The 43,806-nt window shown below is 40.1% G+C and carries 44 protein-coding genes, 1 other RNA gene, 1 pseudogene and 3 other annotated features (1 of these 49 cut by a window edge); of the genes and pseudogenes, 5 read left to right on the top strand and 41 right to left on the bottom strand.

Annotation, left to right across the window (positions count from 1 at the left end; translation table 11 throughout):
* Positions 1 to 204: 204 nt before the first annotated feature.
* The 14 genes from ACTU7M_RS04260 to ACTU7M_RS04195 all read right to left on the bottom strand — a co-directional run bounded on the left by ACTU7M_RS04260 (position 205) and on the right by ACTU7M_RS04195 (position 13,705).
* A complete protein-coding gene (locus ACTU7M_RS04260; RefSeq protein WP_443473128.1) occupies positions 205 to 717 on the bottom strand; it encodes an adenine phosphoribosyltransferase in 513 nt (170 codons plus the stop codon).
* Between the two features lie 27 nt (positions 718 to 744).
* Positions 745 to 3,060, bottom strand: coding sequence for a single-stranded-DNA-specific exonuclease RecJ (recJ, locus tag ACTU7M_RS04255; protein WP_443473127.1), 2,316 nt, complete (start codon positions 3,058 to 3,060; stop codon positions 745 to 747).
* 96 nt (positions 3,061 to 3,156) lie between these two features.
* Positions 3,157 to 3,558: a LapA family protein gene (locus ACTU7M_RS04250; protein ID WP_443473126.1), complete on the bottom strand. Its 402-nt coding sequence runs from the start codon at positions 3,556 to 3,558 to the stop codon at positions 3,157 to 3,159.
* Between the two features lie 24 nt (positions 3,559 to 3,582).
* Complete coding sequence (gene rnz / locus ACTU7M_RS04245; protein ID WP_443473140.1) at positions 3,583 to 4,515, bottom strand: ribonuclease Z; 933 nt, start codon at positions 4,513 to 4,515, stop codon at positions 3,583 to 3,585.
* A 15-nt stretch (positions 4,516 to 4,530) separates the two neighbouring features.
* Positions 4,531 to 5,838 carry a GTPase ObgE gene (obgE, locus tag ACTU7M_RS04240; RefSeq protein ID WP_443473125.1) on the bottom strand — a complete coding sequence of 436 codons (1,308 nt, stop codon included), beginning with the start codon at positions 5,836 to 5,838 and terminating at the stop codon, positions 4,531 to 4,533.
* A 138-nt stretch (positions 5,839 to 5,976) separates the two neighbouring features.
* Positions 5,977 to 8,040 carry a glycine--tRNA ligase subunit beta gene (gene glyS, locus ACTU7M_RS04235; protein ID WP_443473124.1) on the bottom strand — a complete coding sequence of 688 codons (2,064 nt, stop codon included), beginning with the start codon at positions 8,038 to 8,040 and terminating at the stop codon, positions 5,977 to 5,979.
* Positions 8,040 to 8,954: a glycine--tRNA ligase subunit alpha gene (gene glyQ, locus ACTU7M_RS04230; protein ID WP_443473123.1), complete on the bottom strand. Its 915-nt coding sequence runs from the start codon at positions 8,952 to 8,954 to the stop codon at positions 8,040 to 8,042. The genes glyS and glyQ overlap by 1 nt, the downstream gene beginning before the upstream one ends.
* A gap of 300 nt (positions 8,955 to 9,254) precedes the next feature.
* Positions 9,255 to 10,052, bottom strand: a complete 798-nt coding sequence (gene recO / locus ACTU7M_RS04225) for a DNA repair protein RecO (protein ID WP_443473122.1) — start codon at positions 10,050 to 10,052, stop codon at positions 9,255 to 9,257.
* Entirely contained in the window at positions 10,045 to 10,956 is a 912-nt protein-coding gene (gene era / locus ACTU7M_RS04220) for a GTPase Era (RefSeq protein ID WP_443473121.1), read from the bottom strand. Before era ends, recO begins: the two co-directional genes overlap by 8 nt.
* Positions 10,957 to 10,969: 13 nt before the next feature.
* On the bottom strand, positions 10,970 to 11,380 hold the full coding sequence (locus ACTU7M_RS04215; protein ID WP_443473139.1) for a diacylglycerol kinase family protein: 411 nt from the start codon (positions 11,378 to 11,380) through the stop codon (positions 10,970 to 10,972).
* Positions 11,358 to 11,840 (bottom strand): rRNA maturation RNase YbeY, encoded by a 483-nt coding sequence (gene ybeY / locus ACTU7M_RS04210; RefSeq protein ID WP_443473138.1) that lies wholly within the window; start codon positions 11,838 to 11,840, stop codon positions 11,358 to 11,360. The genes ACTU7M_RS04215 and ybeY overlap by 23 nt, the downstream gene beginning before the upstream one ends.
* Positions 11,840 to 12,820 (bottom strand): PhoH family protein, encoded by a 981-nt coding sequence (locus ACTU7M_RS04205; RefSeq protein ID WP_443473120.1) that lies wholly within the window; start codon positions 12,818 to 12,820, stop codon positions 11,840 to 11,842. Before ACTU7M_RS04205 ends, ybeY begins: the two co-directional genes overlap by 1 nt.
* A 153-nt stretch (positions 12,821 to 12,973) precedes the next feature.
* A complete protein-coding gene (rpsU, locus tag ACTU7M_RS04200; protein ID WP_443473119.1) occupies positions 12,974 to 13,147 on the bottom strand; it encodes a 30S ribosomal protein S21 in 174 nt (57 codons plus the stop codon).
* Between the two features lie 126 nt (positions 13,148 to 13,273).
* Entirely contained in the window at positions 13,274 to 13,705 is a 432-nt protein-coding gene (locus tag ACTU7M_RS04195; protein WP_443473118.1) for a Fur family transcriptional regulator, read from the bottom strand.
* Positions 13,706 to 13,790: 85 nt separating this feature from the next.
* Here ACTU7M_RS04195 and ACTU7M_RS04190 point away from each other — a divergent pair, with 85 nt between their 5' ends.
* Entirely contained in the window at positions 13,791 to 14,600 is an 810-nt protein-coding gene (locus ACTU7M_RS04190) for a pyruvate, water dikinase regulatory protein (protein WP_443473117.1), read from the top strand.
* Here the strand turns inward: ACTU7M_RS04190 and ACTU7M_RS04185 are convergent, their stop codons facing one another.
* The 3 genes from ACTU7M_RS04185 to hisS form a co-directional block, all read right to left on the bottom strand.
* A complete protein-coding gene (locus tag ACTU7M_RS04185) occupies positions 14,601 to 15,494 on the bottom strand; it encodes a deoxyribonuclease IV (RefSeq protein WP_443473116.1) in 894 nt (297 codons plus the stop codon).
* Between the two features lie 70 nt (positions 15,495 to 15,564).
* Positions 15,565 to 17,331, bottom strand: coding sequence for an aspartate--tRNA ligase (gene aspS / locus ACTU7M_RS04180; RefSeq protein ID WP_443473115.1), 1,767 nt, complete (start codon positions 17,329 to 17,331; stop codon positions 15,565 to 15,567).
* A gap of 24 nt (positions 17,332 to 17,355) precedes the next feature.
* Positions 17,356 to 18,675 (bottom strand): histidine--tRNA ligase, encoded by a 1,320-nt coding sequence (gene hisS / locus ACTU7M_RS04175; RefSeq protein ID WP_443473114.1) that lies wholly within the window; start codon positions 18,673 to 18,675, stop codon positions 17,356 to 17,358.
* Positions 18,676 to 18,744: 69 nt separating this feature from the next.
* Positions 18,745 to 18,948 (bottom strand) — a binding site (T-box leader).
* 136 nt (positions 18,949 to 19,084) lie between these two features.
* On the opposite strand from hisS, the gene ACTU7M_RS04170 reads away from it, so the two are divergent.
* Positions 19,085 to 20,401 carry an N-acetylmuramoyl-L-alanine amidase gene (locus tag ACTU7M_RS04170; protein ID WP_443473113.1) on the top strand — a complete coding sequence of 439 codons (1,317 nt, stop codon included), beginning with the start codon at positions 19,085 to 19,087 and terminating at the stop codon, positions 20,399 to 20,401.
* 53 nt (positions 20,402 to 20,454) lie between these two features.
* Here ACTU7M_RS04170 and dtd read toward each other — a convergent pair whose 3' ends face one another.
* The 6 genes from dtd to ACTU7M_RS04140 form a co-directional block, all read right to left on the bottom strand.
* On the bottom strand, positions 20,455 to 20,901 hold the full coding sequence (gene dtd / locus ACTU7M_RS04165) for a D-aminoacyl-tRNA deacylase (RefSeq protein WP_443473112.1): 447 nt from the start codon (positions 20,899 to 20,901) through the stop codon (positions 20,455 to 20,457).
* Positions 20,902 to 20,918: 17 nt separating this feature from the next.
* Positions 20,919 to 23,132, bottom strand: coding sequence for a RelA/SpoT family protein (locus tag ACTU7M_RS04160; protein ID WP_443473111.1), 2,214 nt, complete (start codon positions 23,130 to 23,132; stop codon positions 20,919 to 20,921).
* A gap of 387 nt (positions 23,133 to 23,519) precedes the next feature.
* Complete coding sequence (deoC, locus tag ACTU7M_RS04155; protein ID WP_443473110.1) at positions 23,520 to 24,188, bottom strand: deoxyribose-phosphate aldolase; 669 nt, start codon at positions 24,186 to 24,188, stop codon at positions 23,520 to 23,522.
* 15 nt (positions 24,189 to 24,203) lie between these two features.
* Complete coding sequence (locus ACTU7M_RS04150; protein ID WP_443473109.1) at positions 24,204 to 24,962, bottom strand: 16S rRNA (uracil(1498)-N(3))-methyltransferase; 759 nt, start codon at positions 24,960 to 24,962, stop codon at positions 24,204 to 24,206.
* A complete protein-coding gene (gene prmA, locus ACTU7M_RS04145) occupies positions 24,962 to 25,915 on the bottom strand; it encodes a 50S ribosomal protein L11 methyltransferase (RefSeq protein ID WP_443473108.1) in 954 nt (317 codons plus the stop codon). Before prmA ends, ACTU7M_RS04150 begins: the two co-directional genes overlap by 1 nt.
* Positions 25,902 to 26,426, bottom strand: a complete 525-nt coding sequence (locus ACTU7M_RS04140; RefSeq protein WP_443473107.1) for a DUF3013 family protein — start codon at positions 26,424 to 26,426, stop codon at positions 25,902 to 25,904. The genes prmA and ACTU7M_RS04140 overlap by 14 nt, the downstream gene beginning before the upstream one ends.
* Before the next feature lie 238 nt (positions 26,427 to 26,664).
* Between ACTU7M_RS04140 and gpsB the strand changes: the two genes are divergently transcribed.
* The 3 genes from gpsB (at position 26,665) to ACTU7M_RS04125 (ending at position 28,683) form a co-directional block, all read left to right on the top strand.
* Positions 26,665 to 27,018, top strand: coding sequence for a cell division regulator GpsB (gene gpsB, locus ACTU7M_RS04135; protein WP_443473106.1), 354 nt, complete (start codon positions 26,665 to 26,667; stop codon positions 27,016 to 27,018).
* 55 nt (positions 27,019 to 27,073) lie between these two features.
* Positions 27,074 to 27,437: RNase P RNA component class B (gene rnpB / locus ACTU7M_RS04130), an RNA gene on the top strand.
* A gap of 106 nt (positions 27,438 to 27,543) precedes the next feature.
* Positions 27,544 to 28,683, top strand: coding sequence for a THUMP domain-containing class I SAM-dependent RNA methyltransferase (locus tag ACTU7M_RS04125; protein ID WP_443473105.1), 1,140 nt, complete (start codon positions 27,544 to 27,546; stop codon positions 28,681 to 28,683).
* Positions 28,684 to 28,730: 47 nt separating this feature from the next.
* Here the strand turns inward: ACTU7M_RS04125 and argF are convergent.
* The 18 genes and pseudogenes from argF to ACTU7M_RS04035 form a co-directional block, all read right to left on the bottom strand.
* Positions 28,731 to 29,734: pseudogene (gene argF, locus ACTU7M_RS04120) on the bottom strand (ornithine carbamoyltransferase).
* A gap of 15 nt (positions 29,735 to 29,749) precedes the next feature.
* Positions 29,750 to 30,796, bottom strand: a complete 1,047-nt coding sequence (gene argC / locus ACTU7M_RS04115) for an N-acetyl-gamma-glutamyl-phosphate reductase (protein ID WP_443473104.1) — start codon at positions 30,794 to 30,796, stop codon at positions 29,750 to 29,752.
* A complete protein-coding gene (locus ACTU7M_RS04110; RefSeq protein ID WP_443473103.1) occupies positions 30,796 to 31,332 on the bottom strand; it encodes a hypothetical protein in 537 nt (178 codons plus the stop codon). Before ACTU7M_RS04110 ends, argC begins: the two co-directional genes overlap by 1 nt.
* Positions 31,329 to 32,543: an aspartate aminotransferase family protein gene (locus ACTU7M_RS04105; protein ID WP_443473102.1), complete on the bottom strand. Its 1,215-nt coding sequence runs from the start codon at positions 32,541 to 32,543 to the stop codon at positions 31,329 to 31,331. The genes ACTU7M_RS04110 and ACTU7M_RS04105 overlap by 4 nt, the downstream gene beginning before the upstream one ends.
* Positions 32,524 to 33,408 carry an acetylglutamate kinase gene (argB, locus tag ACTU7M_RS04100; protein WP_443473101.1) on the bottom strand — a complete coding sequence of 295 codons (885 nt, stop codon included), beginning with the start codon at positions 33,406 to 33,408 and terminating at the stop codon, positions 32,524 to 32,526. The genes ACTU7M_RS04105 and argB overlap by 20 nt, the downstream gene beginning before the upstream one ends.
* A gap of 45 nt (positions 33,409 to 33,453) precedes the next feature.
* Positions 33,454 to 33,673: a binding site (T-box leader), on the bottom strand.
* A 38-nt stretch (positions 33,674 to 33,711) separates the two neighbouring features.
* Positions 33,712 to 33,940 (bottom strand) — a binding site (T-box leader).
* A gap of 93 nt (positions 33,941 to 34,033) precedes the next feature.
* Positions 34,034 to 34,423: a ribonuclease HI family protein gene (locus ACTU7M_RS04095; protein WP_443473100.1), complete on the bottom strand. Its 390-nt coding sequence runs from the start codon at positions 34,421 to 34,423 to the stop codon at positions 34,034 to 34,036.
* Positions 34,416 to 34,664, bottom strand: a complete 249-nt coding sequence (locus tag ACTU7M_RS04090; RefSeq protein ID WP_443473099.1) for a cold-shock protein — start codon at positions 34,662 to 34,664, stop codon at positions 34,416 to 34,418. The genes ACTU7M_RS04095 and ACTU7M_RS04090 overlap by 8 nt, the downstream gene beginning before the upstream one ends.
* 67 nt (positions 34,665 to 34,731) lie before the next feature.
* Entirely contained in the window at positions 34,732 to 35,658 is a 927-nt protein-coding gene (locus ACTU7M_RS04085) for a hypothetical protein (protein ID WP_443473098.1), read from the bottom strand.
* A gap of 78 nt (positions 35,659 to 35,736) precedes the next feature.
* Positions 35,737 to 36,525: an acetyl-CoA carboxylase carboxyl transferase subunit alpha gene (gene accA, locus ACTU7M_RS04080; protein WP_443473097.1), complete on the bottom strand. Its 789-nt coding sequence runs from the start codon at positions 36,523 to 36,525 to the stop codon at positions 35,737 to 35,739.
* Positions 36,518 to 37,393 (bottom strand): acetyl-CoA carboxylase, carboxyltransferase subunit beta, encoded by an 876-nt coding sequence (accD, locus tag ACTU7M_RS04075; RefSeq protein WP_443473096.1) that lies wholly within the window; start codon positions 37,391 to 37,393, stop codon positions 36,518 to 36,520. The genes accA and accD overlap by 8 nt, the downstream gene beginning before the upstream one ends.
* Positions 37,394 to 37,418: 25 nt before the next feature.
* On the bottom strand, positions 37,419 to 38,777 hold the full coding sequence (locus ACTU7M_RS04070) for an acetyl-CoA carboxylase biotin carboxylase subunit (RefSeq protein WP_443473095.1): 1,359 nt from the start codon (positions 38,775 to 38,777) through the stop codon (positions 37,419 to 37,421).
* Between the two features lie 3 nt (positions 38,778 to 38,780).
* A complete protein-coding gene (fabZ, locus tag ACTU7M_RS04065) occupies positions 38,781 to 39,212 on the bottom strand; it encodes a 3-hydroxyacyl-ACP dehydratase FabZ (protein WP_443473094.1) in 432 nt (143 codons plus the stop codon).
* Positions 39,213 to 39,227: 15 nt separating this feature from the next.
* Positions 39,228 to 39,683, bottom strand: coding sequence for an acetyl-CoA carboxylase biotin carboxyl carrier protein (gene accB / locus ACTU7M_RS04060; RefSeq protein ID WP_443473093.1), 456 nt, complete (start codon positions 39,681 to 39,683; stop codon positions 39,228 to 39,230).
* Positions 39,683 to 40,924, bottom strand: coding sequence for a beta-ketoacyl-ACP synthase II (gene fabF / locus ACTU7M_RS04055; protein ID WP_443473092.1), 1,242 nt, complete (start codon positions 40,922 to 40,924; stop codon positions 39,683 to 39,685). The genes accB and fabF overlap by 1 nt, the downstream gene beginning before the upstream one ends.
* Positions 40,925 to 40,935: 11 nt before the next feature.
* Positions 40,936 to 41,667 carry a 3-oxoacyl-[acyl-carrier-protein] reductase gene (gene fabG / locus ACTU7M_RS04050; RefSeq protein WP_443473091.1) on the bottom strand — a complete coding sequence of 244 codons (732 nt, stop codon included), beginning with the start codon at positions 41,665 to 41,667 and terminating at the stop codon, positions 40,936 to 40,938.
* A gap of 23 nt (positions 41,668 to 41,690) precedes the next feature.
* The gene (gene fabD, locus ACTU7M_RS04045; protein ID WP_443473090.1) at positions 41,691 to 42,620 is read right to left on the bottom strand and encodes an ACP S-malonyltransferase; all 930 of its coding nucleotides are present in this window, start codon (positions 42,618 to 42,620) and stop codon (positions 41,691 to 41,693) included.
* 18 nt (positions 42,621 to 42,638) lie between these two features.
* Positions 42,639 to 43,598 carry an enoyl-[acyl-carrier-protein] reductase FabK gene (gene fabK, locus ACTU7M_RS04040; protein ID WP_443473089.1) on the bottom strand — a complete coding sequence of 320 codons (960 nt, stop codon included), beginning with the start codon at positions 43,596 to 43,598 and terminating at the stop codon, positions 42,639 to 42,641.
* Between the two features lie 26 nt (positions 43,599 to 43,624).
* Positions 43,625 to 43,806, bottom strand: partial view of an acyl carrier protein gene (locus ACTU7M_RS04035; protein ID WP_443473088.1) — the 3' portion only. The gene runs 43 nt beyond the window's last position; the window shows 182 of its 225 coding nt (coding positions 44-225); the start codon falls outside the window, past its right edge; it ends in the stop codon at positions 43,625 to 43,627.

Genomic DNA, 43,806 nt, shown 5'->3' with positions numbered 1-43,806 from the left:
GTATTTTTTTAATACAATGGGTTTGGGTCACGTGAATCCTCCTATTATTTGGTGTGGTAACTTAATTATAGGGGTTCACGGACCTTTTTTGTCGTTAAAAACAGAAAAAGGTGCCGGTGAATCATATTGATTCACCAACACCATTTATTATAGAGCCCTTTTTTCGCTAAAAAAGTTGGAACAAAAGCTCCAACTCCATATGAATTAGTATTCCATCAACGTTTTGATGTTGTAGTTTTTGATTTTTTCGCGACCGTTCAGATCCATTAATTCAATCAAGAAAGCTAAACCAACAACTTCTCCACCTAATTTTTCAATTAGTTCAACAGTTGCCAGCGTTGTGCCGCCAGTTGCTAGTAAATCATCACAGATTAAAACTTTTTCGCCTGGTTTAACAGCGTCAGAGTGCAATTGCAATGTTGCTTCGCCATACTCCAAACCGTAATCAACTTCAATTGTTTCACGAGGCAATTTACCTTTTTTACGGGCCATTGCAAAGCCACATCCTAAACCAACAGCAACCGGACATCCAACCATGAATCCTCGTGCTTCTGGACCCACTACTTTGTCAACACCCAAATCTTTTGCAAATTCAACGATTTCGTTTACTGCATAACGATATGCAGCACCATCTTGCATCAATGGAGAAATATCCCGGAAGATAATGCCTTTCTCAGGGAAATCGACTACATCAGCAATATAATTTTTTAAATCCATCATGTTTCCTCCTGTACGGAAAGTTTTTTATTTCTTCAACCAAATAGATAAATCAGCAAATGAACTATAAATGAACATTTTTTCTGATTGAATCTTTTTGTAACGTTTCTTATATACTTCTGTCTCCATCAATACCTGTTTCGGTGGACTAGGTACGGGATTAAGAACGCCGTAATCAATTGTAACAAATTTAGCTTCTAAAAACACCTGAATCACAAAAACCAAGAGATTCTTATCTATTTTTAAGAAAGCGGATAGTTCATCTAATTTTTCTTTGATAGCTATATCTTTTTTACTGTACAGATACTTGTAAACGCGAGCAAAGACCTCTTTAGTTGGCATTCCTTGAATCTGGATTAGGTCCACAGGATAAGCATAGATATAGTAATTATTGAAGGGATGATTTTTGAGGAATGTCTCTACATTATCTAAATCAGTTGGGCAATCTAAAATAACCAAGTTTGTTAAATCCTCAGAAAAGTCTGGGATGATATCATCACTTTCGAGGAGAACTGCCACCGATTCAGTTGGGAGGTGTTCACTCATCTTTTCAAAAAATTTATTGTTAAAGAATAAATAAACACTGTTCATGTGACTTAAAGATTTGGTATCAAATTTAGATTGACGAAAGTCAAAATACTGTACGGTATCAACTTTAACATCCTTCAATTGTAGTTGAGGTTTGGATATATCACGCCAAGTATTGATGCTCAGCTCCCCTATAGCAGATATCGCTGGTTGTCCATCGAGATGTTCAGCAAGTCCACCTTTATTAAACCCAATAACATCCAAAGAATCCGAACCGGATTGAAGCATTAATTTCAAATGCTTTTGGTCTGTTCCAATCTGTTTGACATTGGCAGCCGGAATGCGATCAAACCCAAAAACCGGTTTCGGATTGTCAGTTCCAAAAGGACGTAGTAAATTAACCTCTTTTAAGAAGTCAAGTGTGACATCACCCAATTCCAAGATATCATCCACTTGGATACTATCGCCTTTTAAAATTTCTGCATGAAAGGTTTGGGCATATTTATTGATACTTTCAGAAAAATCAGGAATTTTATCTGTACTCAGACTCATTCCAGCAGCCATTTTGTGTCCACCGAACTTCAACAAGTCAGCCGCACAATGAGATAATGCTTCAATGAGATGGAGGGCTTCTATGCTCCGTCCGGATCCTTTAGCAATACCGGTTGCTTTGTCAAAATGCAATAAAATAGTCGGCCGTCCCGTTTGTTCGACAATCCGACTTGCTACAATTCCTAAGACACCTTCGTGCCAATTCTCATCGTAAAGCACGATCACATCAGGTAATGATTCCCATTGTGCTACTTTTTGGACGGCAGATTCATAGATAGTGGAAACAATTTCTTGTCGCTTCGCATTCGTTTGTTGGATTGTTTCCACTAATGACATTAATTGGTCTTCATCGAACGACATTAACAATTCAACCCCGGGAGAAGCATCCCCCAGCCTACCAAGAGCATTCAGCCTTGGTCCAATCACGAATCCGATTGTGTCTTCATCGACTGAATCCACACTGACACCAGCTTTTTCAAATAACAAATGTAAGCCAATACGCTCGGTATTCTTTAGTGCTTGGATACCTTGCAACACAATCCAGCGATTCTCATCAGTTAAGCTCACTAAGTCACTGACAGTTCCGATTGCCGCTACGTCCATGAATTCATAAGGTACACGCTCGAATAAAGCAGCAATAACCTTCAAAGCAACGCCAGCTCCAGACAAATCTGCGAATGGATAGTTTCCCTCAGGATGTCGAGGATGAATAACACAATAGGCGTTTGGAAGTTTTTCAGGCAATTCGTGGTGATCCGTTATAATAACATCAACGTCAGCCTTCATTGCTATCTCGATTGCTTCGTGACCACTCACGCCGTTATCACAAGTGATAATGAGTTCGGTACCTTCTTCAACTAGTTTCTGAAAAACAGTCGTATTAGGTCCGTAGCCATCCTTAAAACGGTTTGGTAAATAGAAGGACACATTTCCGCCTAGAACCTCGATTGCTTCAACCAAAATGGTTGTACTCGTAATACCGTCAGCGTCATAATCCCCATAAACGACTATGGTTTCACCTTTTTCAATTGCACGTCTGATCCGATTAACTGCTTTTTCCATGTCATGCATCAAAAAAGGATCATGGAAAACTTTATCGGTTGGGTTTAGAAAGGCATTCAACTTTTCCTCTGTATCCAAACCGCGTTGAATACAGAGCTTAAGAAAGGCACCACTATAAGTCGTTTGTTGACGTAACGCACTTAATGGACTTTCATCAAACGGCTTTTCTTTTAAATTCCAATTTAGTCTTGCATTTAACAAATTCATAACTCCCTTTTAACAAGCATTAATAGAAACACGCCGACGACAAACGTTCGTAGGCGTGCTTAAGACTATTTGAAAACCATACAAGTAAAATTAAACATCTTGTTTAAAATCGTTGTAGGTTTTCGTTTGTTTTTCAGATTCGTATTGTTGAATAACAGTGTCTTTTTGAGCTATTGTTGCTTCTAATTCTTGAATACGCATTTCGTACTCTTTGTTGGCTCTTTTTACTGCTTCTTCAGTTTGGAATTCTTGATTATCAACTTTTTCGCGTAGTGATTTCAACTCTTTTTTTCCGTGTCTTACAGAAGATGACGACACAATAAGAGTCAAAATTGAGCCAAGTAATAATGAGATAACCATGACGATAATGAGTGGTGCACTCACTTCACCAAATCCGTAACTTATAGGTACCGAGTCCCCATTCAAAATTGCAAACGAGATAATAACAATTATAATCGTAATTCCTATCACTAACCGCCATTCATTTTTCATGAAAATCCCTTCCCATCCCTCAAATTAAATTTTGTCTAATTTAACATCAAATTCGTCGAAATCATTAACCAATTTTGTTTTTTTGAATACAGTTCGAGCATCGTCCTGCAATTGTTTTTGGTCTTTGCTTAAGTAACGTGAACTGATATGTGTCAAATAGAGTTGTTTAACCTGGGCTTCTTTGGCTACATGAGCTGCATCCATGCAGGTGGAGTGAAAATAGTCCCGGGCAATTTTTTGACTTTCTTTATCAAAGGTGGACTCGTGTATTAAAACATCTGCACCAAACGCTAATTCGATACTTTTTGGTGTAAAACGCGTGTCACCCAAAATAGTAATAATTCTTCCGGGACTAGCCTCTCCAATGTAATCACTGCCTTCAAAGATACGCCCGTCCTCTAAAGTAACCGTTTCACCATTCTTTAGCTTCCCATATACAGGTCCTTCAGGTACTTTATCTGCTTTTAATTTTTCTACTAAAAGCTCACCTGGATAATCCGCTTCTTGAATGCGATAGCCATAAGAAGTGATCCCATGCGCTAATTTTCCACATGTCACCGTAAAATGTTCATCCTCAAATACCACGCCTTCTTCCTCTATTTCATGGAAAAAGATAGGGTAGCGAAGATGTGATTGTGAAACGCGTAAACTGGTCAACACAAAATCCTTGATTCCTTTTGGCCCATAAACCGTCAAAGGCGTATCCCCACCTTGAAAGGCACGGCTACTTAAAAAACCAGGCAACCCGAAAATATGATCTCCATGTAAATGAGTGACAAATATTTTGGTAACTTTTCTAGGCTTCAAAGATGTTTTTAGAATCCTTTGTTGTGTACCTTCTCCGCAATCAAACAACCAAATTTCATTAATTTCATCTAACAATTTTAAAGCGATACTGCTCAAATTTCTGATTGTAGACGGAACACCTGCTCCTGTCCCTAAAAATTGTATTTTCAATTCAGACACTCATTTCTAGTCAACAAATTCAAACTCATAGTCCATAATCCGGACAATATCTCCATCTTGCGCGCCACGTGAGCGTAGCACTTCATCGATTCCCATACCACGTAATTGGCGGGCAAACCGCATCACACTTTCGTCATGAGCAAAGTTAGTCATCTTGAATAGTTTTTCAAGTTTTTCACCACTAAGTACCCACGTTGTATCTGGGTCTCTGGAGACAATAATCTCATCGCTCTCATCTTTAAGTTGATATAAAACTGAAGTTTCCAATTCTTCTTCATCAAATAATGGAAATTCTTCCGTTTTTTCAACTAGTTCAGCCGTGTAATTCAATAGAGGCTCCAAACCTTTATTTTGGTACGCTGATATTTCAAAAATTTTCGGTGCATTTTCTTCACCGTGTTTTTCAATAAGTTTCTTCCGGAATTCTTCAAGGTTCTCATCTGCACCTGGAACATCCATTTTATTCGCAACAATAACGGTCGGACGATCTAATAGACGCAGTTGATAACTTTCTAATTCTTTATTGATCGTTTCATAATCCTCAAAAGGATCACGACCTTCTGTTGCTCCCATATCTATGACGTGGAGAATAACACGAGTCCGTTCAATATGACGTAAGAATTGAATACCTAGACCAACCCCTTGAGAAGCACCTTCAATCAATCCAGGTAAATCTGCCATCCCGAATTGGATACCATTTGGAGCTTGAACCATCCCTAGGTTAGGAACAATTGTCGTGAAATGATATGCGCCAATTTTTGGTTTTGCTGAAGAAACGACTGAAAGGATGGTTGATTTCCCTACTGATGGGAAACCTACCAGACCTACATCAGCAATAACTTTCAATTCCAAATCTAAAACAAGTTCTTCACCGGGTTCGCCATTTTCAGCGATAGCTGGAGCAGGATTACGGTGCGTAGCAAATTTAATATTTCCACGACCGCCACGTCCACCTTTTGCAACAACGAGTTGCTGTCCAATTTCAGTCAAATCACCTAACAAGACTTGTGTCTCGGCATTTCGCACCACAGTTCCAGGAGGAACTTTTACGATTGTATCTTTTGCAGATTTTCCATACATCCCTTTACTCATCCCGTTCTCGCCGGGTTTACCACGAAAATGGCGATTGTAACGGAAATCTAATAACGTTCGTAAGCCACCATCGACTTCGAAAATGATGCTGCCGCCATGGCCACCGTCCCCGCCGGCCGGTCCTCCATCTGGTACATATTTTTCGCGCTTGTACGCAACCATCCCGTCCCCGCCTTTTCCAGCGATGACGTTGACTTGTGCGTGATCTAAAAACATTGACATAATAATGTCCTCTCATTTCTTATCTATTTATTAGCTATTCCTTTTGCTCATACCTAATTTACCATAATACCACAATTTCATAAAGAATATTCAATTACAAAATCGAAAGGCTGAGACATCCATCCCAGCCTTTAATCACTACTTCGTAATTAATTTCCGTACATCAGCCATTTGCAAAATGTATTGTCCTACATAAGCTAATGTATTCAAACGATTTTCTCTCAGCGAAATATCTTCTACCATAACCATGTTTTCATCGAAGTACGCTGTGATGTATGGTACTAAATCGCGTAAAGCCTGATATGCTTCTTCTACGGTCGCCGAATCCCAAACAGTAGCTAGATGATTACCTTGCGTATAAAGATTCTTCTCGCTAGACGTTTCAAGCAATTCTACCTTAACTTCGTATGGAGGCATTACTTTTTGAGATATATTGACGACACGTGCCAACGCTTCAATGACATCTTTATAATCAGCATCCGACTGATGCTCAGAAAGTGTTTGAGCCTGTTTAACAGTCATCATGATATCATCATTGTTTGCATGTAAAATGGCGTCTTGTATATCGTGGGAAATACCGTATGCTTGTAATTTTTGAAGAACGCGACTCTTCGTAAATGCGACAATCTCTTCCTTCAAATTAGTAATTTGCGCCCCATCACTTAACCCATAAATACTTCTCAAGGCATTATCAAGCACTTCTCCAAATGAGAATGACCAGCCATTCGCTTCAATGATTTGAACGATTCCCATGGTCTGACGACGTAATGCATAGGGGTCATTTGAACCCGTAGGTATCATGCCTTGCTTGAAGAAACTGATGACACTGTCGAATTTATCAGAAATTGCCAATATGGATCCTATTAGTGATTGAGGAACTGCTCCATCACTGGATAGTGGCAAATAATGCTCACGAATTGCAACTGCTACTTCAGGTTTTTCACCGGCCATGAGCGCGTATTTTTCACCCATTGCACCTTGTAGTTCAGGGAATTCAGAAACCATATTGCTGACTAAATCAAACTTATAAATATTCGCAGCCCTTTGTAACATTTCTTTTTGTTCTTCATCCAAGCCAACCATTTCAGCGATAATCTGGCTTAATTGTGCGGTGTTAGCCATCTTTTGTGCAAGCGAACCAATTTTAGCATGGAAAGAAACGGATGCTAACTTATCGACTGCAGAAGCAATAGCCATTTTCTTGTCTTCTTCATAAAAGAATAGAGCGTCTTCTAAACGGGCCGTCAATACTTTACGGTTCCCTTTTTTCACATTTTCAATATGATTCGCATCACCATTACGCACACCGATAAAATAAGGTAATAATTTACCAGTTTGATCGGTCACTTCAAAATAACGTTGATGACCCTTCATGGAAGTAATCAAAACTTCTTCTGGTAGTTCCAAGTATCTCTCATCAAAATCTCCAGCAAAAGCTGTTGGATACTCTACCAAGGAGACAACCTCTTCCATCAATGTATCATCTTCAGGGATAATCCAACCATTCTCCTGTTCCAGAACCACGAATTGTTTTTGGATCATTTCTTTTCGTTCTTCGAGATTTGCAATTACAAATTGTTCTTGTAATTTTTCTGCATAGTTGTCAGCATGATCGATGATAGCGTCCTGCCCCAAGAAGCGATGGCCACGCGAAATATTATCAGCCTTTACTCCCAGGAAAGAACATGGTACGACATCACTTCCAAACATAACCACAAACCAGTGAACAGGACGGATAAATTCAAACGTAGTTTTCCCCCAATGCATCGATACAGGAAAATTCATTGCTCCTACAACTTCAGGAATAGCTTTTAATACTTCTGCTACCGCAATCCCGGTGATTTCTTTTTTGGCATAAACATATTCCACGTCTTTGATAGATTCAAAATATAAATCTTCGGTAGAAACGCCTTGTCCTCTAGCAAAACCTTGTGCTGCCTTTGTCCAATTGCCATCAGCGTCCAACGCATTTTTTTTAGCGGGACCCTTAGCATTTTCAATAATATCCTCTTGCTTTTCAGCAACATCCTTAATCTGTACCGCTAAACGTCTTGGTGTTGCAAAAACCTGTACTTCACCAAATTTGATGCGGTTCTCTTTCAAGAAACGAGTAAGACGCTCTTGTAATTGTTCACTGCTGGAACGAACAAATCTTGCGGGTACTTCTTCTAAACCAATTTCTACTAATAATGTTTCAGTCATTATGCTTCCTCCTTCAACAAGCGTTCACGTTCACTCTCATCAAGAAGCGGATAACCCAGCTCTTTTCTCTTATCTACGAAAGCAACCGCAAGCTTACGAGCCATGTTACGGATGCGAGCGAGGAATCCTGCTCGATCAGTCGCCGAAACCATTCCACGAGCATCGAGGAGGTTAAAGGCATGCGAACATTTTAATACATAATCATAGGCTGGGTGAACCAAACCATTTTCAATTTGTTTCAATGCTTCATCGTTATAGGATTCAAATAGAATAAACAATAATTCTGGATTGCTTTCCTCGAATGAATATTTAGAATGTTCATACTCTGGTTGGTAGAAAATTTCCCCATATTTAACGCCTTCAGTCCAATCGAGATCGTAGACACTTTCAACATCTTGAATGTAGGAAGCCAAGCGTTCAATCCCGTATGTTAATTCACTCGTAACAGGGTAACAATCCAAACCGCCAACTTGTTGGAAATAAGTAAACTGGGTAATTTCCATTCCATCCAACCAGACTTCCCAGCCTAGACCGGCGCAGCCAAGTGAAGGGTTTTCCCAGTTATCTTCAACAAAGCGGATATCATGTTCCAAAGGATTTATACCTAAAGCTTCCAAACTCTTTAGATAAAGTTCCTGGATGTTACTTGGTGAAGGCTTCATCACAACTTGAAATTGATGGTGTTGGTAGAGACGGTTGGGATTGTCTCCATAACGACCATCGGCTGGTCGGCGAGACGGTTCAACATAAGCCGCGTTCCATGGTTCTGGACCAATTGCACGGAGGAATGTATAAGGGCTCATCGTACCGGCACCCTTTTCTGTATCATAGGCATTTAATAAGAGGCACCCTTGTTCTGCCCAATAATTTTGAAGTATTTGAATCATTTTCTGAACAGTCACTTTTTCTTCCATGATTTTTTCTCCTTTGTAGTCGTTTTCTGCAGATAGGCATAAAAAGACTCGTCCCTATGCTGCACGTTTGCAACATAGGGACGAGTCTAAACTCGCGGTTCCACCCTATTTCTGGTTTAACCAGCTCTTCTTTCGTAAAACTCGGATGTGCCTTTCCTGGTCGGCTGGCATCATTTGGCTCCCACTAACCCAAACTCGCTTGGATGCACTATCTCGACAGTACTCTCATCGTCAACGTTTCTATTGCATATATATTTTATAGTAAACACTCTTAAATTCAAAGTCAAGCTAAATTCAGGCTTAAGGTTCATTTTTTTTCTTGATCAAGTTGGTGAGAGCATTTTCCCATTCAAACATTTGGTCAATGTAAGATTTACTTTTTAAGCGGATGCCGACATATTCGTCATAGAGGAAATCAATGAATTCACGAATGGCTTTCTTATTGTCTTCACGAATTGAAATGTCCTCAACTTGTTCAGGTTTTATACCCAGAAAAAGACGCGAGAAATAAATGGCAGCAGGATTGATATGCAGTCGGTGAGGATCTTCATGATAATGTTGACTGCACAGAACTCCTGAATATTTAGTTGAAAAATCAAAAGGTTCTTTTTGACTTCCACATACGCGACAGGAGTCTAACTGAAGGTGTACCCCAAAATACCGTAGTATATTCATTTCAAAGATATTTACGATGATTTCTGCATCCATTCCCTCATTCATGGACCGTAAACTTTGTAAAAGAAGTGTAAACAGTTCACGATTTACCAAGCGGTCTTCAATCGCCGCATCACTAAGATTGGCCAAATATGTGGCATAAGCATTTAAATGAATATCTTCATGGATTTTCCTGAAAATGTGACTGTCTTTATAGTCACTGACAAAGCATAACCCATCTTCATTGATTGTTCCCTCAAATGTAGAATAGGTAAAAGGCAACAAGGATGACTTCAACGCATGATTTGATTTGTAATGATTGCGAATAAAGAACATGCGCTTGCCATGTTCTAAAGTAAACATTTTGACAAGCGCATCTTTTTCTTTATGTTTTCGCACCGAAATAACAATTGCGTCAAATGTTTTACTTTGATTATTAGTCATAATCTTTTTGACGGTAGCCATAATCTTGTAAATTAGATTGTTTGTCACGCCAATCGCGTTGTACTTTAACCCAAAGTTCCAAGAATATCTTATCGCCCAACATCGCTTCAATATCGCGTCGAGCTCTTGTACCGATTTCCTTCAACATTTTACCACCCTTGCCGATAATGATTCCTTTTTGGCTGGAACGATCGACAATGATTGTTGCATGAACATGGACTTTGTTGTCTTCATTTCTCTGCATGGACTCTACCTTTACCGCTACAGAATGCGGAATTTCATCATGAGTGAGTTGCAAAACTTTTTCCCTGATAAATTCAGATACAACAAAGTACTCCGGATGGTCCGTCACCTGATCGGCTGGATAGTATTGCGGTCCTTCTGGTAAATAAGACTGTATTGTTTTCAACAATTCCTGAATGTTATTTCCATTTTTCGCGGAAATAGGAACAACTTCATCAAATTCTTGGTCACTTGTGTAATCAGTGATAATTTCAAGAAGTTTCTCTGGATGAATTTTATCAATTTTATTGATGATTAAAAACTTGGGAGTTTTAACATTAGCCAAACGTTCCATGATGAAATTATCTCCACCACCACGTTGTTCCTCTGCATTCACCATAAATAAAACAATATCTACTTCTTTAAAAGTACTATAGGCACTTTTTAACATAAAATCATTCAAACGATGCTTTGGCTTGTGAATCCCCGGTGTATCAATAAAAACCATTTGAGCTGTGTCTGTCGTAATGACTCCCTGGATCTTATTACGGGTAGTTTGTGGTGTATCACTCATGATAGCCACTTTTTGTCCAACAATCTGGTTTAGTAAGGTTGATTTCCCCACGTTTGGTCTTCCGATGATGGAAATAAAACCTGACTTGAATGGTTCCTTTTTATTCATTTAATCGTCCCCTTTAAAAGGCTAGCTCTATTAGTTTTGGTAAAAATATGATGGCAGCAATCACCACTGTGAAAAAAGCTGTAACCAACACTGCCCCAGCAGCAATGTCTTTTGCTTTTTTGGCCAATGGGTGATATTCATAGTTAGTGACCATGTCGACCACCGTTTCAATAATGGTATTTAAAAATTCCATAATAATGACCAAAAAGACACACAAGACTATGACAATCCATTCAACGCGACTGATACCCAATAAGACCCCTGCGAGTAATGGGATTGAACCAAATGCCACATGATGCCTAAGATTTCTTTCTTCGCACCAAATAGTTTTGACACCATCCCAGGCATGATGGAATGATTTTAAGAATTGTGTGTTTTTCCATATATTTACTTGCTTGCTGTTATTCTTCTCTTTTGAGTCCATAAGCATCTAAAATCTCTTTCTGCAGTCCAAACATTTCTTTTTCTTCTTCCGGATCCATATGATCATATCCATTCAGATGCAAGAAGCCATGCAAAGCCAGAAATCCTAACTCCCTTTCAAAACTATGCTGGAAGCTTTCTGCTTGTTCTGCGGTTTTATCTACGGAAATAATTATATCTCCTAAATTATAAGGGAATGCATCTCCCAAACTCTCTAAATTGATTGGCATATCATCATCAGACTCATCATTTAGAGCAAAGCTAATAACATCGGTCGCCTGATCTTTATGACGATATTCGCGATTAATCTCCCGAATCCGTTCATTATCAACAAAGGTAATGGATAATTCAGTGTTTAGCGGCAATTCAAGAAACGTTGCAGCAAATTGAATTACATCTTCCACGAGTTTGGTATGAGACTCCGCTACAGTGTTTGTTTCATCAAACATGTCTATTTCAATCATAATTGATCCTTCTCTTTCTTATCATATGCTTGGATAATTCGCGCAACAACTGGATGACGGACAACATCTTGGGCATCAAAGGAAACAAATTCAATTTCAGATATTCCTTTTAGCTTATTCTCAGCATCAATCAGACCTGATTTCACGCCCCGTGGTAAATCTATTTGTGTTTTGTCTCCATTCACTATCATTTTGGAACCAAAACCCAGTCGTGTTAAGAACATCTTCATCTGTGCAACAGTTGTATTTTGGGCTTCATCTAAAATTACGAAAGCATCGTCTAGAGTCCGTCCACGCATATAGGCGAGAGGTGCTATTTCAATGACGCCTCGTTCCATCAAACGGGTTGTATGTTCAACTCCATAAATAGCGTATAACGCGTCATACACTGGGCGGAGATAAGGATCAACCTTTTCTTTAAGATCTCCTGGCAGGAATCCGAGGTTTTCACCCGCTTCAACAGCCGGACGTGTCAAAATAATTTTTTGGACTTGCCCTTTCTTTAAAGCTTGTACTGCCATAACAACTGCCAAGAACGTTTTCCCAGTTCCAGCTGGACCTATCCCAAATACGATATCATTTCTCTTAACAGCCTCGTAGTAAACCTTTTGACCAACGTTCTTAGCCCTGATAACTTTGCCGGTGTACGTTTTGCTGATTTCTTCATCATACAAATTGGAAAAGAAGTTGGAGCTTCCTCTTTGTGCCATTTGGATTGCTGTTACAATATCACTTTGGGAAATAGAGATGCCTTTTTGTATCAACTCAACTAGTTGCAGAATCAACGATTTTGTAACAGTCGTATTATCTTCTGTCCCTTTGATCTCTATTTTTGTTCCCCGTGAATTGATGATGATGTCTAGTGCTTCTTCCAGTAATAAAATATTTTTATCTTGCGAACCTAAAAGTTGCGGCAAAGCAGAAGCATCTTCTAATTCGATTTCAATCGTTACTGGATAATGCTCATTTTCAGTCAAATATCGTTACACTCCCCATGAAAATAAATTTTCTATATTTTATTTTATTATAGCATAGTCTGTCCTGTGTTTTTAAGTGTTATATCTAATCTCGGAGCATAAGAAAAAGCTAAGACATTTATAGTCTTAGCTTTTATAAAAATATGTAAACAATTAGAATTTACGTTTTCTAGCTGCCTCAGATTTTTTCTTACGTTTTACACTTGGTTTTTCATAAAATTCACGTTTACGTGCTTCTTGAAGAGTACCAGTCTTGGAAACAGTCTTTTTAAAGCGACGAAGAGCATCGTCAAGAGATTCGTTTTTTTTGACAACTGTTTTGGACATTAAAATTCCCTCCCTCCGAGCGTTAAAAGTAACCGTCCCATTATTATTTAAATAATTAAATCATAATGAAATTGTTCTTTGGATATTATACCACAGGTACAACCTTTTGCAATATTTATTATGAAATTATTTGTTCTTTTCTACACAGTGATCACAAATCCCAAATATTTCAAAACGATGCGACTTCAATTGGCAGTTTATGAGTTGTTGTTCAAAGAAGTCCATTGGGCACATTTCCAGTTGAATGCTTCTTCCGCAATCCTCACATATAAAGTGATGATGATGGTGACCGTCGTGCAAGCAAGACATTCGAAACAATTTTTCATTATTCAATTCGGTCGTTTCCAAAATCCCAATGTCTACAAAGGTATATAAGTTCCTATAAATCGTGTCAAAACTTATGTTGGGATAGCGCGTATCCATTTTTTTCTGAACATTTTTAGCTGATAGATAGCGGTCCTCATCAACAAACAAACGAATTAAATCGATTCGTTTTTGCGTATGCTTCAGTCCATTCTCTTTCAGCTTTTCAAGTGATTCTTCTAATGGCATATGCATGTAAATCCCCCTTTCACTGTTAATTAAAAGCTTACTATAGTATATTTAAATTATAATTTGATTAATCAGAAAATGAGGTATAACAATGAATCAAGAGTCTATTCATTTTTTTATAATTTCCGATTCCGTGGGAGAAACTGCCCGAAAAGTACTTCAAGCCGTTTTATCTCAGTTCCCAACTGTCAATGCTGTTTTGCACCCTTATCCTTTTATCAGAAATGCGGAAGATTTGCAAGAAATTTTGCTGGAAGCCAAGGCAAAAGAGGGAATTATTATCCATACATTAGTAGTTGATGATTTAAGCAACCAAACAGCCGAATTTTGTGATAAAGAAAATTTAAGATGCCATGATATTTTAAGAAGCTTGGTAGATGACATCTCTATACAGACAAAAGAAAAGCCCACAAAACGTGCTGGAGCTTTACACCGCCTTGATGATGAATACTTCAATCGTATCAGTGCCATTGAATTTGCGGTGAAATATGATGATGGAAAAGATGCAAAAGGCCTTCTCGAAGCCGATTTGGTACTATTAGGCATCTCTCGTACTTCTAAAACGCCACTTTCAATGTTTCTTGCTAATAAAAATGTTAAAGTCGCCAATTTGCCCATATTACCGGAAGCTTCTATTCCTGAAGAATTATGGGAAGTTAACCCCAAAAAAATTGTTGGTTTAACAAATAACATTGAAACTTTGACAAATTTCCGCCGTGAACGGATGTTGGCTTATGGACTTCCAGCGGAAACTGTTTATACAAATTCTGCCCGCATCCAGGAAGAGATTGACTTCGCCATGGATCTCTATCAAAAATTGGGCTGTTCGGTCATAAATGTAGCCCATCGTTCAATCGAAGAAACTGCGGAAATTATCCTGCAAAATATTTTGGCTGACTAATCATGAGTTCAGAATATCTGCCATTAGATTAGGATTCAATTTTTGTGTTTTAAACATCTCTATTTCAAATTTGTAAGGTGCTTTTTTATTTTTCTTGTCTTCCCCTACATATGGCGTTTCCAATATTTTTGGCAAATCAACCAATTGTGGGTGGTGGACTATTTTGTTTAGTGCTTCAAAACCAATATAGCCTTGACCAATATTAGCGTGTCGGTCTTTGTGAGCCCCTAATTCGTTTTTTGAATCATTGATATGGATGACTTTTAGACGATCCAGTCCTATGATCCGATCAAATTCTTCTAACACGCCATCGAAATCATCCTGAACATTATAGCCAGCGTCGTGTATATGACAAGTATCCAACGTCACGGACAATTTTTCATTATGTGTCACACCAGCTATGATAGCTGCCAATTCTTCAAATGTCCGCCCAATTTCCGTGCCTTTACCCGCCATCGTTTCCAAAGCAATTTGAGCAGTTTGATTTGTTTCCAACACTTCATTCAAACCTTTGATAATTTGAGCAATTCCTTTTTCTGAACCGGCCCCTACATGTGAACCAGGGTGCATCGTGATTTGTTTGGCGCCTAGCGCCTGTGCTCTCACTATTTCTTCGCGCAGAAAACCAATGGCGAACTCAAAATGATCAGGTTTTTCAGTATTGCCTAAATTAATAATATAAGGTGCATGGACAATTAATTCCACTAAGCCATTATCTGCCATAAATTCCATTCCCGCTGGAATATTCATATCATCTATATTTTTTCGACGTGTATTTTGAGGTGCGCCTGTGTATATCATGAAAGTTGATGATCCGTAAGAAAAAGCTTCTTCCGCTGAACCTAATAACATTTTCTTTCCACCCATTGAAACATGTGAACCAATTTTTAACATACTAAATTCCTCCAATAAATTAGGGCTCTATATTACGATTGTAACATAGAGCCCTTTTTTATATTAGTCTTTAGTCTTCAACCGTTAGGCGCAGACTCAATTCATTTAATTGTTGACCACTGACTTCTGATGGAGCATGCGTCATTGGATCAAATGCTTTACCGTTTTTAGGGAAGGCAATGACTTCACGAATATTGTTTTCTCCCGCTAAAATCATAACCAAACGATCTAAACCAAGTGCTAAACCACCATGTGGCGGGAAGCCATAATCAAATGCTCCTAACAAGAAGCCAAATTGTTCTTCCGCTTCTTCAGGCGTGAACCCTAGAACACCAAACATTTTTTCTTGCATTTCACGTGTATTGATTCGTAGCGAACCACCACCGATTTCATAACCGTTCAAGACAATATCATAAGCTTGAGCACGGACTTGTTCTGGGTGTTCAGCCATTAACGCTACGTCTTCTTCTTTAGGACGCGTGAATGGATGGTGAAGGGCTACATAACGCTTCTCATCTTCATCGTATTCAAGAAGTGGCCAGTCAACAACCCACAGGAAATCCAATTTCGATTGGTCGATCATATCGAATTCTCGACCGAATTTCAATCGTAATTCTCCTAGTGATTGGGCTACTATCTCTTTCTTATCTGCTACAAACATCAGTAAATCTCCCGGTGCAGCATCCATAGCTGCAATAAGCGCATCACTATCGTCAGCAAAGAACTTAGCAACAGCACCATTCAAACCTTCTTCTGTTACTTTTACCCATGCAAGGCCTTTGGCACCATATTGTTTGATGTAGTCGGTCAAGCCATCCATATCTTTACGGGAGTAGTTATCAGCTTTACCTTTTAAGTTCAAGCCTTTAACCTGTCCGCCATTTGCCAAGGCCTGTTTGAAGACATTGAAGCTTGTATGTTCAGCAAACTCTTGTAAATCAATCAACTCTAAACCAAAACGTGTATCCGGTTTGTCAGATCCAAAACGGTTCATCGCTTCATCATATGACATACGAGGGAATGGCACAGGTATATCAAGTCCCAATGTATCTTTGACGACTTTCTGCATCATACCTTCAGTAAGTGTTTGAATTTCTTCAGCTGATAGGAAGCTTGTTTCCAAGTCAACTTGCGTGAATTCTGGTTGTCTGTCGCCACGTAAATCTTCATCACGGAAACAACGTACGATTTGGTAATAACGGTCAATTCCTGCTCCCATCAAAAGTTGTTTGAATAATTGTGGGGATTGGGGCAAAGCATAAAAGCTACCAGGATAAACACGTGATGGGACGACATAGTCACGTGCCCCTTCAGGCGTTGACTTCGTCAAATAAGGTGTTTCAATATCCATGAATGCAGCCTCATCCAAATAATTACGGATAGCGTGCGTCGTTTTGTGGCGTAATTTTAAGTTATTCAACATTCTTTCTTTACGCAAATCCAGATAGCGATACTTCATACGAAGCTCATCAGTGACTGGTTGGTCATCATCGATTGTAAAAGGCGGCGTTTTAGCTTTAGCCAGAATTTTGGCATCCGTTACATCCAATTCGATGGTTCCTGTTTTAATATTCGGGTTAATTTGATCTTCTTCCCGTTTTACGACTTTACCAGTCGCTTCGATAATGTATTCATGGCGCATGCTTTCAGCTAATTCGAATAGCTTTGCGTCTTTTTCTTGATTGAATACAATCTGCATAATTCCTTCACGGTCACGTAAATGGATGAAAATTAATCCACCTAAATCACGACGGCGGTTAATCCATCCTTTTACAGTAATTTCTTGGCCGATGTATTCTTCTTTAACAAGGCCACAATATTCAGTTCTTTTACTCATTTCATTCACTCCTTAATTCTGGGGTTACTCTTTGCCGAAAAACTCTTCAAAAGCTGTCATATCGGCTGTGCTAGTATTATAAACTGTTTCAAAGTTTGCATAGATATCAGCAAATGATACAGAAATTTCTTTTCCGCTGGACATTACTTTAAGCTTAGCTGTTTGTTTAGCTAATTCATCGTCACCGATTGTAATAACGACTTTTGCCCCATTGCGCGAAGCGGTACGGAATTGGGCTTTTACTTTACGGTCCATGTAATCCCGGTCACATGAATAACCAGCAGAACGAATGGCTTGCGCCATTTTCAATGTGACTACGTTCGTATTTTCACCCATGCCAACAATATATACATCCAGTTCTGATAATTCAGGGATTTCGATTTCTTGTTTTTGGATCATTAAAACCAAACGTTCCAAACCTAGGCCGAATCCAAAACCAGGATCACTCGGGCCGCCGATTTCTTCAATCAGACCGTCATAGCGACCACCACCACAGATAGTCGTTTCAGCTCCGAACACTTTAGATGTAGTCATAATTTCGAAAATAGTATCTTGATAATAATCTAATCCCCGAACCATGTTGCTGTCGATTTCAAATGGAATATTTAACTCTTTTAGCATTAACTGGACAGCATCAAAGTGAGCCTGTGATTCTTCAGATAAGAAATCTAGAATACTTGGCGCTCCAACTATGATTTCTTTATCGCGTTTGTCTTTACTGTCTAATACCCGAAGCGGATTTTGATGGAGACGTGTTTTGGAATCTTCACTCAAATCATCAAAATGTGGCTCCAGAAAGGCAATTAAAGCTTCACGGAATTTTAAACGTTCTTCTTTACGGCCCAACGAATTAATGACGAGCTTGATGTCCTTTACGCCAATTTCTTTCAACAAATCCCAGGCAAGCGCCATTGTTTCAACGTCCACTGCAGGGTTTGTACTTCCAATCACTTCTACACCAAGTTGGTGAAATTGACGACTACGACCACTCTGCGGACGTTCGTAACGGAACATCGGGCTTAAGTAATACAATTTCATCGGTTTCGGAAACTCTGGTCCGTATAATTTATTTTCAACATAGGCACGTACGATTGGTGCTGTCCCTTCAGGTTTAAGGGCCAATTGACGATTGGCTTTATCTTCGAAGACATACATCTCCTTGGAGACAATGTCACTCGTATCTCCCACACTACGCGAGAATAAATCGTAGCTTTCAAACATCGGTGTCCGAATTTCAGAAAATTGATAATCGTGCATCAAAATTCTTGCGGTTTCTTCGATATAGTGCCAGATTTTCATTTCATCCAGAAAAATATCGGCTGTTCCTTTCGGCTTTTGGATCATATCTATCTCTCCTTAATCATACTTTTCATTTTCCATTTTTTCATAAAAAAATAGCCCTTCTCCCACACGGGAAAGGACGTTTCGAGGACGCGGTACCACCTTTGTTCGAGAGCTTTTGCTCTCCTCTTGCAAGTAACGCCTGCAGCGTGGTAGCTTTTAACTACCAATCCTCCGACCTGTCTTTCAAAAAAATTCTATGGAATAAGCTTTCAGCCACGGCTCACTCTCTCTAGGCAATCAAATTAATTCTACTTCGGTCTTCATCGGAAAAATAATAAACTAAAGATACAAGATTTGTATCTTTTTGTCAAGGTAAAATGAAGTTGCATTTTCTTTGAAAAGATTTTGCATATCAATTCTAAGATTTGCTATAATAATGGTTAGATATATGATGTGAAGGGGGTCGAAAATGAAACCGTTACAAATAGGTCGCAACACCATACTTATATTGCTTGTTATTTTCTTTATGGGCTTAGGTTCTTTGGGAACGGTAGCGCTGGCAAATTACACGAATGTTATTGTTGAAGCGAGCACAGTCAACGTTAGACTTGGCCCTGGCCTCGGTTACGATATTTTGACACAAGTCCAAGGTGGCACAGTGGTTAACATTTTAACGGAGGAAAATGAGTGGTATAAGGTGCGTATGGATGATGGTCGGATCGGCTGGATTGCAAGTTGGCTTATCAACAACACCGAAGTTGCAGCCTCACAAAACCTGGTTGCTACCGTAAACGAAAATTCCGTAAATGTTAGATCGGAAAATAATGAAGAGGCTGAGATTGTTGGAACTGCTAATACAGGTGAAACGTTCACCCTTCTTTACGAAGAAAACGGCTGGAGTCAAATCCATTACAATAATCAAGCAGCATGGGTATTATCTGAACTTGTTACTATAACAGCTGGTACATTACCAGCCGAAAGTGAAATGACATCAAGTGATAATATGATAACTGATATGAATGGAAATGTTACTGTTTTACAGGATAGCGTTAACGTCCGTTCTGGCCCTACCCTTCAGGATGCCATTATCGAAGTTGCTTCTGCTGGAGATGTCTACACATACGTTGCTGCTAGCGGTGATTTCGTTGAAGTCCTAACAGCAGATGGACAAACAGGTTATGTGGCAAATTGGCTTGTAGAAAATCAATCATCAATCGGCCAACAACCTGTCCCGGCGATTACAACAACATTGTCAGAAGCTACAATCGTCATCGACCCTGGACATGGTGGGGCTGACCCTGGTGCTATAGGTGATTATCTTTATGAAAAACAAGCCACCATGGATACAGCAAATATAATCGCCAAAAAATTAGAAGCTGTTGGCGCTAATGTTATCCTGACAAGAACGGGTGATGATTCTATTTCCTTAGAAGAGCGTGCTTATATCAGTAACAGTCATAGTGCTGATTTGTTTATCAGTATTCACTATGATTCCACACCGGAAGGCGTCTATGCTACAGGAACCACCACTTACTACTACGCAGACTCTGATAACTATATTGCGGAGCTGGTAAATGATGAACTAGGCAGTAATTTGCCTTTGGAAAATAATGGGACACGCTTCGGAAATTATCTCGTTCTTCGAGAAAATGCCCAGCCAGCTCTTTTATTGGAACTTGGGTATATGAGTAATCCGGACGATGTTGCGGCATTTAATGCTCCTTACTACCAAGAATTGGTTGCAGACAGTATCCTTAATGCTTTAACTGAATATTTTAATCGATAAAAAACACGCTGAAATCAGATTTTGATTTCAGCGTGTTTTTTCGTTGCCGACACTTATTTGTTTTTGCTGTCTATTAAGATGGTAACAGGACCATCGTTTATCAAATGCACCTGCATATGCGCTCCAAACTTTCCAGTCTGAACCTCAAATCCTTCAGCCCTTAAAGTAGCGTTTAATTTCTCATAGAGGGCATCCCCCACTTCGGGATCAGCTGCTTCGATAAAACTCGGGCGGTTACCTTTTTTGGTATTGGCTAGAAGAGTAAACTGTGAAATTGAAAGAATAGCACCGCCCACATCTTTCAATGCTAGGTTCATCTTCCCCTGTTTATCTTCAAACACTCTTAAATTTGCAATTTTTCTTGCTAAATATGCGACATCCGTTTCATCGTCTTCCTGCCCTACTCCCACCAGTAGCATAAAGCCTTTGTCTATTGAACCAAGAATTTTCCCATCTACTGAAACGGAAGCTTCTGATACTTTTTGAATGACTACACGCATCTAATTTCCTCCACGAATCAAGACGTCACACGCCGGACGCTATATACGTCCGGAATATTCTTGATTTTATCAACGATTTTGTCCAATTGGCTTAAATTTTGGATGCCAATTTTAAGTGTAATTACCGCAATTTTATTCTTGTCTACTTTTCCATTTACGCTTGTCAGGTTTTTAGTAGTAGAATTGACGACATGCAACACTTCATTTAATAATCCAGAGCGATTATAACCCTCAACCATTAATTCAGTCTCATAATCGATACTTGCACTTCCTCGATCTTCCCATTCTACTTCAATAAACCGATTCTCATTTTCATCAGTTATCTTGGCATTTGGGCAATCACTACGGTGGACTGATATTCCTCGCCCTTTTGTTATGTAACCAATAATCTCGTCCCCAGGAACCGGGTTACAACAGTGGCTTATTCGAATCAGTAAATTATCTGCTCCTTCAATGACGATACCGCCTTCGTGACGTATCTTCATTTTCGAGCTTTCCTTTTTAGTCACTTTTTGATCGACTGTTTCCATGACTTCTTCTTGTTTGAGCTTTTCTCGCTCTTTTCTCGCTTTTTCAGTCAAACGATTCACCAGTGTGAAAGTTGATAATTCTCCGAACCCAACCGCCGCGTACATGTCATTTTCACTCGGCATATTAAAACGTTGCGCAGCATCTTTCAAAGCTGCTTTGGTTAGAATTTCCTTGGGTGAAAAATCTAGTTCATGCAACTGCTTTTCAACCATTGCCCGGCCTTTCTCAATGTTGACTTCCCGATCTTGAAGTTTGAAGAAACGTTTGATTTTATTTTTAGCCTTATTTGTCGTCACCAGATTTATCCAGTCCCGACTAGGGCCGAACGAGTTGGGAGAGGTCATCATTTCGATAATATCGCCATTTTGTAGCTTATAGTTTAAGGGAACAATTTTATTATTTACTTTTGCCCCAATTGTTTTATCCCCTACTTCAGTATGGACGTTATAGGCAAAATCAAGTGGACCTGCGCCACTTGGTAATTCCATTACATCGCCTTTTGGTGTAAATACATACACTTTATCCTTAAAAATATCCTCTTTTACACTTTCCACAAATTCACTTGCATTACGGGAATCATCCTGTAAATCTATTAGGTCGCGGAACCAATTGATTTGGCTTTGTAAATTATCCGATTCAACTTTTTTGGAAATACCTTCTTTATAAGCCCAGTGAGCTGCAACCCCGAATTCAGCAATCCGATGCATATCCTTGGTACGAATTTGTATTTCAATCGGTGTTCCTTTTGAACCAATTACGGTGGTATGCAGAGATTGATACATATTGGCTTTTGGCATAGCAATGTAATCTTTGAAACGACCGGGCATTGGCTTCCATTTGGTATGGATAGCGCCCAATACTGCATAGCAGTCCTTGATGGAATCCACCAGCACTCGTACAGCTAATAAATCGTAAATTTCGCTGAATTGTTTTTTCTGGTCCTTCATTTTTCGATAAATGGAATACAGATGTTTTGGTCGCCCATAAATATCGGCTTCAATACTCAATTCGTCAATGGATTCAGAAATCTTATCAATTGTATCCTTAATATACTGTTCCCGTTCGTTTCGCTTGGAATTCATCAAATGTACAATACGGTAGTATTGTTGTGGATTTAGATACCTCAAAGCGGTATCTTCCAATTCCCATTTAATCCTGTTAATCCCCAATCGATGGGCTAACGGTGCGTAAATTTCCAAAGTCTCATTAGAGATACTGCGTTGTTTTTCAGGACGATGAAATTTCAATGTTCGCATATTATGCAGTCTATCTGCTAATTTAACCATGATAATACGTATGTCGTTCGCCATTGCGAGAAGCATTTTACGGTGATTTTCAGCCAATTGTTCTTCATGGGATTGATACTTAATTTTACCCAACTTCGTAACGCCATCAACCAAAACCGCTACCGTTTCTGAGAATTCATTTTCAATATCAGTTAGTGTATATTCCGTATCTTCAACCACATCATGGAGAAAACCAGTCGCTATTGTATCTGGATCTAATTTTAACTCTGCTAAAATAGCAGCAACCTGGGTCGGATGAATGAAATATTCTTCTCCCGATTTACGAAATTGTCCGGAGTGTGCATTTTCTGCAAAATCTGCTGCTTTTTTGACAAATGCCACATGGGATCCGTTCATATAAGAGGCGCATAAATCTATGACTTCTTGTTTGGTATAATCTTTATTTTTCGGCATTTGGTCACACCCTTCTCTTATGAGATGTTATTTCTAATTATTATACGTCAATTTAGGCAATAACGCCATTCCTGAAAACTAAAAAAAGGGAGTGGGACAAAAGGCGTTTAGCCCCGAATCTTCTACCGCATACCATATCCGTAAGCTACTAAAGTAGCAACGGCTATGGCAACTGGAACGAATAAGCGCAGGATGGTCGCAGACCATCTGAGCATTATTATAGAGGCACTGTGGGCTAACGCCCAAGTGTATCATGTTTGTAAGCTGCTGAAGCACCAACAACCATGACAAAGTGACGTCGGGGCTGCCTTTTGGAGCACATTTACGGGGCAGATGTACGTATACAGGAAAGAGGCTGGGACAAAAGTCCCGGCCTCTTTCAGAAAATTATTTTCCTTCAGTAGTTTTCCATTCATCAACGATTTTCTTACCGCTTGAAGCACCCAGACGTGTTGCCCCAGCTTCAATGAATGCCACTGCATCAGCGTAAGTACGAACACCGCCACTTGCTTTAACGCCCATGTCAGGTCCTACGGTTTTGCGCATCAAAGCGATATCTTCCAAGGTTGCACCACCCGTAGAGAATCCAGTCGATGTCTTAACGAAGTCAGCTTTAGCTTCTACAGCTGCTAAACATGCTTTTTCCTTCTCTTCATCCGTTAACAATGCCGTTTCAATAATAACCTTTAAGATAGCTTGTCCTTTAACAGCTTCTGCAATGGAAGCAATTTCTTCCCGGATGTATTCAAAATTACCTTCTTTAGCAGCCCCAATGTTGATAACCATATCAACTTCATGAGCCCCGTTTTGGACCGCTTGTTTAGCTTCAAACGTTTTAACTTCTTTGGTATTAGCACCATGTGGGAAGCCAATTACAGTACAAACTTTTACATCAGAACCACTTAAAAATGCGCTAACTTTGCTAACCCAATATGGTTGCACACATACTGACATAAAGTCATATTCCATCGCTTCTTGACACAATTCTTTTATTTCGGCTTCTGTCGCTTCTGGTTTTAATAACGTGTGATCGATATATTTGTTAATGTTTGTCATAGTGTAATTCCCCTTTTATTTTAATAATTCCGTTTGGTAAGAAATGGCAGCCAATGCATACAATGGCGCTGTTTCAGTTCGAAGGATCCTTGGCCCCAAGCTACAAGTTGAAAATCCTGCTGATTCCAACGTCGTAATCTCGCTGGGATCGAGGCCGCCTTCTGGGCCAAAAATAATTAATATTTTATCCGTAGGTTGTAACTGGGTCAGTGTCTGGGCAAACAACCCATATTCACCTTCCTTGGCATTTTCTTCATAAGCAACTAATTTATGCTGATAATCCTTGCCATAGCTTACAAGTTCTGACAGCGTCATGGCTTTTTCGATTTTCGGCACATGTTGCCGATGCGATTGTTCTGCGGCTTCTTGCGCTATTCGCTCAAAACGCACTAATTTCTTTTCCATCTTATCTGCATCCCATTTTACAACAGAATGTTTAGAAGGGAAAGGAATGATTTTATGAACACCAAGTTCTGTGGCCTTTTGAATAATGAGTTCCAGTTTATCGTTTTTGGATAATCCGCAAGCTATCGTTACTTCGACCGGCATCTCACTTGTCCGGGTTTCATCGGCTACCCATTCCAATTCCACTTTCCGCTCACTAAAGCCTATAATGCGTCCGACACAACTATAACCTGTTGCATCAGTTAGATACACCTTGGTACCTGGTTTGAAACGCATTACATTCTTCATATGGTGAAAATTGTCCTCATCTAACTGGATGGATTCGTTTGTAAAATTTTGCAAGGATTCTTTAATGATGTAGCGTTGCATTATTCAGCATCCACCTCTTTCTTACAAATTAAGCAGTGCCAATCACCCATTACTTTAGCTTGCTCTAAAATGAACCCTTGCGCCAGTAGAGCGACTTCCAATTCCTCACGTTTTGAATTTATGATGCCTGATAAAATGAAATAACCGCCATTTTTTAGATTATTCCATGCATCCTCTACCATTAACAATAATATTTCCGCGAGTATATTTGCAACAATTAAGTCAGCTTCAGCATTATGAATGCCCCTAAGAAGATTATTAGGTTCTACGGTCACATCTGTGGCATAAGCGTTTAAAGCGATGTTTTCTTTCGCTTGTCTGGTCGCGATTTCATCTATATCATACGCTTTAACTTCTCCAGCACCAAAGGCTTTAGCAGCAATGCTTAATACGCCAGAACCCGTTCCGACATCAAGCACTTTCTCACCGCCACGAATAGTTGTTTCCAGTGCTTCTAATGATAGGCGGGTCGTCGGATGTGTTCCGGTTCCAAAAGCCATGCCCGGATCCATTACCAATAATTTTTCATCACTTTGTTCTTTTTCATAACTTTCCCAAAATGGTACAACGGTCAAATAACGTGTGATACGTACCGGATGGTAATAAGCTTTCCAGGAATGTTCCCAATCTTCTTCTTTTACATCGTTAATAAGTAAGGAATATTTTCCTAAATTTAAATGTGCATCTTTCATCTTCACCATGCTAGCCTTTATTAAAGCCAAGGTTTCATTAAAAGATTCCGAATCCGGATAATAGGCCTTTACAAAGACGTCCTGTTCTTCTGTTGGGACAGGGTGCTCATCTTTCAGAATACCAAATCCATCATCTTGCAGATGGACGTAGTCCCATTCATCTTCGATGACAGTTCCTTTCGCCCCAGCCTCCATCAATAAATTTGCTGTCGCTTCAACCGCCTCGGTTGTCGTCACGATTACGACTTCATTCCACTTCATTGTTCTCCACTACTCCTTCAGGTAATTCAGATGGATACGAATAGATTGTCGCGTCGAAACGACCCGTGTCTTTATATGTCTGCATGGTACTCAAAAAGTTATTGGAATTCCAGTCAATTTCGAAATGTGATAAATCATCACTAACTAAAAACTCTTCCAGTTCGACAATTGCTTCTCCGATCACTAAACGCATTGTTTTGCAAACTGCGTCAATAAGTCCCCCGCTTATACCTTTATCATCATCAAAAGCTATAGTCGTCAAATAATTATCATCCTTCAAAATAGCAAGATGTGGATGATAAAGTAACACGGCGTCTTCGAACACAAATTGATTGCTGCTGTTTACAGTTTGATATTTGTCCGCTACTTCTAACTGTTCGGATGCATTCACTTCAAACATGAATATAATTTCAACTTTTTGCTCACGTTGAAACCACTGAATTCGCCATTCACAGGGAAAATGCAATTCATTCATCGTATTCGTTATACGTTCAATCATATTGTTTCGCATATAATCAACCTCTCGCTTCGTTCCTTATGTATGTAGTTTACCAAACTTTTATTGCAATAACTAATGATGTTATGATATATCTCTATGTTGTTTTTTCATAATATTGTTGCCTGAAACCGACTTCCCAATCGATTGTATTCAGGCGCTTTTTTTGCTATACTAAATAAGAAGGTTATTTTCAATAAAGTGTAAATCAGTATTTTTTTAAAATAAAAGTATATTCTAAGAGGTGCAGGTCATGGCTGATAAAAATTTAACTACTAAAGACATCTTACAAAAAGAATTTAAAAATTCCATGCGTGGTTACAACGTGAGCGAAGTTGACGAATTCCTGGACTTAATTATTCGTGATTATGAATCTTACCAAAAAGACATTGCTTATTTGCAAAGCGAAAACGAGCGTTTGCTTGGCCGTGTGGATGATTTAACGAAGCAAGCAACTGTAGGAAGCCGCGTACAATCTTCAGGTGCTCCAACAACAGGTGTTACCAACTTCGATATCTTAAAACGTTTATCTAATCTTGAAAAACATGTTTTCGGTTCGAAATTAGAAGAACGCCGTGAGCATGAAGATGAATCTCCATTTGAATAATTTTTAAAAATAGCATATAATAAGTGTTTGTCAGGAACTTCCTGACAAGACTGTAAATTCCGGGTAATCGCGATCATCATTTTGATGGTTGAGGAAAGTCCATGCTCGCACAAGCTGAGATGCTTGTAGTGTTCGTGCTTAGCGAAACAATAAGCTAAGGCAATTGCATAATTGACGGCAGAAAAAATGGCTACGGTTTTTAACTATGCCAAAGTATTCTATAAAGTGCCACAGTGACGATACTATACCGGAAACAGTATAGGTGGAACGGGTAAACCCCTCGAGCGAGCAACCCAAACTTTGGTAGGGGCACTCTTTTTAAGGAAATGAACGATGAAAAGAGGCAGAAATGCAGATAGATGATTACCATCACATTAAAGTGCCTGACTTTTTTGTGAAACAGAACATGGCTTACAGGAATTTACAGTCCAGGTTTTTTATTTTTATTATGATCCATTTGCTAAGGGCGGGACAAAAGTCCTGCCCTTTTATTATGAATATTATTCACCAGAGAGGAGTAAATATATGACCTATCAATTAGTCGCTACAGCAGCTAGCGGGATTGAAGCTATCACGGGAAAAGAATTGAAAGATATGGGTTATGAGGTTCAAGTTGAAAATGGCAAAGCTTTTTTCAAAGGAACAACAACCGATATAATTAAAACTAATTTATGGCTTCGTACCGCAGACAGAGTCAAAATTGTTTTTGGTACTTTTACAGCAAAAACTTTTGAACAATTATTTGAACAAACGAAAGCATTGCCTTGGGAGGATTTATTACCCATGGATGCAGCCTTTCCTGTTTCAGGAAAATCCGTTAAATCTACGCTATACAGTGTACCTGACTGCCAATCCATTGTAAAAAAAGCAATTGTTGACCGGCTGTCCAATTTCTATTCTCGTCGTGCAAGACTTCCAGAAACCGGTGCAGAATACCCTATCGAGGTCTCCATTTTAAAAGATGAAGTAAGCTTGACTGTGGACACTTCAGGATCAAGTTTATTCAAACGTGGCTATCGTACCGAAAAAGGTGGCGCACCTATCAAAGAAAACATGGCCGCTTCCCTGATCAAATTAACAAGTTGGTTCCCGGATAAACCATTCTATGACCCAACCTGTGGTTCCGGTACTATTCCAATTGAAGCAGCTTTGATCGGTTTGAATATTGCACCCGGTTTACAACGCTCTTTTGTTTCAGAAGACTGGAGTATTTTTCCTGAAGGAGAATGGAAAAATCTGCGTGATGAAGCAAAAATGCAGGCTAACTTCGATGTTGAACTTGATATCATGGGTACTGATATTGATCAAAATATGATTGAAATTGCTAAAAGAAATGCAGCAAAAGCTGGTGTTGAGGACTTTATTACCTTTAAACAGTTGGCCCTAAAAGATTTCAGTACCGATAAAGAATTTGGAGTAATCGTATCCAACCCTCCTTATGGTGAACGCTTGGATGACCAAGATTATGTAGAAAATCTCTACAAACAAATGGGCCAAGTTTTCCGTCCTTTGGAAACTTGGAGTAAATACATTATCACGAGCGACTTGAATTTTGAGGAATTCTATGGACAAAGAGCAACGAAGAAACGGAAACTCTATAATGGCCGTTTAAGAACTGATTACTTCCAGTACTGGGGAAAACGTAGACCACGCAATAAAGACTAACATGAAAAGACATACCCGCCGCTAGAACGGTGGGTATGTCTTTTGTTTTACTTGAATTTAGGAATGAACAAATTTCCGTTTGTGGCGGCCATAATTGCTTTAATCGTGTGCATTCGGTTTTCGGCTTGCTGGAACTGGCGGGCCTGCGGGCTACGGAATACTTCATCGGTTACTTCCATTTCCTGAATACCAAATTTTTGCGCAACATCCTTGCCGTAGACGGTATCAATATCGTGGAAGGCCGGCAGGCAGTGCATAAAAATCCACTTATTTTCAATACGGTCTGTCAGATCCTTATTGATCTGATATGGTTTGAGCAGATTCACGCGTTCCTCAAATGTAACTTCCTCGCCCATCGATACCCAGACATCGGTATATAAGGCATCCGCGTCTTTCACCGCTAAGGCCGGGTTGGTCGTAATTTCAATCACCGCGCCGGAAGTTTTGCCGTATTGATTCGCCAACTCGATCAGTTCTTTTTCTGGGAACAATAATTCCGGGGTTGCGATCGTGATACTGACTCCCAAGATGGCGCCTGTAATCAGGAGGCTGTTGGCCACATTGTTGCGGCCGTCACCCAAATAGACTAGCTTCTTGCCTTCCAGATCACCAAATTCTTCCTTCAGTGTCATGAAATCAGCGATCATCTGGGTCGGATGCCAGGCGTCGGTCAAGCCGTTCCAGACTGGAACACCGGCATATTTTCCCAGGTCCTCGACCGTTTCCTGACTGAAGCCCCTAAACTCGATACCATCGAACATGCTTCCCAGTACTTTAGCTGTGTCCTCGACTGACTCCTTCTTGCCGAGTTGGATGTCGTTGGCACCCAGGAATTCCGGGGCTGCCCCCAAGTCATTCGTAGCGACCGTGAACGCAGCTCGTGTCCGGGTCGATGTTTTTCGAACAGCAAGGCAATGTTCTGGCCTTTCAGGTACTGATGCGGGATGCCGCGTTTCTTCAAATCTTTCAAATGGATGGAAAAGTCGATCAAGTACTCCAACTCTGCCTTGGTAAAATCAATTTCTTTCAAGAAATTTCTGCCTTGGAACATATATACTCTCCTTTTTCAAGGCCAAATGGGTGCCTGGGTCAATCCTTTTGTTTCTTCTAGGCCGAACATCAGGTTCATATTTTGGATTGCCTGCCCACTTGCTCCTTTTATTAAATTATCGATTGCTGACATAATAATGATTGTATCCGTGCGTTTATCGATTGCTAGGCCAATGTCACAATAGTTAGATCCGCTGACTGCCTTGGTCGTGGGGGTATCACCTTTTTTCAGCACGCGGATGAAATGTTCTCCCTCAAAGTGGTGTTTATAAAGTGAATGAAGTTCATCTTCACTCAACCCTTGCTCGTTCTTCACATACAGTGTCGACAATATGCCTCTTTGCATCGGAACCAGATGGGGTACGAAGATTACTTGGGTTTTGTTGCCACTGATAATTGTTAATTGCTCTTCTATTTCAGGGGTATGCCGGTGGGTTCCCACCGCATAAGGGTGGATAGTTTCCGTTGCTTGGGTGAATAAATTACCATCTTTAAGTCCCCTACCTGCCCCGGAGATGCCGGATTTGGAGTCTGAGATTATCGGTTGACATGGATGGTAGCCTTCCTTCAAAAGGGGGTATATTCCCAGAATGACGGAAGTCGGGTAACAACCGGGATTAGCCACAAGTTCTGCTCCTTTGATGGCCTGGCGATTAAGCTCCGGGATACCGTAGACGGCTTCTTGCAATGCTTCGTTGGCATGGTGTTCCGTCTGGTACCATTCTTCATAGACTGCCGAGTCCTTCAGGCGGAAGTCAGCCGACAAGTCGATTACTTTCAACCCTTTAGACCGGGCGGCTTTAACAGCTGCTTGGGATTTGGCATGCGGCAAGGCACAAAAGAGAATATCGATTTCATCGAAGTAATCATTATTTTCCAAGTCCATTGCAGCAAAATCAGCGGTAAACAACCCTTTCAAGTGGGGGTAGCGCTGTATAAATGGGGCATCGGAAAAACTGTTGGAATGAACAAAAACAATTTCTACATCGTTTCTTTGAACGAGCAACCGGACCAACTCTGCCCCCGCATACCCGCTTGCACCCAATATACCTATTTTTATCACTACATGACCTCCTTCATAGCTTCAATCGCCACATAATGGTAAGCATACCTTGGTTCACCATCTGGTGGATAGATGCGTCCGCAATAGGCAAAACCGTGCTTTTCGATGACATGAATCATCGGTTTGTTGGTCTCATGGGTATAAATACGAACATTTGCGTATTGTTCAATGATCCATTGCATACAAAACTGACTGGCACGCTTTACTTTGCCGTTTGTACACATCCGTTGAATGGTAATGTAAGGATAGTCATTGATCCAGGAGCCATTATCCAGTGTTTCAAAAAGTTTGTTCTCTTCCGGGGACAAATTGAACGTTGCCAAAATGGTTCCCTTTGGTAGAACGCTGTGGTCTTGCTCATCAATGACACACACGTAGCTAGTCCCATCTTGAATATCCTGTTCCAAGGCTGCCTGGCTGGGCTCCCCATTGCGCCATTGATAATGATTACCCAGTTCTCGTTGCAATCTTCGACCATAATCGAACATCTTCAGTAGACATGGCAAATCAAAAATAGTAGAGCGACGTATTTTCAAGACGATATCCCTCCGCTTCCTAAAACATTTTGCAAAGCGACAAGCATGGCATCGATTTCCATTTTTGTGATAGTAAACGGTGGCATGAACCGTAGAATATTTTTCTGGGTGCAGTTGATTAAGTAACCTTTTGCAAACATGGCTTCAACAATTGGCTGCCCAGGCACTGTCAATTCCATCCCAACCAACAAGCCTAATCCCCGCACCTCTGTAACGACCGTAGATTTCTGACACAGAGCGCTCAATTTATCCTTAAGGTAGACGCCTTTTTGAGCAGCCATTTCAGCCAAATCGTTATCCACTATTTCTTCCACCGTCGCTTTCCCTGCTGCTGTAGCCAGATGGTTACCACCGAATGTCGTACCATGGTCACCCGGCTTGAATGTTTCCGCAAAATCTCCTTTGGCGAGAATTGCCCCAATCGGAACCCCGTTGGCGAGCGCTTTAGCAAGTGTCATGATGTCCGGCTCGATACCATAATGTTCGTGGGCAAATAATTTCCCGGTTCTGCCCATACCGCATTGGACTTCATCAAAAATCAGTGCACAATCGTATTGGTCGGCGAGTTCTCGTGCTTTTTTCATGAAATTCATTTGCGCTGGATAAATGCCGCCTTCCCCTTGCAACGGCTCCAAGATGATGGCAGCGGTGTTCGCATTCACGGCGGTTATCAAAGCTTCGACATCATTGAACGGTGTAAAAACGAAACCGGCTGGGTGGGGACCGTAACCTTCCCGGTAGAGGGGATTATCCGTCATATTCAAGGTGGCTAGCGTTCGTCCATGGAAAGATCCCTTCATCGCCACGATTTCGTTTTTTTGCTCCCCGTATTTCAAATAAGCCCGCTTACGCGCTAATTTGATTGCACCTTCGTTGGCCTCCGCACCCGAGTTACCGAAGAAAACTTTTGCTGCAAAAGAATGGTTGCACAACAGTTCTCCCAGCTCTCCCTGCGATTCAATATGAAAGTTATTGGAAGTGTGAATGATGGTATTGACCTGGTTTAACATGACTGCTTTTACCTTTTCGTTACTGTAGCCAAGATTGGTTACAGCAATTCCGGACAAAAAGTCGGTATATTTGCGGCCATCCTTATCGATCAAGGTAGAATCAAACCCATCCACAAAAACAACCGGGAAGCGTCCGTAGGTTCCCATCAGGTAGGTTTCACTTTTTTCAATTATCGATTTCTCAGCAATTTGCGTCTTCATAGGTATCCCCCTCGTTCGTAATCATGGTTCCAATTCCTTCTTTCGTGAACAATTCCAACAGGATCGCATGCGGGATAGTGCCGTTAATGATGTGGCAGCGTTTAACTCCCCCTGAAATTGCCCCAAGGCAACATTCCATTTTGGGAATCATTCCACCTGTGATAGTCCGTGTATCGATTCCCTCTCTAATTTGTTTAGGCGTCAAGCGGGACATAAGTGATTGGCTATCGCCAGGTTCGGCAAGCACGCCATCCACATCTGTAAGCAGGATAAGCTTGTCCGCTGCAAGCGCCGTAGCCAAGTGTTTAGCAACTTCATCTGAATTTACATTCAGGCTGCTGCCATCTTCACCGTAGGCAATGGGCGATATCACCGGAACATAGCCCTCATTGATTAGGTTAGTAATATATTGGGTGTTGACTTGGGTTACTTTTCCCACCAAACCCAGTTCGGGGCATCTTTGTTCGGCAATAATGGATTTGCCGTCTTTGCCGCTCATGCTGATGCTCGGTACACCATTCTGATTGAACAAAGCTGTAATTTCCGGTGAAATACTGCCCGTCAAGACCATCTCGGCAATTTTCATCGTTTCCGGTGTCGTCACACGCAAGCCATCGATAAATGTCGTCTCGATTCCTTTCAATTCCATGTAATGGGTAATTTCAGGCCCTCCTCCGTGGACAATGACCGGATTCATGCCGATGTATTTCAATAAAACAAGGTCCTTAATGACCGAAGCCTTCAGTTCATCGTTTAACATCGCATTCCCGCCATATTTGATTACGACTATTTTGTTATGGAATTTTTTGATATAGCTCAAACTGTCCAGTAAAATTTCTGCTCTTTCATCTGCGGTAATAATCATGTTTTCCCTCCTTAAAAGTATAAAAAAAGCCCATCTCTATTATTAAATAGAGACGGGCTTTTCCCGCGGTACCACTCTTTTTGACAGATGGATCGTCATCTGTCCCCTCAACCTGCTTTATCGCTCAGCATGCGTCGTTGGCTACTGTAATGTTCACCAACATGTCTCCAAAGTGCGGTTCATCTGCCCTTGATTGATAAGCTCCCACCACCCTTATCTCGCTGAAAATACTCGGACAAATTACTCTCTTTTTCATCGACTTCCTTATTAATTTGAACACAAAAAACCCGTCCCTCGCTAATCGCAAGAGACGGGTTCATATATAGGTTGAATCCGCGGTACCACTCTAGTTGACATGCTCATGGCATATCCACCTCATTGTAATAACGCATGATCTGCGGAAGAAGCTACTTAGGTTCACCTCTTCATCGATAAAGTGCGTTTCAATTGGTTTTTTATTGACAGGCTTCCACTCTACCCTGACTCGCTGAAATAAAACAATCCAATTTACTCTCTCTATCATTGATTTTTTCAATATTAGAATGTAACAATGAAATTATTATATTAGACTATGGTTAGGATGTCAACACCTTTTTAATCTTCCTCTAACAATTCGAGCAAGAAGCTATTTAAGCGCATTTCGTGCCAGTCTATCGGCCCCCTTATTTTCCTTTTCGGGTACCCATTTCAAGTAAAATTGGGGAAATTGTTTTAAAGTACGAAGAATTTCACTAAGGTGTCGAACATGACTCTCTTTTCGACTATATTTCTTTTCTATTGCGTCCACCAACATCTTGCTGTCTGAATGACAGAAAATAACCTCATTTTGTTTTTTTATACTTAATAAGTAATCTAACGCATACTGGAGTGCAATAAACTCCGCTTCGTGATTATCAAAGTATGTCTCCAACTTTTCGCTTAATTGCACCTGTTTGCCTGATTCAATTATGACAATGCCCATCCCAGATATTTTCTTTTTGGGATTTGCAGACCCATCAATATACATTCTAATCATAATTCGTGGAATCTTCCTCTAATTCTGGCCTTTCATCCTCATTAACATATACATCAGTCGCTTGAGGACCGCGTGCTCCTTCAGCTATTTTGAAGGTTACGAGTTGCCCTTCACTAAGTGTTTTAAAGCCTTCATGATTAATGCCGGTAAAATGGACGAAGACATCTTCCTGAGTATCCAACCTCTCGATAAAACCATATCCTTTTTCGTTACTAAACCATTTAACGATTCCATTAGTCATGAGAGATCCTCCTTCATTTTGAAAACCACAAAGCCACCATATATTTTATTATAGTCTGGAAACGCTTTTACGTCAATAAATCTAGACCTTTTTCAGCCCTCTCCACGTAATCACTCACTCGGGAATTTTTTACCGGAAAGCGTACAGCGGTAAACCAGGCATCCGGATTTCCGAAAATATCTGTTTCAAAGGGGTAATAATACAGAACATGTAAGAAGAAATTTTCCTGAAGGCGTTGTTTTTCCATTTCATCTCTAAAAGTCTGACCCTCGATGTAATAAATACCTTCTAAATAAAACGGAGTTTCATTGGGCTGCTTAAGCTGTGCCAACTTTACTGATTGTTTCACTCCTTCTTTATACAATTCGATTGAACCTGTCATTCCCCTATCTACTAAGAGTGATAGAACTTCTGTTTTAATAAGGGGGTGGACGGATTGATTCCGCAATAATTCATTCGTGGCTATCAAAATATCTTGGTCTGATAACACTTGAATGGATTTAACGAAATTCATCTGGAGATAATAAGGTTTATTTATTATTGATTTGCTTTCCGTTAGAACCTTATCGATTCCTTCTTCCTTTTGCTGCAATTGCTTGGTTTCAACTTGATTAAGATACTGCTCTAATATGTTTTGTATATGCGCGTAATCTGGGTTATTTTTAAAGTTTGCCCATCGTTGATTAATTTGTTTTTTTGCTTCAGATAGTCTTCCACTTTCTATTAATAAAGTAATAAAAATCAAATCATTTTTTTCAACCCGAATAGATTCATATAAATAGGCTTTGTGTTGTTTGATCAGCTCTAAACCTTCCTCCAGACGGTTTAAATCTTTTAATAACGTTAAACAGACATTAAATAATTCCTCATCCATCTGGATGTCTAGTGCTTTTTTAATATAGATAATGGTTTGTTCAAAATTCCCATTTACCATTTCATTCATTGCTTTTTGAAAATACGCTTCAAAGTTATTGGGGAACGGAAAAGAATCCATATACGCCCTCCTTTCGAATATCAAACAAATCATAACAAAAAAAGCTTACCAATCGCAATGAATTGGTAAACTTTCTTTTTAGAACTGTCGGAAACGCTCTTGACGCTGTTGGATAACATACTCTGCATCCCAGGTCATCATTTCCTTCAACCCTTCTTCTATCTCTTCACGCAAACGATTCATTAATTCGAATTTAGTCAATTTAACTTTACGTCTTGTCTCCGAAATGACTTTGTCAACAACGGTTAATTCCAACAAATCGTCTGGCGTTAATTTCATGATTTCTGCTGCTTCTTTTGACCGTGATGCATCTTTCCATAAGATTGACGCAAAACCTTCTGGCGAGAGCACTGAATACATCGTATTCTCCATCATCCATACTTTATTACCCATTCCCAATGCCAAAGCGCCGCCGCTTCCACCTTCACCAATAAAAATGGATAAGATAGGAACGCTTAACTGTGACATAACCAATAGACTTTCCGCTATCGCTTCTCCAATACCTCTATCTTCAGAATCAATATCACAATACGCTCCAGAAGTATTGATAAAAGTGATAACCGGACGATTGAAGCGCTCAGCTTGTTTCATCAAACGGATTGATTTACGGTAACCTTCAGGATTAGGAGAGCCAAAATTGCGATGGATATTTTCCTTTAAATCTCGGCCTTTTTGAGTGCCGATAACCGTTACGGGCATACCGTTTAGAGTAGCGATACCACCGATAATAGCGGAATCATCCCCATATTTACGATCACCATGGAGTTCAAAAAAATCGGTGAAAATACCTTCTGCTAGTTCTTGGGTAGTTAAACGCTCCATACTCCGTGCGTTTTCTACAATTTCATTAGCATCTCGTTTACTCATGCATAACCCTCACTTTCTGCGGGCAATGCAACTCTAATAAAAATCCCAGCTTATCGCGTAACTGTTTTCTTGGGATAATATGATCAATAAAACCTTTTTTAAGTAGATGTTCTGCAGTTTGAAAACCTTCAGGAACAGTCGCTTTGATTGTCTGCTCAATAACCCGCTTGCCAGCAAAACCTATTGTAGCTCCTGGTTCTGCAAGAATAATATCTCCTTGCATCGCAAAACTGGCAGTAACTCCACCGGTAGTTGGATCAGTTAAAACAGTGAAGTACGGTAAACCTGCTTTTTGCAAGTTCGATACCGCCACACTAACTTTTGCCATTTGCATAAGGGACATGATCCCTTCTTGCATTCTAGCACCACCAGAAGCTGTAAATATAATAAGAGGCAGTTGTAATGCAATAGCTTGTTCAATCGCTCGCGTCAGTTTTTCACCTACAACCGTCCCCATACTGCCCATAAAAAAGGTTGAATCCATAACACATAGGACTGTGTCATTGCCTTTAATCTTGGCTTTCCCTACTATAACAGCTTCTTTAGTGCCAGTACTTTCTTTTGTTTTTGCTAATTTATCATCGTAACCCGGAAAGTTCAATGGATTTACAGTTGGCATCTCTTGGTACCATTCTTCAAAAGATTTTTCATCAACTATCAAGTCAATACGTTCCGAAGCAGGGATACGGAAATTGTAATGACAATGCGGGCACATTTTATCTGCCCCTAAATCTTTACTATAAATCGTCTTACTGCAATTCGGACATTTTTTCCAAAGGCCTTCCGGGACAATTGGTTTTTGGTTTGCTTCTTCTTGGGTTGAGGAAGGTCCCAAAGGTATATATGGACGTTTACGAAATAGTTTCATTTCCTCACCTCTTACCTTCTATTATTTATGGTTGCCAATTTGGTAAAAACGTAGTTTGTAGATAATCCGTATCAAAATTACCATACACGAAGTTATCATCACTTAAGATAGCTTGCTGGAATTCACGGTTTGTGTCCACACCCTCGATGACGAGTTCATGAAGAGCACGTTTCATTTTGGCAATAGCTTCTTCACGATTTTCACCTTTGGTAATGATTTTCGCAACCATAGAGTCATAAAATGGAGGGATTGTATATCCGCCATACATGGCACTCTCAACACGTAATCCATTTCCGCCACTTGGTAAATACAAATATTCTACTGTACCGGATGAAGGACGGAAACCTAATGCAGGATTTTCAGCATTAATGCGACATTCGATGGTATGACCAGTAATTTGAACATCTTCTTGCTTGATACTAAGTGGCAGTCTACTAGCGATTCTTAATTGCTCTTTTACAATATCTATTCCTGTAGCCATTTCAGTTACAGGGTGTTCCACCTGAATACGTGTATTCATTTCCATAAAGTAAAAATTCTCGTCTGTGTCTACCAAAAATTCAATGGTACCGGCATTGCGATAATCAACATATTTAGCTGCGCGAACGGCAGTCTCTCCCATTTCCGCTCGGGTTTTTTCCGAAATATAAGTGGAAGGAGATTCTTCCAATACTTTTTGATGGTTTCTTTGTAAAGAACAGTCCCGTTCGCCTAAATGAATGACGTTACCGAACTCATCTGCCAGTATTTGTACTTCAATATGCCGTGCTGGGCTGATTATTTTTTCGAGATACATACGGTCATCACCAAAAGCAGCTTTTGCTTCAGCTTTCGCTTGGCTGAAAAGGGTTGCCAATTCAGATGCTTGAGAAATTTTCCGCATGCCTTTCCCACCGCCACCAGCGGCAGCTTTTAAGATAACCGGATAGCCTAGCTCATTAGCTTTTATTTCTGCCTCTTCAACGGTTTTAATATATCCTTTACTTCCAGGAATGACTGGAACTTTTGCTTCCATCATGGCATTGCGCGCATTAGACTTATTCCCCATCAAGTCGATAGTCTCAGCTTTTGGACCAATAAAAACAATATTCATTTCTTCACACATCGTTGCGAAGATACTGTTTTCTGATAAAAAGCCAAATCCTGGGTGAATAGCTTGTGCGCCGGTAACGACAGCAGCGCTTAAAATACTTGTCATATCAAGGTATGACTCGGACGCCCGTGCAGGACCAATACAAATTGCTTCAGTAGCCAGTTGTGTATGCAAAGCCTCACGATCTGCTTCAGAATAGACAGCAACCGTCTGGATTCCCATTTCATGGCATGCCCGTATAATTCGAACGGCAATTTCACCGCGATTTGCTATCAAAACTTTTTTCAGCATCGTTTATCTCCCAATAATAAATGTCATTTCTGCTTCCGCAACTTTTTTATCGCCTACAAATGCTTGTCCATAACCAATTCCAGCATAGGATTTCAATTTGACAATATCGACTTGAAGGCGTAGTACATCTCCAGGAACAACTTTTTGACGGAATTTAATTTTATTCAAACCACCTAAGTAAGCAGTTTGACCTTGGAATTGTTCCAATTTCAACAAAGGAATGGATCCAGCTTGTGCCAAAGATTCAATAATCAGAACGCCCGGCATTACAGGTTCGCCTGGGAAATGGCCTTGGAAAAATGGCTCATTAATCGTTACATTTTTAATTGCAACTACTTTTTCTCCTGGGATTAATTCTTCTACTTTATCAATGAAGAAAATAGGATAACGGTTAGGAATAAGATCCATTACTTCTTGTGAATTTAATACGCTCATGTTATTAGCTCCTTTTTAGATAACGCGAAATAGCGGTTGGTTGTATTCAACAACTTGTCCGTTTTCAACTAGAATTTCCGCAATTTTTCCTTGGTATTCTGAATTAATTTCATTCATGATTTTCATGGCTTCAACCAAACAAAGTACTTGGCCTTCTTCGATTGTATCCCCAACAGCCACATACGGGGCTGATTCTGGGTTCGCTTGTAGGTAAACGACCCCAACGATTGGAGAACTGACGATTTTACCTTCTGCTTCTTCCGCGATGTGGCTAGCCTCTGTTTGAATAGTTGGAGTAGATGTTACGACTTGTTCTTCAGTCGCACGCTCTGTTTTTGCAACAGTGGTAGCCACTGCTTGGTTCTCGTTCTTGGATAAACGCAAGAAAACACCATCTTTTGCGTATTCCATTTCTTTTAATGAGGAAGCATCAATTAAAGAAATAAGTTCTTTGATATTTTCGTAATTCACTAAGCTTCCTCCCACTTTTTAAAGCATAAGACCGCATTGTGGCCACCAAAACCTAGTGAATTGTTCAATGTATAGCGAACTTCTTGTTCACGTCCAACATTAGCAATATAATCAAGGTCGCATGCTTCATCTTTTTCTTTCAATCCGATTGTTGGTGGAACGAAATCATTCATTAAGGCTTTAACACATGCAATCGATTCGATACCACCGGCGGCACCTAATAAATGACCTGTCATACTCTTAGAACTTGAAATAGCTACTTTATGTGCCAATTCTTCGCCTAATGCATATTTAATTGCTTTTGTTTCAGACGAATCATTTGCTGGCGTACTTGTTCCATGTGCATTGATATAATCAATATCTGATGGTTCAACACCTGCTTCGCGCATGGCCATTTTCATTGCTTCCCCTGCACCACTACCATCAACGCTTGGAGCCGTCATATGGTATGCATCAGAGTTTGAGCCATAACCAACGACTTCTGCCAAAATATTAGCGCCGCGTTTTTGTGCATGCTCAAGGCTCTCGAGTAACAAGACTCCTGCACCTTCACCCATAACAAAACCATTACGTTCTTTGTCAAATGGTATGGATGCACGATCTGGGTCTGTACTTTGAGATAATGCTGTTAGGGCAGCAAATCCAGCGATACCAATTTCACAAATCGTACCTTCTGAACCTCCGGCAATAATAGCATCGGAATAACCATGTTTAATATTACGATAAGCTTCACCAATAGAATTGGTTGCAGAAGCACATGCTGTTACGATGTCAAGAGAAATTCCTTTAGCACCGACTTTAATAGAAGTATTACCAGCAGCCATATTCCCAATCGTCATGGGTACGAACATTGGTGGCACACGTTTTGGTCCTTTATTATGCATCTTGATGATGCCTGATTCCATTTCGTTTAATCCACCGATACCAGAACCGATAATAACGCCAAAGCGCGTTGCATCAATTTTGTCTACTTCAAGACCTGCATCTTCAACTGCTTGAACAGAAGCTGCAACTGCATATTGGGAATATAGATCCATTCGTTTATATTCTTTACGATCCATAAATAATGATGGATCAAAATCTTTAACCTCTGCAGCGACAGTAATTCCTGTTTCAGAGGCATCAAATTTAGTGATTGGGGCAATTCCGTTCTTGCCGTTCTTTAATCCATCCCAGAATGCTTCAACAGTATTTCCAAGAGGCGTGATTGCACCCATACCTGTAATAACTACACGATTCATTTGTCTCCTCCTTACATGTACATACCGCCATTAACGCGGATTGTTTGTCCAGTAATATATTCACTTTTGCTTAAAAACACTGCTGTTTCAGCAATATCTTTTGATTTCCCGAATTTTTTCAACGGGATTTGTCCTAACATTGCTTCTTGAACTTTATCAGATAAAGCAGCGGTCATATCAGTCTCAATAAAACCAGGTGTAATAGCATTACAAGTTACACCGCGCATGGCAGCTTCACGTGCAACTGACTTAGTCAAACCGATAAGTCCAGCCTTGCTTGCTGCGTAATTCGCTTGCCCAGCATTTCCTGTTTCACCGACAACACTGGATATATTAATGATAGATCCTGCCCTTTGTTTCAACATTAGAGGTAAAGCATGACGGATAGTATTGAAACTCCCTTTTAAGTTAACCTCATAGGTCGCGTCAAAGTCTTCCTCATCCATCCGCATAACTAACTTGTCACGATTGATTCCGGCGTTATTGATCAAAACATCCACGGAGCCAAATCTTTCTTTTGTTTGGTCGATTAAATGTTTTGCAGAATTAAAATCACTTACATCACCAAGAATTGCTTCAACTTGTACGCCATAAGATTGCAACTTTTCCAACATTTCTTCTGGAACAGCTTTTCTGGCATTTAAAACTATGTTAGCACCTTGTTTTGCAAATTCTTCAGCTATTGCTTCGCCAATTCCACGGGAACTACCTGTTACCACAACCGTTTTACCTTTTAATTCCAATTGTGCTCCTCATTTCTCCTGGGTTATTCAGCATTAATAGTTGTTTTTGTTTCTTCGAAAGACTTCAAATCTTCAACATTTAATACTTTTACGGTTTTGTCGATTTTCTTGATAAATTTGCTAAGGGTTTTTCCTGGACCTACCTCGATAAAGGTATCAGCACCCATCGCAATCATCTCTTTAACGCAATCTTCCCATTTAACCGCTGACTTAACTTGTCTTTCTAACAGTGAACCTATCTCTTCTTGATGCATTACTTTAGCTTCAGTATTGCCCACTAGAGGAATAGTAGGTTCATTAAATGTCATTTTCGCTAGTTCTACCTTCAGCTTTTCAGCTGCAGGAGCCAACAGTTCAGTGTGAAACGGTCCGCTCACTTGTAAAGGAATAATTCGGCGAACGCCTTGTTCTTCCAGTAATGCCACTGCTTTATCAACACCCACCGCTTCGCCACCTATAACGATTTGTGTAGGCATATTGTAATTAGCTGGTGCCACGTATGCTGTTTTTGAAGCTTCTTCACATGCCGCTTCAATCACACTACGCTCAGCATTCATAACCGCTGCCATTTTTCCTGTTCCAGCTGGAGCTGCCTCGCTCATGAACTTACCACGCTTAGCAACTAACGAAATACCCTCATTAAAAGAAAAAGCATTGGCTTTCACCAGTGCTGTATATTCTCCGAGGCTTAATCCAGCAACGATAGATGGCTGGATACCAATTGATGCTAGTAGTTGATCAATTGCGTAACTAACAGTTAGGATAGCTGGCTGGGTATATTCAGTTAAATGTAATTTCTCATTTTCTTCAAAACATAATGCCGCTACATCGTATCCAAGAACTTTTGAAGCTTCATCAAAAACGTTTCTTACAATCTCAAACGAATCATAGAGCTCCTTACCCATTCCTGTATACTGGGCTCCTTGACCACTATATACAAATGCCAAAGACATCGATTTCACCTCTGTTTATCAAACAGACCATAATGCGGCTTGTTTCCGAATGGTATCTTCACAAACAGTCATATAGTCTGTGATAATTTCTTTACATGATTCTTCTTTTTTGATCATCCCGGCTATCTGTCCAGCCATCATGGATCCGTAATCTTTGTCGCCTTCAACAACTGCTCGACGCAAAGCACCGGCACCCTTTTTTGCTAAACGTTCTAAATCGGGATTCTCTTTACTTGTTTCTTCTTTTTCAATTTGCATGTATTCTCGCGTTAATTTATTCCGTAAAACTCGAACAGGATGACCTGTGATTTGTCCCGTTACAACGGTATCAATATCTTTAGCTTTAAGAATTGAATTTTTGAAGTTTGGGTGGGCATTGGATTCATGAGCCACAACAAAACGCGTACCAACCTGAATACCAACTGCGCCTAGCATAAAGGCAGCTGCCATCCCTCTGCCATCTCCAATTCCTCCGGCTGCGATTACAGGAATATTAACAGCATCAACCACTTGGGGAAGGAGCGCCATCGTCGTTGCTTTACCAATATGACCGCCTGCTTCCATACCCTCTACGATGACTGCATCTGCACCATCTTTTTCCATTCTGCGGGCAAGGGCTACAGAAGCGACTACTGGAATAACTTTGATTCCAGCAGCCTTAAACTTCTCCATGTATCTCCCTGGACTACCTGCACCGGTTGTTACGACCTTAACACCAGAAGCACAAACCGCATCGACAACATCGTCAACATTTTGATTAAGCAACATAATATTGACGCCGAATGGCTTATCCGTTTTTGCTTTTATATCAGCGATTTTATGATTTACTATGTCGACTGTATCATGCCCAGTCCCAATTAAACCGAGACCTCCTGCGTTAGAAACAGCGCTCGCTAAATCAGCATCCGCAACCCATGCCATGGCTCCTTGAATAATTGGATATTCAATTCCCAGCATTTCACATAAAACAGATTTCATACAAGTGCCCACTTTCTTTTTTCGAATTAAGCTAATTGAGTATCTACGTATTTAACAAGATCTTCTACTGTGTTGATGCCTTCGTCGCTTTCGATTTTGATGTCGAATTCATCTTCAATGTCGTTGATGATTTGGAATAAATCTAAGCTATCTGCATCTAAATCTTCACGGAAGTTTGTTGTCAATGTTACTTCTGCTTCATCTTTGT

Source organism: Jeotgalibaca sp. A122 (assembly GCF_052266715.1).
Lineage (GTDB): Bacteria > Bacillota > Bacilli > Lactobacillales > Aerococcaceae > Jeotgalibaca.
Note: the sequence above shows the minus strand (reverse complement) of the source record. Positions and strands in the feature narration are given on the sequence as shown.

Coding starts and splice junctions, on each gene's coding strand:
- ACTU7M_RS04260 (WP_443473128.1), bottom strand. CDS start 717: ATGGATTTAAAAAATTATATTGCTGATGTAGTCGATTTCCCTGAGAAA.
- ACTU7M_RS04250 (WP_443473126.1), bottom strand. CDS start 3,558: ATGAAAAATGAATGGCGGTTAGTGATAGGAATTACGATTATAATTGTT.
- obgE (WP_443473125.1), bottom strand. CDS start 5,838: ATGTCAATGTTTTTAGATCACGCACAAGTCAACGTCATCGCTGGAAAA.
- glyS (WP_443473124.1), bottom strand. CDS start 8,040: ATGACTGAAACATTATTAGTAGAAATTGGTTTAGAAGAAGTACCCGCA.
- glyQ (WP_443473123.1), bottom strand. CDS start 8,954: ATGGAAGAAAAAGTGACTGTTCAGAAAATGATTCAAATACTTCAAAAT.
- recO (WP_443473122.1), bottom strand. CDS start 10,052: ATGACTAATAATCAAAGTAAAACATTTGACGCAATTGTTATTTCGGTG.
- era (WP_443473121.1), bottom strand. CDS start 10,956: ATGAATAAAAAGGAACCATTCAAGTCAGGTTTTATTTCCATCATCGGA.
- ACTU7M_RS04215 (WP_443473139.1), bottom strand. CDS start 11,380: ATGGACTCAAAAGAGAAGAATAACAGCAAGCAAGTAAATATATGGAAA.
- rpsU (WP_443473119.1), bottom strand. CDS start 13,147: ATGTCCAAAACAGTTGTCAAAAAAAACGAATCTCTTGACGATGCTCTT.
- ACTU7M_RS04195 (WP_443473118.1), bottom strand. CDS start 13,705: ATGCATATGCCATTAGAAGAATCACTTGAAAAGCTGAAAGAGAATGGA.
- ACTU7M_RS04190 (WP_443473117.1), top strand. CDS start 13,791: ATGAATCAAGAGTCTATTCATTTTTTTATAATTTCCGATTCCGTGGGA.
- ACTU7M_RS04185 (WP_443473116.1), bottom strand. CDS start 15,494: ATGTTAAAAATTGGTTCACATGTTTCAATGGGTGGAAAGAAAATGTTA.
- aspS (WP_443473115.1), bottom strand. CDS start 17,331: ATGAGTAAAAGAACTGAATATTGTGGCCTTGTTAAAGAAGAATACATC.
- hisS (WP_443473114.1), bottom strand. CDS start 18,675: ATGATCCAAAAGCCGAAAGGAACAGCCGATATTTTTCTGGATGAAATG.
- ACTU7M_RS04170 (WP_443473113.1), top strand. CDS start 19,085: ATGAAACCGTTACAAATAGGTCGCAACACCATACTTATATTGCTTGTT.
- dtd (WP_443473112.1), bottom strand. CDS start 20,901: ATGCGTGTAGTCATTCAAAAAGTATCAGAAGCTTCCGTTTCAGTAGAT.
- ACTU7M_RS04160 (WP_443473111.1), bottom strand. CDS start 23,132: ATGCCGAAAAATAAAGATTATACCAAACAAGAAGTCATAGATTTATGC.
- deoC (WP_443473110.1), bottom strand. CDS start 24,188: ATGACAAACATTAACAAATATATCGATCACACGTTATTAAAACCAGAA.
- ACTU7M_RS04150 (WP_443473109.1), bottom strand. CDS start 24,962: ATGCAACGCTACATCATTAAAGAATCCTTGCAAAATTTTACAAACGAA.
- prmA (WP_443473108.1), bottom strand. CDS start 25,915: ATGAAGTGGAATGAAGTCGTAATCGTGACGACAACCGAGGCGGTTGAA.
- ACTU7M_RS04140 (WP_443473107.1), bottom strand. CDS start 26,426: ATGCGAAACAATATGATTGAACGTATAACGAATACGATGAATGAATTG.
- gpsB (WP_443473106.1), top strand. CDS start 26,665: ATGGCTGATAAAAATTTAACTACTAAAGACATCTTACAAAAAGAATTT.
- ACTU7M_RS04125 (WP_443473105.1), top strand. CDS start 27,544: ATGACCTATCAATTAGTCGCTACAGCAGCTAGCGGGATTGAAGCTATC.
- ACTU7M_RS04105 (WP_443473102.1), bottom strand. CDS start 32,543: ATGAAGACGCAAATTGCTGAGAAATCGATAATTGAAAAAAGTGAAACC.
- argB (WP_443473101.1), bottom strand. CDS start 33,408: ATGATTATTACCGCAGATGAAAGAGCAGAAATTTTACTGGACAGTTTG.
- ACTU7M_RS04095 (WP_443473100.1), bottom strand. CDS start 34,423: ATGATTAGAATGTATATTGATGGGTCTGCAAATCCCAAAAAGAAAATA.
- ACTU7M_RS04090 (WP_443473099.1), bottom strand. CDS start 34,664: ATGACTAATGGAATCGTTAAATGGTTTAGTAACGAAAAAGGATATGGT.
- ACTU7M_RS04085 (WP_443473098.1), bottom strand. CDS start 35,658: ATGGATTCTTTTCCGTTCCCCAATAACTTTGAAGCGTATTTTCAAAAA.
- accA (WP_443473097.1), bottom strand. CDS start 36,525: ATGAGTAAACGAGATGCTAATGAAATTGTAGAAAACGCACGGAGTATG.
- accD (WP_443473096.1), bottom strand. CDS start 37,393: ATGAAACTATTTCGTAAACGTCCATATATACCTTTGGGACCTTCCTCA.
- ACTU7M_RS04070 (WP_443473095.1), bottom strand. CDS start 38,777: ATGCTGAAAAAAGTTTTGATAGCAAATCGCGGTGAAATTGCCGTTCGA.
- fabZ (WP_443473094.1), bottom strand. CDS start 39,212: ATGAGCGTATTAAATTCACAAGAAGTAATGGATCTTATTCCTAACCGT.
- fabF (WP_443473092.1), bottom strand. CDS start 40,924: ATGAATCGTGTAGTTATTACAGGTATGGGTGCAATCACGCCTCTTGGA.
- fabD (WP_443473090.1), bottom strand. CDS start 42,620: ATGTCTTTGGCATTTGTATATAGTGGTCAAGGAGCCCAGTATACAGGA.
- fabK (WP_443473089.1), bottom strand. CDS start 43,598: ATGAAATCTGTTTTATGTGAAATGCTGGGAATTGAATATCCAATTATT.